Source organism: Nocardioides marmoribigeumensis (genome assembly GCF_031458325.1).
Lineage (GTDB): Bacteria > Actinomycetota > Actinomycetes > Propionibacteriales > Nocardioidaceae > Marmoricola_A > Marmoricola_A marmoribigeumensis.
In genome coordinates, this window is the sequence record NZ_JAVDYG010000001.1 from 280,262 (window position 1) to 336,373 (window position 56,112).

General features: G+C 72.4%; 54 protein-coding genes, 1 tRNA gene and 1 other RNA gene (2 of these 56 only partly in view). 17 read left to right on the forward strand and 39 right to left on the reverse strand.

All coding sequences use genetic code 11. The annotated features are described in order from the left end of the window. Window positions 1–27, reverse strand: the start of a protein-coding gene (locus J2S63_RS01340; RefSeq protein WP_344117095.1) for an alkaline phosphatase family protein. 819 nt of this gene lie to the left of the window's left edge; only the first 27 of its 846 coding nucleotides appear in the window; the start codon lies at window positions 25–27; its stop codon lies beyond the left edge, outside the window. On the opposite strand from J2S63_RS01340, the gene J2S63_RS01345 reads away from it, so the two are divergent. Genes J2S63_RS01345 through J2S63_RS01355 form a run of 3 tightly spaced genes read left to right on the forward strand, consistent with a single transcriptional unit; the run spans window position 11 to window position 4,309 of the window. Continuing rightward, window positions 11–361 carry a response regulator transcription factor gene (locus J2S63_RS01345; RefSeq protein ID WP_310297580.1) on the forward strand — a complete coding sequence of 117 codons (351 nt, stop codon included), beginning with the start codon at window positions 11–13 and terminating at the stop codon, window positions 359–361. The genes J2S63_RS01340 and J2S63_RS01345 overlap by 17 nt on opposite strands. Before the next feature lie 37 nt (window positions 362–398). After that, on the forward strand, window positions 399–2,993 hold the full coding sequence (locus J2S63_RS01350) for a hypothetical protein (protein ID WP_310297582.1): 2,595 nt from the start codon (window positions 399–401) through the stop codon (window positions 2,991–2,993). Continuing rightward, on the forward strand, window positions 2,990–4,309 hold the full coding sequence (locus tag J2S63_RS01355; protein ID WP_310297584.1) for an SWIM zinc finger family protein: 1,320 nt from the start codon (window positions 2,990–2,992) through the stop codon (window positions 4,307–4,309). Before J2S63_RS01350 ends, J2S63_RS01355 begins: the two co-directional genes overlap by 4 nt. 6 nt (window positions 4,310–4,315) lie before the next feature. On the opposite strand, the gene J2S63_RS01360 is transcribed toward J2S63_RS01355, so the two are convergent. From J2S63_RS01360 to J2S63_RS01445, 18 genes are all read right to left on the reverse strand, one after another. Then, window positions 4,316–4,537 (reverse strand): hypothetical protein, encoded by a 222-nt coding sequence (locus J2S63_RS01360; protein ID WP_310297590.1) that lies wholly within the window; start codon window positions 4,535–4,537, stop codon window positions 4,316–4,318. A gap of 32 nt (window positions 4,538–4,569) precedes the next feature. Continuing rightward, window positions 4,570–4,878, reverse strand: coding sequence for a gas vesicle protein K (locus tag J2S63_RS01365; RefSeq protein ID WP_310297592.1), 309 nt, complete (start codon window positions 4,876–4,878; stop codon window positions 4,570–4,572). Next, window positions 4,875–5,123 carry a gas vesicle protein gene (locus J2S63_RS01370; protein ID WP_310297594.1) on the reverse strand — a complete coding sequence of 83 codons (249 nt, stop codon included), beginning with the start codon at window positions 5,121–5,123 and terminating at the stop codon, window positions 4,875–4,877. Before J2S63_RS01370 ends, J2S63_RS01365 begins: the two co-directional genes overlap by 4 nt. Next, window positions 5,120–5,890, reverse strand: coding sequence for a GvpL/GvpF family gas vesicle protein (locus tag J2S63_RS01375; protein WP_310297597.1), 771 nt, complete (start codon window positions 5,888–5,890; stop codon window positions 5,120–5,122). Before J2S63_RS01375 ends, J2S63_RS01370 begins: the two co-directional genes overlap by 4 nt. Then, window positions 5,883–6,218 carry a gas vesicle protein gene (locus J2S63_RS01380; protein ID WP_310297600.1) on the reverse strand — a complete coding sequence of 112 codons (336 nt, stop codon included), beginning with the start codon at window positions 6,216–6,218 and terminating at the stop codon, window positions 5,883–5,885. Before J2S63_RS01380 ends, J2S63_RS01375 begins: the two co-directional genes overlap by 8 nt. 1 nt (window position 6,219) lies before the next feature. Continuing rightward, entirely contained in the window at window positions 6,220–6,618 is a 399-nt protein-coding gene (locus J2S63_RS01385) for a gas vesicle protein GvpO (RefSeq protein ID WP_310297604.1), read from the reverse strand. After that, entirely contained in the window at window positions 6,618–6,866 is a 249-nt protein-coding gene (locus J2S63_RS01390; protein ID WP_310297606.1) for a gas vesicle protein GvpG, read from the reverse strand. Before J2S63_RS01390 ends, J2S63_RS01385 begins: the two co-directional genes overlap by 1 nt. Continuing rightward, complete coding sequence (locus tag J2S63_RS01395) at window positions 6,857–7,618, reverse strand: GvpL/GvpF family gas vesicle protein (protein WP_310297608.1); 762 nt, start codon at window positions 7,616–7,618, stop codon at window positions 6,857–6,859. Before J2S63_RS01395 ends, J2S63_RS01390 begins: the two co-directional genes overlap by 10 nt. Next, window positions 7,611–8,036, reverse strand: a complete 426-nt coding sequence (gvpJ, locus tag J2S63_RS01400) for a gas vesicle protein GvpJ (RefSeq protein WP_310297612.1) — start codon at window positions 8,034–8,036, stop codon at window positions 7,611–7,613. Before gvpJ ends, J2S63_RS01395 begins: the two co-directional genes overlap by 8 nt. Window positions 8,037–8,069: 33 nt before the next feature. Further along, on the reverse strand, window positions 8,070–9,083 hold the full coding sequence (locus tag J2S63_RS01405; RefSeq protein WP_310297614.1) for an SRPBCC family protein: 1,014 nt from the start codon (window positions 9,081–9,083) through the stop codon (window positions 8,070–8,072). A 5-nt stretch (window positions 9,084–9,088) separates the two neighbouring features. Beyond that, the gene (locus J2S63_RS01410) at window positions 9,089–10,333 is read right to left on the reverse strand and encodes a hypothetical protein (RefSeq protein WP_310297616.1); all 1,245 of its coding nucleotides are present in this window, start codon (window positions 10,331–10,333) and stop codon (window positions 9,089–9,091) included. A gap of 147 nt (window positions 10,334–10,480) precedes the next feature. Beyond that, on the reverse strand, window positions 10,481–11,296 hold the full coding sequence (locus J2S63_RS01415) for an SDR family NAD(P)-dependent oxidoreductase (protein ID WP_310297619.1): 816 nt from the start codon (window positions 11,294–11,296) through the stop codon (window positions 10,481–10,483). Beyond that, a complete protein-coding gene (locus tag J2S63_RS01420) occupies window positions 11,293–11,463 on the reverse strand; it encodes a hypothetical protein (protein WP_310297622.1) in 171 nt (56 codons plus the stop codon). Before J2S63_RS01420 ends, J2S63_RS01415 begins: the two co-directional genes overlap by 4 nt. A gap of 132 nt (window positions 11,464–11,595) precedes the next feature. Beyond that, complete coding sequence (locus J2S63_RS01425; RefSeq protein WP_310297625.1) at window positions 11,596–14,586, reverse strand: bifunctional [glutamine synthetase] adenylyltransferase/[glutamine synthetase]-adenylyl-L-tyrosine phosphorylase; 2,991 nt, start codon at window positions 14,584–14,586, stop codon at window positions 11,596–11,598. Beyond that, on the reverse strand, window positions 14,583–15,329 hold the full coding sequence (locus tag J2S63_RS01430) for a type 1 glutamine amidotransferase (protein WP_310297628.1): 747 nt from the start codon (window positions 15,327–15,329) through the stop codon (window positions 14,583–14,585). The genes J2S63_RS01425 and J2S63_RS01430 overlap by 4 nt, the downstream gene beginning before the upstream one ends. A 3-nt stretch (window positions 15,330–15,332) precedes the next feature. Then, the gene (locus tag J2S63_RS01435) at window positions 15,333–16,670 is read right to left on the reverse strand and encodes a glutamine synthetase family protein (RefSeq protein WP_310297631.1); all 1,338 of its coding nucleotides are present in this window, start codon (window positions 16,668–16,670) and stop codon (window positions 15,333–15,335) included. A gap of 19 nt (window positions 16,671–16,689) precedes the next feature. Beyond that, on the reverse strand, window positions 16,690–18,723 hold the full coding sequence (locus tag J2S63_RS01440) for an NAD(+) synthase (RefSeq protein ID WP_310297634.1): 2,034 nt from the start codon (window positions 18,721–18,723) through the stop codon (window positions 16,690–16,692). 18 nt (window positions 18,724–18,741) lie between these two features. Further along, the gene (locus J2S63_RS01445) at window positions 18,742–19,164 is read right to left on the reverse strand and encodes a DUF4345 family protein (protein ID WP_310297637.1); all 423 of its coding nucleotides are present in this window, start codon (window positions 19,162–19,164) and stop codon (window positions 18,742–18,744) included. A 68-nt stretch (window positions 19,165–19,232) separates the two neighbouring features. Here J2S63_RS01445 and panB point away from each other — a divergent pair, with 68 nt between their 5' ends. Further along, window positions 19,233–20,093: a 3-methyl-2-oxobutanoate hydroxymethyltransferase gene (gene panB, locus J2S63_RS01450; protein WP_310297640.1), complete on the forward strand. Its 861-nt coding sequence runs from the start codon at window positions 19,233–19,235 to the stop codon at window positions 20,091–20,093. Between the two features lie 6 nt (window positions 20,094–20,099). Here panB and J2S63_RS01455 read toward each other — a convergent pair whose 3' ends face one another. Beyond that, a complete protein-coding gene (locus J2S63_RS01455) occupies window positions 20,100–20,465 on the reverse strand; it encodes a hypothetical protein (RefSeq protein ID WP_310297643.1) in 366 nt (121 codons plus the stop codon). Window positions 20,466–20,500: 35 nt separating this feature from the next. Continuing rightward, window positions 20,501–20,695: a hypothetical protein gene (locus J2S63_RS01460; protein WP_310297646.1), complete on the reverse strand. Its 195-nt coding sequence runs from the start codon at window positions 20,693–20,695 to the stop codon at window positions 20,501–20,503. 43 nt (window positions 20,696–20,738) lie between these two features. Here J2S63_RS01460 and map point away from each other — a divergent pair, with 43 nt between their 5' ends. Continuing rightward, complete coding sequence (gene map, locus J2S63_RS01465; protein WP_310297648.1) at window positions 20,739–21,590, forward strand: type I methionyl aminopeptidase; 852 nt, start codon at window positions 20,739–20,741, stop codon at window positions 21,588–21,590. A gap of 15 nt (window positions 21,591–21,605) precedes the next feature. Here the strand turns inward: map and J2S63_RS01470 are convergent, their stop codons facing one another. Continuing rightward, window positions 21,606–21,755: a hypothetical protein gene (locus J2S63_RS01470; RefSeq protein ID WP_310297651.1), complete on the reverse strand. Its 150-nt coding sequence runs from the start codon at window positions 21,753–21,755 to the stop codon at window positions 21,606–21,608. A 148-nt stretch (window positions 21,756–21,903) separates the two neighbouring features. On the opposite strand from J2S63_RS01470, the gene J2S63_RS01475 reads away from it, so the two are divergent. After that, window positions 21,904–23,901 (forward strand): TolB family protein, encoded by a 1,998-nt coding sequence (locus J2S63_RS01475; protein WP_310297654.1) that lies wholly within the window; start codon window positions 21,904–21,906, stop codon window positions 23,899–23,901. Window positions 23,902–23,916: 15 nt separating this feature from the next. Here the strand turns inward: J2S63_RS01475 and J2S63_RS01480 are convergent, their stop codons facing one another. From J2S63_RS01480 to J2S63_RS01490, 3 genes are all read right to left on the reverse strand, one after another. Further along, a complete protein-coding gene (locus J2S63_RS01480; protein ID WP_310297656.1) occupies window positions 23,917–25,506 on the reverse strand; it encodes a N,N-dimethylformamidase beta subunit family domain-containing protein in 1,590 nt (529 codons plus the stop codon). Window positions 25,507–25,533: 27 nt separating this feature from the next. Further along, window positions 25,534–27,321: a hypothetical protein gene (locus J2S63_RS01485; protein ID WP_310297659.1), complete on the reverse strand. Its 1,788-nt coding sequence runs from the start codon at window positions 27,319–27,321 to the stop codon at window positions 25,534–25,536. 105 nt (window positions 27,322–27,426) lie between these two features. After that, complete coding sequence (locus J2S63_RS01490) at window positions 27,427–28,452, reverse strand: NAD(P)H-binding protein (protein ID WP_310297662.1); 1,026 nt, start codon at window positions 28,450–28,452, stop codon at window positions 27,427–27,429. A 105-nt stretch (window positions 28,453–28,557) separates the two neighbouring features. Here J2S63_RS01490 and J2S63_RS01495 point away from each other — a divergent pair, with 105 nt between their 5' ends. The 3 genes from J2S63_RS01495 (at window position 28,558) to J2S63_RS01505 (ending at window position 32,926) form a co-directional block, all read left to right on the forward strand. Further along, entirely contained in the window at window positions 28,558–30,219 is a 1,662-nt protein-coding gene (locus J2S63_RS01495; protein ID WP_310297667.1) for an ABC1 kinase family protein, read from the forward strand. Between the two features lie 358 nt (window positions 30,220–30,577). Next, on the forward strand, window positions 30,578–32,548 hold the full coding sequence (locus J2S63_RS01500; RefSeq protein WP_310297670.1) for a choice-of-anchor K domain-containing protein: 1,971 nt from the start codon (window positions 30,578–30,580) through the stop codon (window positions 32,546–32,548). 171 nt (window positions 32,549–32,719) lie between these two features. Continuing rightward, window positions 32,720–32,926 carry a hypothetical protein gene (locus J2S63_RS01505; RefSeq protein ID WP_310297673.1) on the forward strand — a complete coding sequence of 69 codons (207 nt, stop codon included), beginning with the start codon at window positions 32,720–32,722 and terminating at the stop codon, window positions 32,924–32,926. A gap of 1 nt (window position 32,927) precedes the next feature. Here J2S63_RS01505 and rnpB read toward each other — a convergent pair. Together rnpB and J2S63_RS01515 are read right to left on the reverse strand one after the other, a co-directional pair. Continuing rightward, window positions 32,928–33,338: RNase P RNA component class A (gene rnpB / locus J2S63_RS01510), an RNA gene on the reverse strand. Between the two features lie 32 nt (window positions 33,339–33,370). Then, a complete protein-coding gene (locus tag J2S63_RS01515) occupies window positions 33,371–34,810 on the reverse strand; it encodes an RNB domain-containing ribonuclease (protein WP_310297676.1) in 1,440 nt (479 codons plus the stop codon). Between the two features lie 44 nt (window positions 34,811–34,854). On the opposite strand from J2S63_RS01515, the gene yaaA reads away from it, so the two are divergent. Further along, window positions 34,855–35,637, forward strand: a complete 783-nt coding sequence (yaaA, locus tag J2S63_RS01520; protein ID WP_310297679.1) for a peroxide stress protein YaaA — start codon at window positions 34,855–34,857, stop codon at window positions 35,635–35,637. Between the two features lie 16 nt (window positions 35,638–35,653). Here yaaA and J2S63_RS01525 read toward each other — a convergent pair whose 3' ends face one another. The 8 genes from J2S63_RS01525 to J2S63_RS01560 all read right to left on the reverse strand — a co-directional run bounded on the left by J2S63_RS01525 (window position 35,654) and on the right by J2S63_RS01560 (window position 42,985). After that, window positions 35,654–36,880, reverse strand: coding sequence for an acetyl-CoA hydrolase/transferase family protein (locus J2S63_RS01525; RefSeq protein ID WP_310297682.1), 1,227 nt, complete (start codon window positions 36,878–36,880; stop codon window positions 35,654–35,656). A 17-nt stretch (window positions 36,881–36,897) separates the two neighbouring features. Next, complete coding sequence (locus J2S63_RS01530) at window positions 36,898–38,061, reverse strand: bifunctional RNase H/acid phosphatase (protein ID WP_310297685.1); 1,164 nt, start codon at window positions 38,059–38,061, stop codon at window positions 36,898–36,900. Next, on the reverse strand, window positions 38,058–38,801 hold the full coding sequence (locus J2S63_RS01535; RefSeq protein WP_310297689.1) for a zinc ribbon domain-containing protein: 744 nt from the start codon (window positions 38,799–38,801) through the stop codon (window positions 38,058–38,060). Before J2S63_RS01535 ends, J2S63_RS01530 begins: the two co-directional genes overlap by 4 nt. A gap of 24 nt (window positions 38,802–38,825) precedes the next feature. Beyond that, window positions 38,826–39,968, reverse strand: a complete 1,143-nt coding sequence (locus tag J2S63_RS01540; RefSeq protein WP_310297692.1) for a Nif3-like dinuclear metal center hexameric protein — start codon at window positions 39,966–39,968, stop codon at window positions 38,826–38,828. A 1-nt stretch (window position 39,969) separates the two neighbouring features. Then, a tRNA-Val gene (locus tag J2S63_RS01545) sits at window positions 39,970–40,041 on the reverse strand. A 70-nt stretch (window positions 40,042–40,111) separates the two neighbouring features. Beyond that, window positions 40,112–40,534, reverse strand: coding sequence for a hypothetical protein (locus J2S63_RS01550; protein WP_310297696.1), 423 nt, complete (start codon window positions 40,532–40,534; stop codon window positions 40,112–40,114). A gap of 191 nt (window positions 40,535–40,725) precedes the next feature. Next, complete coding sequence (locus J2S63_RS01555) at window positions 40,726–42,423, reverse strand: AMP-binding protein (protein WP_310297698.1); 1,698 nt, start codon at window positions 42,421–42,423, stop codon at window positions 40,726–40,728. A 133-nt stretch (window positions 42,424–42,556) separates the two neighbouring features. Beyond that, the gene (locus tag J2S63_RS01560; protein ID WP_310297702.1) at window positions 42,557–42,985 is read right to left on the reverse strand and encodes a DUF3052 domain-containing protein; all 429 of its coding nucleotides are present in this window, start codon (window positions 42,983–42,985) and stop codon (window positions 42,557–42,559) included. 212 nt (window positions 42,986–43,197) lie between these two features. On the opposite strand from J2S63_RS01560, the gene aceE reads away from it, so the two are divergent. Then, window positions 43,198–45,990 carry a pyruvate dehydrogenase (acetyl-transferring), homodimeric type gene (gene aceE / locus J2S63_RS01565; RefSeq protein ID WP_374725095.1) on the forward strand — a complete coding sequence of 931 codons (2,793 nt, stop codon included), beginning with the start codon at window positions 43,198–43,200 and terminating at the stop codon, window positions 45,988–45,990. A 69-nt stretch (window positions 45,991–46,059) separates the two neighbouring features. Here aceE and J2S63_RS01570 read toward each other — a convergent pair whose 3' ends face one another. Then, window positions 46,060–47,016: an alpha/beta fold hydrolase gene (locus tag J2S63_RS01570; RefSeq protein WP_310297704.1), complete on the reverse strand. Its 957-nt coding sequence runs from the start codon at window positions 47,014–47,016 to the stop codon at window positions 46,060–46,062. Between the two features lie 90 nt (window positions 47,017–47,106). On the opposite strand from J2S63_RS01570, the gene J2S63_RS01575 reads away from it, so the two are divergent. The 6 genes from J2S63_RS01575 to J2S63_RS01600 all read left to right on the forward strand — a co-directional run bounded on the left by J2S63_RS01575 (window position 47,107) and on the right by J2S63_RS01600 (window position 53,697). Beyond that, window positions 47,107–48,309, forward strand: a complete 1,203-nt coding sequence (locus tag J2S63_RS01575) for a PucR family transcriptional regulator (RefSeq protein WP_310297707.1) — start codon at window positions 47,107–47,109, stop codon at window positions 48,307–48,309. A 95-nt stretch (window positions 48,310–48,404) separates the two neighbouring features. Further along, window positions 48,405–49,589, forward strand: coding sequence for an acyltransferase domain-containing protein (locus J2S63_RS01580; RefSeq protein ID WP_310297710.1), 1,185 nt, complete (start codon window positions 48,405–48,407; stop codon window positions 49,587–49,589). Next, window positions 49,589–50,590: a beta-ketoacyl-ACP synthase III gene (locus J2S63_RS01585; protein WP_310297713.1), complete on the forward strand. Its 1,002-nt coding sequence runs from the start codon at window positions 49,589–49,591 to the stop codon at window positions 50,588–50,590. Before J2S63_RS01580 ends, J2S63_RS01585 begins: the two co-directional genes overlap by 1 nt. An 82-nt stretch (window positions 50,591–50,672) precedes the next feature. Beyond that, on the forward strand, window positions 50,673–50,921 hold the full coding sequence (locus J2S63_RS01590; protein ID WP_310297716.1) for an acyl carrier protein: 249 nt from the start codon (window positions 50,673–50,675) through the stop codon (window positions 50,919–50,921). Window positions 50,922–50,924: 3 nt separating this feature from the next. Further along, window positions 50,925–52,202: a beta-ketoacyl-[acyl-carrier-protein] synthase family protein gene (locus tag J2S63_RS01595; protein WP_310297719.1), complete on the forward strand. Its 1,278-nt coding sequence runs from the start codon at window positions 50,925–50,927 to the stop codon at window positions 52,200–52,202. Window positions 52,203–52,242: 40 nt separating this feature from the next. Further along, window positions 52,243–53,697 (forward strand): acyl-CoA carboxylase subunit beta, encoded by a 1,455-nt coding sequence (locus J2S63_RS01600; RefSeq protein ID WP_310297722.1) that lies wholly within the window; start codon window positions 52,243–52,245, stop codon window positions 53,695–53,697. A gap of 104 nt (window positions 53,698–53,801) precedes the next feature. Here the strand turns inward: J2S63_RS01600 and J2S63_RS01605 are convergent, their stop codons facing one another. The 3 genes from J2S63_RS01605 to J2S63_RS01615 form a co-directional block, all read right to left on the reverse strand. Then, window positions 53,802–54,749 (reverse strand): type IV toxin-antitoxin system AbiEi family antitoxin domain-containing protein, encoded by a 948-nt coding sequence (locus J2S63_RS01605; protein WP_310297726.1) that lies wholly within the window; start codon window positions 54,747–54,749, stop codon window positions 53,802–53,804. A gap of 200 nt (window positions 54,750–54,949) precedes the next feature. Next, entirely contained in the window at window positions 54,950–55,456 is a 507-nt protein-coding gene (locus tag J2S63_RS01610) for a DUF3145 domain-containing protein (RefSeq protein ID WP_310297729.1), read from the reverse strand. 170 nt (window positions 55,457–55,626) lie between these two features. Then, window positions 55,627–56,112, reverse strand: the 3' portion of a protein-coding gene (locus tag J2S63_RS01615) for an alpha/beta fold hydrolase (RefSeq protein ID WP_310297732.1). It continues 408 nt past the right edge of the window; 486 of the gene's 894 nt are visible here — the last part of the coding sequence; its start codon lies beyond the right edge, outside the window; the stop codon is at window positions 55,627–55,629.

Genomic DNA, 56,112 nt, shown 5'->3' on the forward strand with positions numbered 1-56,112 from the left:
GAAGTCGTCGATGACCGAGGGACGCACCCGCAGCTTCCCGGAGGGCAGCTCACCCAGCGGGTCGGCGTACGGCGTGCGGGCGGCGATCAGCCACTGGTGGTTGCAGGCGCGCATCCTCGAGCAGCGGGGACCGGCGACCACGGACAGCCTGACGGGTCGCGAGCGCGCCACCCTCGCCCTGCCGGCCGACGGCCTGACCGCCGTCGCGATCGCCCGTCGGCTCGCGGTGTCGCCACGCACGGTCAACAAGCACCTGGAGCACCTCTACCGCAAGCTCGGCGTGCGCGATCGTCTCCAGGCCGTCCTCGTGGCGCGGGACGCCGGGCTGGTGTGCGCGGGGGGTGGGGGGCTGGCGCGATAGCCGGTCAGCGGGGCGCCGGCCGTGGTCCAATCGCCCGGTGAGCGCCGACGACGCCCTCGAGGAGATCCTCCGCCACGGCCGCTGGGCCGAGCTCCGACCGTGGCTGGAGGCCCCGGCAGACAGCGTGGAGGGCAAGGAGCTGCGGGCGTGGTACCGCTCCCGTCGGGCCGCGCTGAGCAAGGAGAACCGGTGGGTCTCCTCGCGCGCGGCCACCGACGTCGACCACCCCGGCTGCCTGCGCCTGCTGGGCGCCGCCCTCGCTCCCGCCGACCGGGCCGCCCGTTGGCTGCCGGCCGTCGGCTGGGGCTGGCGTGGCGACGGGTCGGGCTCGGACGACCTGCTGGTCGCGACCATGCTCGGGCGCGGCCCGGACTGGTGCCAGGCGTTCCTCGACGCCGCGGCGCAGGACACCGTGCGCAAGAACGGCGAGCACGAGGTCGCCTGGCTCGGCAACGTCGCTCGTGAGCTGGTCGGGGCCGGGGCTGCACGGCTCCCCCGCACCCCCACGATGGCGACCGCCTGGGCCGCGGCGTACTCCACCGGCGCCGCCCACGCCAAGTGGGTCAAGTGGCGCGAGGCGCAGGGCCAGGAGGTGGACCCCAGCCAGGACGGCCTCGCCGACCTCCTGCGCCGCGACCCGGCCGTCGCCGACGGCGTGAGCCTGTTGCTCAGCGGCCCCGGTGCCGTGGGCCAGCTGGAGTACTTCCTCTCCGCGCGCTGGGACCTCGCCGCCGCGCTCGCCGAGCTCGTCGCGGACGGCCTGCTCGACCGCACCCGCGTGCTCGAGGACACGCTGGCCGCGCTCACGCGCCAGGACACGGCCGGCACCCAGAAGGGCCTCGCCCGGATCCTCACCGCCCTCGGCCTCTCGGGCGAGGACCTGCGCGGCCGGCTCCCCCTCGCCCAGGGACTGCTCGCGACCGGCCGCGGCCCGGTCACGGCCGCCCTGCTCCCCGCGGTCCTCGAGGTGGCTGCGCCCGAGGACCTCGACGAGGTCGCCCGCACGATCTTCACGCGCACCGAGAAGGCCCAGCAGAAGACGCTCCTGGCGGCGCTCACCGCCAAGGACGCCGTCGCGCGCTGGGACCGCCCCTCGGTCGTCGCGGCCCTCGCGGTCGCCGCCGACGTGCCGGACCCCCGGCTCGCCGCGCGAGCGACCACCGCCCTGGAGAAGCTCGGCGAGTCCACGCCGGAGGCCCCGCCCGAGGCACCGGTCGACGACCTGTGGGCACCACCCCCGCCGGTCACCGTCGGTGCACCGGTCACCGCGGTCGCGCCCCATGCCCGCAGCCTCACCGAGGCCGCCTCCCGCTTCGGTGTGGCCGCCACCCCCGCCGACGCCGCGCTCCTCACCGACGCCCTCGTGCGGTGGTGCGCGACGGACCCGCACGCGGCCCGTGAGTGGGCGTCGTCCGCGGTCCCCCAGGCCACGGTGTGGTTGCCCGCGCTGGTCTACGCGGTCCACGAGGGCCGTCGCCCGTCGCTGGAGGACTTCCGCACCCGCAACGAGCAGGTCAGCGCCCACCTGACCAGCGGCAAGCGGCCGCGCTTCGACGACATCTCGTGGAACCTGTACTCCCGCTCGGCCCCCGGTGTGCTGCACGACGGCGTCAACGCCGAGACCGCGGTCCGCCTCGGCGAGGTCCCCTTCCTGCTCAGCACGCCGACCCACGAGGACGGCTCTCTGGCGTTCGACGCCCTGATCGCGCGGCTGAGGGAGTACGCCGTCCCGGCCGGCCCGCTCGACCTCACCCTCGCCCTCCTGCGGCTGCAGCCCGTGGACCCGGGACGCGCCGCCGACCTCGACGGGCTGTCCCTCCCGCTGTGGAGCGCGGAGAAGTCGGGCCTGCTGCGTCGCCGACCCCGCACGCGCGACGCCGTCGACGCCGTCCGGGAATGGGTGACCTCCGGCGGTCTGCCGCCCTCGACGGCCCACCACCGGGGGGCGCACGTCCTCGTCGACCCCGCGCACCTCCCGGCAGGGGTCGGCGACATCCCCGGCGTGCCGGGCGCCCTGTCCTCCGGGCACGACCCGGACCTGCACGACGAGTACGACGAGTACAACCTCTCGGTCGAGGCCGGGACCGGCGTCGTGCCGGCCTGGGTCGACCTGCTCGCGGCGCGGCTGCAGAAGCAGTTCGACCAGTCCTCCCGCGGGGCGCCGCGGTGGCTCGCGCCGATGGCCGCGAGCCCGTCGCCCGGACTCGCGGTCACCCACGCCGTCGCCCAGACCCTGTGCCACGCCGACGAGGACCACCGCCTCGTCGCCGTGGACGCCGCGCTCGTGCTCATGGGCCGGGGGCGCTGGGTCCCCGACGACTACACCGCGTGCTGCCTGCACCAGCTCGCCGACGGGGAGCTGCGGCTGACCCGGCTCTCCCACGCCTGGGAGCAGCTGGCGCTCGGTGGCGGGCTACAGCCGCTGTGGCCGACCGTGCTCGCGGTGCTCGACGCCGCGTGCGCCCTCAACCGCAAGCCGCCGGGCCTCGCCGACCTGCTGGCCGTCGTACGCCGGCTCGCCCCGGCAGTGCCGGACGTGCGGCTGCCCGGGTCCGTGCGGACCCTGGCCGGATCGAAGGGAGGCAGCAAGGCCCGTCTCGAGGCCGTGGCCCTGGTGGAGGCCGTCTCGTGAGCTCCTACCGTGCCGCCTCGACGCTCGTGCCGGGCGAGACCGCCCGGCTCGGGCTGGAGACCGCGCTCGGCGCCACCCCGCGCGGCCTCGTCGAGCACCCGCGCTTCTTCTCCGGGATGCTCGCCCGGCCAGACGTCGCCGCCGCGGCGCTCCTGGCGGTCGCCGACGTGGCCGGCAGCCGCTACTTCGACGCCGGGCTGATGCAGCGCCTCGCCAACCTCGACCCCGTCCTCACCGCGTCGGGTGACCGGCTGCGCGTGGAGTCCTTCTCGCTGTGCAACGGCGTCCACGCCCGGCTCGACCTGCTGGCCGACGGCATCGACTCCGGCGAGCTGTCCCACGGCACCACCAACGTCGACGTCAACCAGCCGCTGCGCACCGCCCTGTCCGGGATCGGGCGCACCGACCTCGTGCACCTCGACGTCGGCACCGACGGGCTGTCGGTCGCGACCCTCGACGGCACCCACCACGAGCGCAAGGTCGACCTGCCCGACCGCTGGGTGCGTGGCTTCGCCGAGACGCCCGTGCTCGCCTCGCGGATGACGCTGCGCGCCGAGATGACCGGCCCCGTCGCCGCCCGCTGGCTGGCCTCGCTCCCCCGCGCCACGCCCGGGCCGTCGTACCACCTGGTGCCGGGGCCCGGCGGTCTGCGTCAGTCGCTCCGGCCCACGCCGACCTCGGTCCACCTCGCCGGCGCGGGACGCCTCGGCGCGGCGGGTCGCGTGGCGCGGTTCGCCACGTCGCTGCAGGTCTTCGGGTCCGACGACGACGCGAGCGCCTGGGTCCTCACGCTCCCGGGAGCACGCCTCACCCTGCTGCTCTCACCGCAGCCCTACCGCGGCTTCTCCGGCGAGGGCGGGCTGCTCACCACGCTGACCGCGGACTCCGCCGAGGGCTCGGCCGCCCGCCTGCTCGAGCACCTCGCGTGGGAGCCCCTGATCGACCCCGCCGCCCTCGCTGCGGCGACCGGCCTCGCCGCGACCGACGTGGAGGCGGGTCTCGGCTTCCTCGCCGCGACCGGCAAGGTCGGCTTCGACCTGAGCGAGCAGACCTGGTTCCACCGCGAGCTGCCCTGGGACGCCGAGCGCGTGGAGCGCGACAACCCGCGACTGCGCGACGCCCGCCGCCTGGTGGCGGAGGACGCGGTGCGCCGCACCGACGACGGCTGGGAGGTCCGCACCGGCGACCACCGGCAGTGGGTCACCCCCGACGGCGAGGGCTGGCGCTGCACCTGCCCCTGGTGGGCGAAGTACGCCGGCGCGCGCGGCGCCTGCAAGCACGTGCTGGCCGTGCTGCTGGTCACGCGGGGCGACTGAGGCGCCTCAGACGACGAGGTCCTTCAGGCGGTTCATCATCGAGACGCTCGGGAACCGGTCACGGCGGATCTTGTCCTGCAGGAGCAGCACGTAGGCCGGGATCTCCTCCTCGGTGAGCAGCTCCTCGACCAGGTCCATCATCGTCGACGACGGGTAGGGATCGTCCTGGATCTTCTCCAGCAGCGCGGTGAGCAGCGCGCCGCGCGCGAGATCGGGGTCGGTGGCCATGGTTCCTCCTCGAGATGGGTGGGCGGTGCGGCTCAGGCCTCGGACAGCAGGGTGCCGAGAGGTCCGAGATCGATGTTGAGGTCGGCGGTGGTCAGGTCGTAGCGGGCCTTGAGCTCCTCCATCGCCTCCTCCAGGCGACACAGCCCGAGCCCCAGCGCCTCGACCTGCTCGTCGCTGAGGTCGCCCTCGTCGACCCGGCGCAGCGCCTGGGCCTCCATCAGCTGGCGGACCAGCTCGATGACGGTGAGCACGAGCTTGAACAGGTCGCGCTCGACCGAGTCGGGATCGGTGTCCAGGCGCTGGGTGAGGAGCTTGGCGGCGTTGTCGCCCGGCGCGCTCACCACGGGTCCCCCGGGATCAGGTCGTCGCGCAGGTGCCGGGGCACCGGCATGTCCGCGCGGACGCTGGTGATCAGCGCGTGCAGGCGCACCTGCACCAGGTCGACCCCGGCCAGGGAGATCAGCACGTCACCGGCGAGCACGACCCCGGTGCCGAGCAGCCGGTCGAGCAGGTCGACCAGCGAGATCCGCGAGGCGTCGCCCATCGTGGTGAGCTCGGCCTCGGCCTCGGTCTGCAGCACGGTCATGCCCGCTCCAGGGTCGCGAAGGAGTACGCCGGCCAGGGACCCGCGAGCTCGGCCGTCACGACCCCGCCACGGAAGTCCAGACCGCTCACCGCGGCCTGGAAGTCCTCGGCGTCGGACACCGGCACGAGGAACGCGGCGTTGAGCACCATCGGCTCGCGTCGGCCGGTCAGCCGCGGGTCCTGCGGGGCGAGCCGTCGCGCGGCCACCGCGTGCTCCCCGAGCGTGCGGTAGGCAGCCTCGGCCAGCTGGGCCGCCTGCTCCCCGCTGTGGCGCCGCTGCTCGGCGGCCTGCTTCTTGCGCTGGAGGTAGGCCGCACCCGAGCCGCTGCTCCCCGCTGCGGGGGCCGTGGGGGCGGGCTCGGCGGGGGCAGGCGCGGCGTAGACCTTGAGGCTCCACTCCTGGCAGCCGTCGACGGCGTCGAGGCTCGCGGCGAGGTGGGTCCGGTGGTCGGCGAGCATCCGCGCCACGCTCGCGTCACCGGCGAAGATCGTGACCAGCCGCGCGGGAGCGGTGGTGGCCTGTTGGGCGGTCTGCCAGACGACGTCGTTGTGCCGCCGGGCCACCTCCTCGACCCACGCCAGGTCCTCGAGGTGCGCGGTCAGCGCGGCCTCGCCGAACTCCGTCAGGTCGACGTCGCACACGACCGCCTGGAGGTCGCCGTCCTCGACGACCCGCAGCGGCGCGGACCTCAGCCCCTCGCTGCCGGCCAGCACGGCGGGGTCGAGCCCGCGCGCGACGGCGAAGAGGTAGGCCCCGGGCTCACTCATCGGAGCCCCCGCCCTCGAGCTCCTCGATCCGGCGGCGCAGCTCGCGGTTCTCGGACTGCAGGTCCTGCTCGCCCGAGCTGAGCATCGGGTCGTGGCGCCACCAGTCGATGCCCATCTCCATCGCCTTGTCGACCGAGACCACGAGGAGCCGGATCTTGATCGTGAGCAGCTCGATGTCGAGCAGGTTGACCTTGATGTCGCCGGCGATCACGATGCCCTTGTCCAGCACGCGTTCGAGCACGTCGGCGAGGTTGGACGGCGCCGGGCCGTAGTCCGGCCGCTCGAGACCGCCGTACCCCCGGCTGCCGGTGGCCGGTGTCTGGCTCATCTCACTCCCCTCCCGGAGTGCCACGCGTGTAGCGCCGCAGGCGGCGGTAGCCCATCAGGTCACCGTGGTCGTCGGTGGTCACCTCGTAGAGCGCCAGGACGTCGGTGGTGTTGGGGATGCGCCGGACCTCGACGACCTCGACCTCGACGGTCCACCCGTCGTCGGCACGGCCGAGCCCGGTCACACCCTCGGCCTCCTTGCCGGTCAGCTCGAGCAGCTGCTGCGCGGCGCGGGCCGCGACCTGCGTCGCGGTGGCACGCCTCGGCGCCTCCGCCTTGGGCGCAGCCCGCTTGGCCGGGGTCTTCCTGCTCGGCGCCTTCTTGCTCGGCGCCTTCCTGGAGGACGCGCCGTCGTCCCCGTCGCTGCTCGACTTCCTCGCACCCGTGCGCTTCTCCGCCATCACTGCCTCCCATCGAGCCGGTCACGTGCGACGAGGAGCCGTTCGACCAGCTCCTCCTCCCACGCCTCGGCCTCCTCGTCGGTCAGCTGCCCATCCTGTCGCCGTCGCTCGACGTCCTCCAGCTGGGCCCGGATGCGCACCGGGTCGTAGAGCTCCTCCTCCGCCTGCCGCTGCACCTGCTCCGCGGCTGCCACGACGCCGCGCAGGGGCGCGATCGGCAGCGTGAGCAGACCGGTGATCAGACCCACGAGCGGTCCTCCACGAAGTCGTACGGCGGCACGGGGCCCACCAGCCGCAGGCGCACCCGCGGGTGCACCTCGGCAGCCAGGTCCTCCAGCCGCTCCTCGACCGCGACCAGGTGCTCGCGCTCCACGAGCAGGGCGACGTCGAGCAGCCCGTCGGTCCCGCCGACCTGGCGCACGCGCACCGCCTCCGCCAGCGGCTCGACCTCGGCGAGCAGCTCGCCCCGGTCGTGCTCGCGCACCTGGTCCAGCGCCATGGAGACGCGCTCGCCGAGCCGCACGAGGTCGGGGTGCATGGTCCCGGCGGGCAGGTCGCGCGTGCGGCGTCGCAGCTCCGCCACGACCGGGTCCGACTCGACCACCTCGGCCAGGACCTGCTCCTCGACGTACGTCGCGCGCAGGTTGAGCTGGACGACGTGCCGCAGGCGCTCGAGGAGCGCGACCAGGTCGCGCCCGTCGGAGAGCACCTCGTCGAGGGCGGCCTCCTCGTCGAGGACGACCGAGCCGAACCGCACGGGCACGACGGGTCCGACCGCGGCGAGCGCGTCGACCACCCGGCTGTGCGCCAGGAGCTCGGCCCGCCGCGCCGGCGGCCGGTCGAGCGCGAGGGGGCTCACCACGACGGCGACCTCACCCGCGTCGACCAGGTGGACGGGCTCGTCGTCGACCCCGAGGACGCCCTCGACCACCGCACCTGTCGGCACGACGCCGTAGACGTAGCAGCCGGTCTCGTGGGCCGGCGCCATCACGTCAGGCATCCGAGGACTGCCTCCTCCTCGACGACGAGCTCCGGCGACGCGAGCTGCTGTCGTCCTCATCGTCGTCGTCGCTGGACGTGGCGCCCTTGATCGCCTTCTTCACGCCCTTGATCGCGCCGCTGGTCTTCTTCGACGCGCCACCCTCCTGGAGGTCGCCGATGGCCTCGGTGAGGTCCTTGCCGCCCTTCTCGTAGAGGTCGAGGCGGTTGGTCGCCTCCGCGAAGCGGAGGTAGGTGTCGACGCTGGCGATCACGATGCGGGCATCGATGGTGAGCAGCTCGATGCCGACGAGCGAGACCCGGACGTAGGCGTCGATGACGATGCCCTTGTCCAGGATGATCTCGACGACGTCGGCGAGCCCGCTCGGGGCGGGGCGCTCGAGGTAGCCGCCGGAGCGGCGCTGGGCGGATGCGGTCATGCGTGGGTCCTCTCGGTCCTCAGGGGGGTGGGATCAGCTGGCCCGGCGTTCCTCGTCGGGTTCCTCGTCCTCGTCCTCGTACTCGTCCTCCGCTTCGTCCTCGGAGTCCTCGGAGTCCTCGGAGTCCTCCGGCTCCTCGGCCTCGTCGTACTCGTCCTCGGGCTCGTCCTCGGGCTCGTCCTCGTCCTCGTCGTACTCGTCCTCGGGCTCGTCGTAGTCCTCGCCGTCCTGCTCCTGCTCGGACTCCTCCTTCTCGACGTGCTCCTCGTGGGTCTCCACCACCTCGCCGTCGTGGATCACGCCGCGCCATCCCTCGACCTCGTCGGCCTCGAGGATGGTCTGGGTCATCACGTGGCGTCGGAAGTGCTTGAGCTCGAGCCTGGCACGCCGGCCCTGCGCGCGCCAGAGATTGCCGGTGCGCTCGAACAGCCCCTGGGGGTGGTACTCCAGGACCACGAGGATCCGGGTCAGCGACGGAGCGAGCTCGTGGAAGGTGACCGCGCCGTTGACGTAGCCCTTCTCGCCCTTGGACCGCCAGACGATGCGCTCGTCGGGGACCTGCTCGAGGATCGTGGCCTCCCACTGCCGGTGGGAGAGGAAGATCTGGGCCTTGAAGGTGATCTTGTTGTCGTCCTCGGCCTCCGCCTTCTCGACCTTCTTCATCATCGTCGGGAAGTCGTTGAACTGGGTCCACTGGTTGTAGGCCACGGAGATCGGGACGCCGACGTCGATCGACTCGATGATGTTCGTGGACTTGGTGCCCTTGCCACCGCTGCCCTTGCCCCCGCCGCCGGTGATCTTGTCCTTGACGCCGCCGGCGAGGCCCTTGAGCCCGCCCATCACGGGGTTGTCGCCCTGGGCGGCACTCTCCCCGGCCTTGCCGGCCGCCTTGCCGAGCATGCCGCCGCCCTCGGAGACGTCGCTCAGCTTGTCGGTGAGGCCAGAGATCTTGTCGTTGACGGTGTCGAGGGCCTTGTCGCCCAGGTTGCGGAACAGGTCCTGCCCGGCTCCCTTGAGGAGCTCCAGTCCGTTGTCGTTCTTCGCCATGTCGATCAGCTCCTGGATCGCGAGCGGGAGGTGGACTTCTTGGCCGCGGACTTCTTCGCGGTCGCCTTCGTCGTCTTCTTCGCCGGTGTCTTCTTGGCCGGCGCCTTCTTGGCCGTCGACCTCGTCGCCGCCGACTTCTTGGCCGGGGCCTTCTTGGCCGTCTTCTTGGCGGCGCCGCTGCTCGAGGAGGACTTCTTGGCCGCCGACTTCTTCGCCGGGGCGGACTTCGCGGCCGAGCTGCTCGACGACTTCTTGGCCGCGGAGGTCGACCTGCTGGAGGACTTCTTCGCCGCCGACTTCTTCGCCGGGGCGGACTTCTTGGCCGAGCGGCTCGACGACGTGTCGTCCCCGGAGGAGGACCTGCTCGAGGACTTCTTGGCAGGGGCCTTCTTCGCCGACTTCTCGGCGGTGCGCTTGGACGGACTGCGCTTGGACGGCGTGCGCTTGGACGGAGTGCGCTTGCGCGACTGCGAGGACCGGCGCCGGCGTGGTGGCTCCGGCTCCTCCTCGGGCTCATCGGGCTCGTCCTCGGGCTGGTCGTCGGCCTCGTCCTCAGGCTCGTCCTCCGGCTGGTCGTCGGCCTCGTCCTCAGGCTCGTCCTCCGGCTCGTCCTCGCCCTCCTCCGGCTCCTCCTCGCCCTCCTCGCCGTACTCGTCCTCAGGCTCCTCGGACTCGTCGCCCTCCTCGCCCTCCTCCTCGTACTCGTCCTCAGGCTCCTCGGACTCGTCGCCCTCCTCGCCCTCCTCGCCCTCCTCCTCGTACTCGTCCTCAGGCTCCTCGCCGTCCTCCGAGTCCTCAGCCTCCTCGGAGTCCTCGCCCTCCTCCTCGTACTCGTCCTCAGGCTCCTCGCCGTCCTCCGAGTCCTCCGAGTCCTCCGAGTCCTCGCCCTCCTCGTACTCGTCCTCGGGCTCGTCCTCGTCGTACTGGTCCTCGGGCTCCTCGTCCTCGTCCTGGTCGACGACCTGGCCGTTGACCAGCCGGTCGTTCCACGAGTCGACGCGACTGGTCGCCGACGACAGCGCGGCCTGGCGCGCGGCCTGCATCAGCTCGCCGGTGATCCTCTGCTGGAGCTTGGCGAGCTCCGGGTTCTTCTCGATCAGCTGGCTGGCCTGCTTGATCATCCCGACGGGGTTGGTGGCCACCCGTTGGCCGGCCAGCATGCTCCCGACCGTGATCGCGAGGCGGAGCTTCTTGGTGCGGCCCAGCAGATAACCAGCGGTTACGCCGAGGCCGATCTTGGCGGCGGACATCGCACTCCCTCTTCGAAGGCACCCACCGAGCGTGGTGCTTCCCGAGCACCCGACCGCGCGTCGTCCTGAGACGCGCGGTCTCCCTCGAGGGCACTCACCGCACTGGTGCCCGCACCCGGCTGTGACAAACACCACTCCGGGGTGTGATCAGACCGACCCACCCGTGATCTCGATGTTCTGCCCGGTGACGTACGACGAGCGCGGGCCCGCCAGCCACGCGACGACATCCGCGACCTCGGAGGGAGTGCCGCACCGACGCAACGGGATCATGCCGATCATCTGGCGAGAGACCTCGTCGGGGTCGGTGGAGAAGTACTGGCTGCCGACCGCGGCCTGTGCGGCCACCTGGTTGTTCCACATCACGCCCGGTCCGATGAAGGCCGGCGAGATCGAGTTGACGCGGATCCCGTGCGGGGCAAGGTCCTTCGCCGCACTCCGGGCCAGGCCGATGACCGCCGCCTTGGACGCGGAGTAGGCGCTCATGTTGGGTGCACCGGACACCCCCGCCATCGAGGCGAGCAGCACGATCGAGGCGGGACGATCGGCCTCGGCGAGGATCGACCCGACCGCGGCGAGGACCGAGAAGGTGCCCACTACGTTGACCTCGAGCACCCGGGCCGCGTCGGCCACGTCGTACTCCTGGATCGGGCGGAACGGCCCCTGGACGCCGCTGCTCACCACGACCGCACCCGGGACGCCGTGCTCGGCCGCCAGGGCTCGCAGCGTCACGGAGACCTCCTCGGCATCGGTGACGTCGAACGCGGCGGTCACCACCTGTCCGGCGCCCGCCTCCGCGTCCTCCCTGAGCGCGGCCGCGACGTGCTCCAGGGGGTCGGCCCGCGAGGGGTGGTCGGCGACCAGCAGGGACCAGCCCTCGACCCGGAGGGCGCGCGCGATCGCGGAGCCGAGATCGCCGGCCGCGCCGACGACAAGAGCCCAGCGGCCCACCCGGGGACCAGTCACCGCAGGTGGTCCGAGAGTGCCCCCTCCTCGACACCGAAGTGGTGGAGCAGGGCCGCGTCCCGCTCGGTGTCGACCTGCGTCGGCAGCATGCAGGTGGCGACCATCGCCTGGTCGTGCTCTCCTCGTCCACGCAGCAGGTGGACGACGTTCTCTCGCGTCGTGACCATGACGCGACCACTTCCTCTCCCTCTCCTGGTCCGGCTCTCCCAGCCGCCCGTCCCGACCGTGATACGCCTGCTGCTCTCCCCAGAGGAGGCGCCACGCCGGGACAATGACCTCTTCCCCGCTGAGCGGGTGGGCTACCCCCCCCAGAACACCCGCTCGACCACGGCATGGGCGCGCCGGGTCACGCGCAGGTAGTCGTTGACCAGCGCGTCGGCCTCGTCGGGTGAGTAGCCCATCAGCACCGACAGCGCGGTCAGCTCGCCGGTCTCTCGCGGCAGCTCGTCGCTCGGCTTGCCGCGGACCAAGGTGATCAGGTTGCGGATGCGGCTGACCATCAGCCAGGCCTCGGTCATCATCTGGGCGTCCTCGGCCTCGACGAAGCCCTCCTCGACCGCCGCACGGAGTGCTGGCAGCGTCCTGGTCGTCCGCAGCCCGGGGCTGTTGTGGGCGTGGCGCATCTGCAGCAGCTGCACGGTCCACTCGATGTCGCCCAGGCCTCCGCGCCCGAGCTTGAGGTGGGTCTTGCGGTCCGCCCCGCGCGGCAGGCGCTCGTTGTCGACGCGGGCCTTGATCCGGCGGATCTCTCGGACGTCGGCGAAGGACAGCCCCTCGCCGGGGAAGCGCAGCCGGTCGACCAGCTCCATGTAGTGGCCGCAGACCCCCTCGTCGCCGACCACCGCCTCGGCACGCAGCAGCGCCTGCGCCTCCCACACCGCCGACCACTTGCTGTAGTAGGCGGCGTAGGACTCGACGGTGCGCACCAGCGGCCCGCCCTTGCCCTCGGGGCGCAGGTCGGCGTCGACCTCGAGCGCCGGGTCGCTGCCCGCCGTGCCGAGCAGCCGGCGCAGCTCGTTGGCCACCGCCTGCGCGGCCCGTGCCGCGTCCTCGGGCTCGGCGCCCTCCACGGGCTCGTGCACGAACAGCACGTCGGCGTCGCTGCCGTAGCCCACCTCGTGCCCGCCGAGCCGGCCCATCGACACGATCGCCAGCCGGGTCGGGAGCGGAGTCTCGCGCTGGCTCCCCACCCGTCGTACGGCGATCGCGAGCGCCGCCTCGAGGGTCGCATGGGTGAGGTCGGTCAGCGCCTCGCTGACCTGCTCCACGTCGTCCACCACCCCCGACAGGTCTGCTGCGGCGATGCGCAGCAGCTCCCGCCGGCGCACGCCCCGGACCAGGCCGATGGCGGCGTCCCCGTCGCTCTGCCGCATGGCCGCGGCCAGCATCTCGGTCTGCAGCGTCTCCCGGTCCTGCGGCACGAGCTGGTCGCCGGCCAGGAGCTTGACGCCGTTGGGCTCGCGCTGCAGCAGGGAGGTGGCGTAGCGGCTCGACGCGAGGATGCGCGCCATGCGCTCGGCGACCTCGCCCTCGTCACGGAGCATGGAGAGGTACCACGGCGTGCGGCCGAGGGCCTCGCTGATCTTGCGGAAGCCCAGCAGGCCCGCGTCGGGGTAGGGCGCGTCGGCGAACCACTCGAGCATGACCGGGAGGAGCGTCCTCTGGATCGCGGCGGTGCGCGACGTGCCCTCGCTCAGGGCGGCGAGGTGGCGCAGGGCCGCGTCGGGGTCGAGGTAGCCCAGGGCGGAGAGCCGGTCCTTGGCGGCCGCCTCGCTCAGCGAGCCGGGCGCCCTGACCACCGAGGCGAGCAGCGGCCGGTAGAAGAGCTTCTCGTGCAGGCGGCGCACCTCGCGGCGACGCTCCTTGAGCGCCTCGGCGAGCTCGTTCATCGGGTCCTTGAAGAAGCCGAGCGAGCGGCCCAGCCGGCGCAGCGACTCCTCGTCCTGCGGGATCAGGGCCGTGCGCCGGAGCCCGAACAGCTGCAGGCGGTGCTCCACGGTCCGCAGGAAGCTGTAGGCCTCCAGCAGGGCCTGCCCGTCGGGGCGACCGATGTAGGCACCCTCGGTGAGCGCCTCGAGCGCCGCCATCGTGGTCGGGATGCGGATCGACTCGTCGTGTCGCCCGTGGACCATCTGGAGCAGCTGGACGGCGAACTCCACGTCGCGAAGGCCACCGCTGCCGAGCTTGAGCTGGCGGTCGGCCTCCTTGGCGGGGATGTGCGCGACCACGCGCCGGCGCATGGCCTGCACCTGGCTGACGAAGCCCTCGCGCTGCGCGGCCTCCCAGACCATCGGGTGGAGCGCCTCGACGTAGACGTGTCCGAGGTCGAGGTCACCGGCCACGGGGCGTGCCTTCAGCAGCGCCTGGAACTCCCAGGTCTTGGCCCACCGCTCGTAGTAGCCGACGTGGCTGGCCAGCGTCCGCACCAGCGGCCCGTGCTTGCCCTCGGGCCGCAGGCCCGCGTCGACCGGCCAGATCGTGCCCTCGGGCGTGTGGTCGGAGCAGATCTTGACCAGGTGGGAGGCGAGCTGGGTCGCGACCCGGTGGGCCTGCTGCTCGTCGGCCCCCTCGGCGGCCTCCGCCACGAAGACCACGTCGACGTCGCTGACGTAGTTGAGCTCGTGCGCCCCGCACTTGCCCATCGCGATCACGGCCAGGCGCGCGGTCGCCGCGTCCTCCGCGCCGACGCGCTGCCGAGCGACCGCCAGCGCGGCCTCCAGGACGCCGGCGGCCAGGTCGGACAGCTCGGCGGCGACGTCGGCCATGCCGAACCGATGGGCCAGGTCGCGGGCGGCGATCCCGAGCAGCAGCCGCCGGTAGGTCACACGCAGGACGTCGCACAGCTCGGCGTCGTCCCCCTGCGCGACGGGCACGTCGGCGGCCGGGTCCGCGCCGACCGCCTCCAGCAGCCGGGCGCGGACGGCGTACGCCGCGGGGCGGGCCGAGTCGAGCAGCGGGTCGGCCAGGTCCTCCCAGTGGTCGGGATGGCGCAGCAGGTGGTGACCCAGGGCGTTGCTCGCCCCCAGGACGCGCAGCAGCCGGTGGGCGGTCAGGTCGTCGCGCGCGAGCAGGCGCAGCATGGCGACCCCCGCCCCGTCCTCGCGCTGGTCGAGGCAGGTGGCGAGGTCGACCAGCCGGTCGAGGGCCAGGTCGGGGTCGGCCGTCGAGCCCAGGTCGCCCAGGAGGACCGAGGCGTGCTCACCGAGCTTCTCCAGCGCGCGCTCGCTGCGGTCGAGCTGCTGGAACCCCAGCCGGCGGAGCTGGCCCCGCGGGGTCTCCTGCCGGCTCATGCGACGCCGTCCCGGACCAGGCCCGCGAACGCGTCGGCCAGCGGCTCCCACTGGGTCCGCAGGTCCTTCTCCTGCTGCTCCATCTCGGCGACGTAGCGGTTGAGCGGCCCGCGGCTCGGCTCGTCGGCGACCCGCGGCAGCTCCTCCTCCACCCAGGTCCGCACGATCGCGGCGTCGACCTCGGGGTGGCACTGCACGCCCCACACCGTGTCGGTGAGCCGGGCGATCTGGACGGCCCCGTCGGCGCTGCGGGCGAGCACGACCGTGCCGTCAGGGAGCTCGGTCAGCACGTCGGAGTTCCAGTGCGCGACCGTCGTCGCTCCCGTGGAGGACCTGATCAGCGGGTCGGCCGCGGCCTCGGGCAGCCATCCCACGGCCTGCAGCCCGACGGTCGCGCCGCCCGGGTTGCGCTCGACGCCGCCGCCCAGGGCGAGGCCGGCGAGCTGGTGCCCGAGACAGATCCCCAGCGCCGGGGTGCGGGTCGTGGCGGCGGCACGCACGAGGGCGCGCACCGCCGGCAACCACGGGGTGCCCTCGTCGTCCCAGGAGTCCATCGCCCCGCCCAGCACGAGCAGGCCGTCGTACGACGTCAGGGGCGGGAGCGCGTCGCCGGCGTAGGGCCGTCGTACGTCGAGCCGGAGACCGGCCGCCTCCAGGTGCTCACCGAACCACCCGGCGGGGGCACCGTCCTCGTGCTGGACGACCAGGACGGACGTCGGCCGGGCCCCTTCTGAGTCGGCCACCGCTCAGATGACCGGGAGCATCTGGTCGCGCTCCCAGATCGAGACCTGGCCGCGGTAGGCGTCCCACTCGGCGCGCTTGTTGCGCAGGAAGAAGTCGTAGACCCGTTCCCCCAACGTCTCGGCGAGCAGCTCGCTCTCCTCCATCACCGCGATCGCCTCGTAGAGGGTCTTGGGCAGCGGCTGGATGCCGAGCGACTTGCGCTCGCGGTCGGTCAGCGACCAGACGTCGTCCTCGGCCTCGGCGGGCAGCTCGTAGCCCTCCTCGATGCCCTTCATGCCGGCCGCGAGCACGACGGCGAAGGCGAGGTAGGGGTTGCATGCGGCGTCGATCGTGCGCAGCTCGACACGGGTCGACTGGCCCTTGTTGGGCTTGTACATCGGCACGCGGACCATGGCGGACCGGTTGTTGTGACCCCAACAAATATAGGAGGGGGCCTCGCCGCCGCCCATGAGCCGCTTGTAGGAGTTGACCCACTGGTTGGTCACGCAGGTGATCTCGGCGGCGTGGCGCAGGATGCCCGCGATGAACTGGCGCCCGGACTTGGAGAGCTGGTACTCGGCGCCGGCCTCGAAGAACGCGTTGCGGTCGCCCTCGAACAGCGAGACGTGCGTGTGCATCCCGGAGCCGGGGTGCGTGGTGAACGGCTTGGGCATGAAGCTGGCCCACATGCCCTGGCTCAGCGCCACCTCACGGACCACCGTGCGGAAGGTCATGATGTTGTCGGCGGTCGACAGGGCGTCGGCGTAGCGCAGGTCGATCTCCTGCTGACCGGGACCGCCCTCGTGGTGGGAGAACTCCACGGAGATGCCCATCTGCTCGAGCATCGTGATCGCCTCGCGGCGGAAGTTGGAGCCGCGGCTGGTGGCGGTGTGGTCGAAGAACCCGCTGCGGTCGACCGGCACCGGCTCGACGCCCGGCTCGGGCTGGTTCTTGAACAGGTAGAACTCGATCTCGGGGTGCGTGTAGAAGGTGTAGCCCTGCTTGGCGGCGTTGCTCAGCGTGCGCTTGAGGACGTAGCGCGGGTCGGCGTACGACGGAGAGCCGTTGGGCATGACGATGTCGCAGAACATGCGCGCGGTGGACGGCCCCTCCCCCCGCCACGGCAGGATCTGGAACGTCGAGGGGTCGGGCTTGGCCAGCATGTCGGCCTCGTAGACCCGCGCGAAGCCCTCGATCGCCGAGCCGTCGAAGCCGATGCCCTCCGCGAAGGCGCCCTCGAGCTCCGCCGGGGCGATCGCCACCGACTTGAGGAATCCCAGCACGTCGCTGAACCAGAGCCGGACGAACCGGACGTCACGCTCGTCGAGCGCTCGGAGCACGAAGTCTTCCTGCTTGCCCATGGCCCCATCCTCGCAGGCGTCAGGAAGGAACGCGCTCGAGGTCGGCCAACCAGGCCGCCGCGTTGCCGTCGGAGGGAGCGCGCCAGTCCCCGCGCGGTGACAGCGAGCCGCCCGCCGAGACCTTGGGACCGTTGGGCAGGGCCGACCGCTTGAACTGGGCGAAGGCGAAGAACCGCTTGCAGAAGACCTCGAGCCAGTGCACGACGTCCTCCCGCGAGTACTCCGCCCGTCGCTCCTCCGGGAACCCGGGCGGCCACTCCCCCCGGTCCTTGTCCGACCAGGCGTGCTCGGCGAGGAAGGCGATCTTGCTCGGCCGGAAGCCGTAGCGCAGCACGTGGAAGAGCGTGAAGTCCTGCAGGGAGTAGGGGCCGATCGAGGCCTCCGTGTCCTGCTCGGTCTCGCCGTCCTTGCCGGGGATGAGCTCGGGGGTGATCTTCTGCTCGACGATCTCGGCGAGCACGTCGTTGACCTTGTCGTCGAAGATCTCCTCCGAGACGACCCAGCGGATCAGGTGCTGCATGAGCGTCTTGGGGACGCCTGTGTTGACCGCGTAGTGCGACATCTGGTCGCCGACGCCGTAGGTGCACCAGCCCAGCGCGAGCTCGGACAGGTCACCGGTGCCGAGGACGATGCCGCCCTTCTGGTTGGCCAGCCGGAAGAGGTAGTCGGTGCGCAGGCCGGCCTGGACGTTCTCGAAGGTGATGTCGTAGACCTCCTCGCCGTCGGCGAAGGGGTGCCCCATGTCGGTGAGCATCGCCTTGGCGGCGGGTCGGATGTCGATCTCCTCGAAGGTGATGCCGAGGGCCTCGGCCAGCTTCCAGGCGTTGCCCTTGGTGGTCTCGCCGGTGGCGAAGCCGGGCAGCGTGTAGCCGAGGATGTCCGTGCGGGGTCGGCCCAGCCGGTCCATCGCGCGAGCCGCCACGATGAGCGCCTGGGTCGAGTCGAGGCCACCCGAGACGCCGATGACGACCTTGGGGTTGCCGATCGTGCGGAGCCGTTGCTCGAGCCCGGCGACCTGGATGTTGTAGGCCTCGTAGCAGTCCTGGGCCAGGCGGCTGACGTCGTCCGGCACGAACGGGAAACGGTCGACCTTGCGGCGCAGGCCGATGTCGCCGGCCGGCGGGTCGACCGTGAACGCGACCGTCCGGAACCCCCTGCCGGCATGCGTCCGCCGGTTGTCGTCGAACGTCCCCATCCGCAGCCGCTCCTGACGCAGCTGGTCCAGGTCGACGTCGACGACCGTACGGCGGGGGCCCTGGGGGAAGCGCTCGGTCTCGCCGAGGAGCGAGCCGACCTCGTAGACCATCGTCTGTCCGTCCCAGGACAGGTCGGTGCTGGACTCCCCCTCACCGCCGGCGGCGTAGAGGTAGGCCGCCAGGCACCGCTGGCTGGCCGAGCGGACCAGCAGCCGCCGGTCCTCGGCGCGGGCGACCGTGATCGGGCTGCCGGACAGGTTGGCCAGCACCGTGGCACCGGCGAGCGCGGCCTCCGACGAGGGCGGGACGGGCACCCACATGTCCTCGCACACCTCGACGTGCAGGACGAGGCCGGGCACGTCGGTCGCCTCGAAGAGCAGGTCGGGGCCGAACGGCACCTCACGGTCGCCGAGACGGATCGTGTCGCCGCGCCGGTCGTCACCGGGGGCGTACCAGCGCCGCTCGTAGAACTCGCGGTAGGTCGGCAGGTAGGACTTCGGCGCGACGCCGAGCACCTCGCCGTCGTGGATGACGACCGCGCAGTTGTAGACCCGGTTGCCATGAGCCAGCGGGGCGCCGACGACGAGCACCGGCCGCAGCTCGCGCGAGGCCTCGACCAGGGTCTCGACGGCCACGCGCACCTGGTCCAGCAACGGGTCCTGCAGGACCAGGTCGTCGATCGCGTAGCCGCTCAGGCCCAGCTCGGGGAACACCGCGACCGCGGCCCCCTCGTCGTGGCACTCCTGGGCGGTGCGCAGCACCGACGCGGCGTTGGTCGCCGGGTCGGCGACGGAGACGGGCACGGTGCAGGCGGCGACGCGTGCGAAGCCATGGGCGTACGCCGAGCGGAAGTCCATGCGCCGACCGTAGCCAGGTCAGCGAGTGACCGCAGTCTGCACCGCCGACGCCGCGTCACCGGCCTTGGAGGAGATCGCCGAGGCCGCGTGACCCGCGGCGATCTGGCCGCGACCCAGGATCAGGGCCGCCGCGACCGCGGCCTCCGCCGCCAGGACGCCGCGGGTGAGGTCGGAGGCCTGGCCCTCCTGCGCGATGCTCGCCGCGCGGCCCGCCGCGGTGCCGGCCATGAGGGATCCGATGGTGCCCGCGCTGCTGGGACGCACCACCAGCAGGCCCGCCATCGCCAGGCACGTGCCGCCGTACACCGCCCGCACCTCGGTGCGGGCGTCCGGCGTCTCCGCCTTGCCGCCGTGGAGCGCGGGGATGCGCTCGGGCTGGGCGATGGCGACGCCGCCGATGCCGGCGAGCGCGAGGGCACTGAGCTTGATGAGTCCGTTCATGGGTAGACCCTTCCCCTCGTGTCGGCGGTCACACCGCCGCCTCCGTCACACGGGTCTATCGTCGGTCCATGAGCGATGCCGAGCAGCCCGCGCCGTACGGTGGCGCCTCCTCCTCCGCCCCCGCGACCTCCACCCGCCGCAAGGTGCGCACGCAGCACCTGCGCGAGATGAAGCAGCGCGGCGAGCGCTTCGCGATGCTCACCTCCTACGACATGTACACCGCGGCCACGTTCGACGAGGCCGGCATCCCCGTGCTCCTCGTGGGCGACTCGGCCTCCAACAACGTCTACGGCAACGAGACCTCCCTGCCCGTCACCGTCGACGAGCTGATCCCGCTCGTGCGGGCGGTGACCCGGTCGACGCGTTACGCCCTGGTCGTGGCCGACCTGCCGTTCGGGTCCTACCAGGCGTCCCCGGAGCAGGCCTACCTCACCGCGGTGCGCTTCATGAAGGAGGCCGACGCCCACTGCGTCAAGCTCGAGGGCGGCGCCGAGATGGCACCCCAGGTCGCCAAGCTCGTGCAGGGCGGCATCCCCGTGATGGCGCACATCGGCTTCACCCCGCAGTCCGAGCACACGCTCGGCGGCTACCGCGTCCAGGGCCGCGGCGACGCCTCGTCCAAGGTGCTCGACGACGCCCTGGCCATGCAGGACGCGGGGGCGTTCGCGGTCGTGATGGAGATGGTGCCCGGCGACGTCGCGGCCGAGGTGACGGCCAAGCTCGAGATCCCCACGATCGGCATCGGCGCCGGCAACCGCTGCGACGGCCAGGTCTTGGTGTGGCAGGACATGCTCGGCCTGCGCACGGGCCGGATGCCCCGCTTCGTCAAGCAGTACGCCGACCTGCACGGCGTGATGCTCCAGGCCGCGCAGGCGTACGCCGCCGACGTCGCGTCGGGCGAGTTCCCCGGGCCCGAGCACACGTTCTGACGCGGGTCACCCCCAGCCGAGCAGCACGGCGCCGCCGTACAGCACGGCGAGCCACAGCGCGACCATCGCGACGGGCAGCGCGAGCACGCGCCCCGGGTGGGTCATGAACCACCGGGCGCCCTGCAGGAGCGCGGCGACCCAGACGACGGTCAGCAGCGCGAGCCCCCACCAGGGCACGACCGCGCCCGAGGCGAGGATCAGGAACAGCACCATCGCCATGCACGCCATGCCGATGAACGACGCCCGCTGGGGACGCGCGGTCGCCGGGGGCGCCGTCCAGCGGTCGACCGACGACCTGTCGAGAGGTTCGGTCCGCGGCAGCTCCCCAGTGCCGTCGACGGGTGGGTGAGGGGCCGGGTCGGGGTCGCTCATGGCCCGATCATGCCCTGTGGGTCACGCGCGCACGCTCACTCGGGGGCGTTGTCGCCGGTCCACTTGGGGTCCTGGTCCCAGTCCTCGTTGCGCTGCTCGACCTTGTCGAGCGCGCTCGAGGCCTCGGCCTCGGTGGAGTAGGGACCGAGACGGTCCTGGTTGCGGCAGCCCTCGCGGGGCTCGACCGTGTGGTGCTTGAGGCAGAACCAGTACTCCTGCTCGTCGGACATCTCCCGCTCCTCCGTCTCGCGGCCCGTGCCTAGACTCGCGCCCGTGACCGTCCTCGCTCCTGCCAGCATCTCTCCCCGCCGGTCCGTCCCGCCACACATCGCCCGCCCGGAGTACGTCGACCGGCCCGCGCCCGCGCCGTACGACGGTCCCGAGGTGAAGGACGCCGAGACCATCGAGCGGATGCGGGTCGCGGGTCGGCTCGCCGCGCAGGCACTGCAGGAGGTGGGCCGCCACGTCGCTCCCGGGGTGACGACCGACGAGCTCGACCGGGTGGGTCACGAGTTCCTCTGCGACCACGGCGCCTACCCCTCCACCCTGGGCTACCGCGGCTTCCCCAAGTCGCTGTGCACCAGCGTCAACGAGGTGATCTGCCACGGCATCCCCGACAGCCGACGGATCGAGGACGGCGACATCGTCAACGTCGACATCACCGCCTTCCTCGACGGCGTCCACGGCGACACCAACGCGACCTTCCTGACCCCGGGGGTGCGGCAGGAGACCCGCGACCTCGTCGGGCGCACCGAGGAGGCCCTGCGACGCGGCATCAGCGCGGTCAAGCCCGGCCGGCGGATCAACGTGATCGGGCGCGTCATCGAGGCGTACGCCGGCCGGTTCGGCTACGGCGTCGTGCGCGAGTTCACCGGGCACGGCATCGGCACGGCGTTCCACTCCGGGCTGGTGGTCCCCCACTACGACGACCCGGCCTACGACGACCTCATCGAGGTCGGCATGACGTTCACCATCGAGCCGATGCTGTGCTTGGGCACGCCCCAGTGGGACATGTGGCCCGACGGCTGGACCGTCACCACCAAGGACAAGCGACCGAGCGCGCAGTTCGAGCACACGCTGCTGGTCACCCCTGACGGGGCCGAGGTCCTCACCACCACCGGGTGAGCCTCGTCGGCGGGCTCAGGGGGCGTAGCGCAGGAGGAAGTCGCGATCGGTGTCGCGACCGCTCTCGGGGTCGGGCGCCGGAGTGGTGTCCTGGGACGCGATCGTGTCGTCGAGCGAGACCGGCTCGGGCAGGGTGGTGAAGCGGGACTTCCTGGTCTCGGCCACGGGGCGCCTCCTGGCTGACGTCGTGCTCCCATGCTCGCTCCACGAGGAGGGGCGCGGCAAGGACCGGACGGGGACGTTGGCCACTGGTCGGACTCGCCCCGGTCCGACCAGGATCGTCCCAACCTGGGACCCGAGGGGGGAACACACCATGGCGCACCACGTGCTCGGTCTCGTCGCCACGCTCACCACGCTGCTGCTGTCGGGGGGCCTGATCGCTCCCCCGGCACAGGCAGCGGTCACCCGCACGATCACGCTGTCGACGAGCGCGTCGACCATCTCGCTCGGCCAGACGGTGACCCTGAAGGGCGCGGTGACCCGGTCACCCGTCGGGACCCCTGTGATCATCGACCGCAGGACGAGCACGGGCTGGGCCAAGGTCAAGACGGTCCGCACGACCACGTCGGGAGGTGCCTACCGCACCGGGGTCAAGCCGTCCTCCGCCGGCACCAAGACCTACCGGGCCCGCGTGGTCGCCGCCACCGTCAACGGCCGGAGGCTCTCCGGGGCGATCTCGCCGTCTCGACAGGTGAGGGTGACGTCCGTGATCGCCCGCACGATCACGCTCGACCTCCCGCCCGCCCTGGTCGCCTACAAGACGATCAAGGTGTCCGGGACGATCACGAGGACGCCGGCGGGCCAGCTGGTGTCGATCGAGTGCAAGGACCCGACGTACGGCTGGGACGCCTGTGGCGCCGGCAAGGTCACGAGCGCCGGCACCTTCACCGACAGCGAGTTCCAGGTGCAGGAGGTCGGTGTGGTGCCCGTGCGGGCCCGGGTCCCGCGGGTCACCACCTCCGCGGGCACGCTCGCGGCGGCCACGTCGACCACCCACCAGCTCGAGGTCTACGGCGCCGACAACTCGGGCCCGACCAAGCTCGTCTCGGTCACCCCCAAGCGCAACTACCCGTCCGAAGGCGAGTCCCTGGGCTCGAGCATCTCCGACAGCGGCCGCTACGTCGCCTTCGTCTCCGACGCCGCCGACCTCGTCCCCGGTGTCGACCCCCAGGGGCACCGCAACGTGTTCGTCCGCGACCTCCAGGCCGGCACCACCCGTCTCGTCTCGGTCGCGCGCTCCGGCGGTCCGATGAAGCAGGTCAACTGGTACGACCGGGTCGAGGCCGAGATCTCGGGCAACGGCCGCTACGTCGCCTTCGCCACCTCCTCCCCCGACCTCGTGGCCGGTGACACCAACGGTCGCGACGACGTCTTCGTCACCGACCTCGTCGGGGGCACCACCGTGCTGGCCTCCCGCACCGACGGCGACGCGCTCGTGACGGGCGACCCGGTGCAGGAGTACTCCAACCTCGCGATCAGCAACGGCGGTCGACGGGTGCTCTTCAGCAGCCCGTTGGACGGGCTCGTCCCGGAGGACACCAACGGGAGGTACGACGCCTACGTCCGCGACCTCGACGCGGGGACGACCACGCTGGTGAGCCGCAACGGCGCCGGACAACCGCTCAGCGGCGGTGGCGGCTTCTACGCCGACATGTCCGGCAACGGCGGCTGGGTGGTCTTCTCCAGCACCTCCGACGACATCGGCCCGGCCGGGGGCACCGACCGGCGTGGGCTCTACCGGCGCAACCTCAGCACCGGCGCCGTCGACCAGGTCTACTTCACCCAGGGCGACCCCTACACCGGCTTCCCGAGCGGAGGGCTCGACGTCTCCGACGACGGCAGCGCGGTGGTGTTCTCCGGCAACGTCCGGACCCTCGACGACCAGGACGACCCCTACTTCTCCCCGACGTACCTCTGGCGGGCCGGCAAGGGCACGGTGGCCCTCTCCCGCAACCGGTCCGGCGTGCTGGTCTCGGCCACGGCGCCGGTCATCTCCGGTGACGGCTCCACGGTGGCGTTCACCAGCGACGCCGACGACCTGGTGGCCGGCGACGACCGTCGCGACAAGGAGCCGGGTGCCTACTTCCACGCCGAGGCCTACGTCCACGACGTCGCCGGCGGCACGACCGCCCTCGCCTCGGTCACCGACCGCGGCTCGTGGGGTGGGGCCGGCTACTTCGCCGGCGCGTCGGTGGCGACCGGGCTGACGTCGACCGGGTCCCGGGTGACGTTCGACTCCGGCTCGCAGTGGCTCATCCCGGGCTCCGACACCAACTACCGGTTCGACGTCTTCACCCGCGCGCTGGGCTGAGCTCGCCCGCGCCGCTCAGCTGGCCGGGACCGAGTTGGTGCGTGGCAGGTCGAACGCCCCGACGTTGGGACGCGCCGGGTGGAGCCGCCCCGCCGGTCCTCGGGCGAGACCGTGGAGGACGTTGGCGGTCACCCGTCGCACGAACTCCTGGGTCCGACGACCGAGGGGCTTGTCGCAGACGTCCCACACCGCACAGCCCCACCGCAGCGTGCCCGCCGTGAACACGCCGGCGCCCGACGCCGTGGTGAACCAGACCGACTGGGAGGTCGTCGGCACGCCGCGGCAGACGTACGGCGCGTGGCTGAGCACCTGCAGCCGCCGCGGCGAGGCCGGACCCGGGTAGACCCGGTCGGCCTCGTTGCCCACGAGCATCGGGAACGACGAGCCTGCGCGGACACCTGTGCCTCGGAACCCCCACCAGCGCGGGGACACCACCGTGTAGTCGGCGTCGGCCGGGTAGCACTCGTAGAGCATCCCGGTGAGCGAGTTCTCCGGGTGCGCGGCGGGCGGGTCGCGGAAGCGCGCCGTCGCCTCGGCCGGGGAGGTGTCGAGCGCCGGGTCGGCGACCGCGTCGCTGCGGTAGCCGACGACCAGGCGGTCGGGACCCGTGCCCGTGCGCCCCAGTCGCACCCGCCAGTAGGCGGTGTTCGCACCGAGGAACGCCAGGTTGGTCCCCCGCGCCCTCGCCCGCTGCACGGCGCGTCGGATGCCCGGGGTCCAGTACTCGTCGTGACCCAGCGACACGTAGGCGCGCGCGCCGGCCAGCAGCCCCGGCCGACGGTCCAGCTGCACGTTCGCGACGTACGACAGGGGCACGTGCGTGGCCTCGCTCCGCACCACCAGCGGCACGACGGAGGTGCGGAAGTCGTTGAAGCCGTTCACACCGAAGTACGGCCGGTCGAAGCTCACCGCGTGCGCGCGCTGGTCACCGCTCAGGCTCGCGTAGAGGCTGTAGCCGCCCCAGAGGTTGTAGGCCTGCCAGGTCAGCACCGGGACGCCCAGCACGACCGTGCCGGCGGACGACCGCGACGACACGACGTAGGGCACCTGGAAGTCGGTCCCCGAGCGGGTCGTCAGGCGCAGGACGTAGAACCCCGGCGGCCAGCCGTAGGTGTCGGCGATCAGGCTGGTGCGCCAGGGAGCCTCGATCGTCCGGGTGCGGTACGCCGCGAAGCGTGGCTGCGGCTGGACCGTGCCCGCCACCCAGCCCGAGCGCCACACCAGGCGTGAGGTCCCGCCGCGATAGGCACCGATCCGGTAGGCGCCGGCACGGAACGACCGAGCGGCCGTGGACACCTTGAGCACCAGCGGCGTGCCGGGCGGCGCCCCCGCGCGCGTGGTGAAGCCCTGGATCTCCTGGTGCTCCGCGGGCCGGTCGGCTCGCCACTCGGTGGTGCCGGGTCGGGTCCACTCGGGACGGGTCACCGGAGGACCAGGGCCCGTCACGCCGGTGCCCGCGGGCCGGCTGCTCGTCCGGGCCGTCGGGGTGGAGTGGTGCCTGGCGTTCGTGTCGGTGTCCGGGTCGACGGTGCACCCGGCGAGCACCAGGGCCGCCGCGGCCACGCCCCCGGCGAGCGCGGGTGCGAGGACTGTCGCGACCGTCATGACCGATCCCCGGGTCCGGCTCCGGCCTCAGGTCACGCTGAGGCCGAGGGCGTCGACCTTGACCAGCTTGCCGTCGGACAGCACCCGCACCGTCACCGTGCCGGTGCGCGTGGAGAAGGCGGGCAGGTTGAAGACCCGTCGGGCCAGGGGGCCGCTGAGGTCGACCACCCCGATCCTCGTCGCCCCGAGCCGGACCTCCACCTTGCCGCAGGTCGGGCAGCGCTGCGCCACCAGCGCGATGCGGCGCGTGGTGGCGTCGATGACCAGGTTCTGTCCCCGGGTCCGGGTCGACGACGCGGTGCCGCGGAACCAGCTGGAGGGCTGCGTCCTGGTCCACCCGCTCGACCAGGAGAGGTCGCGGTCGTCCCACGGCACCGCCGTGCAGCGCGGGACGGTCCACGCCGAGACGTTGCCGCGGGCGTCCACGGCCTGGGTCGCGAAGCAGTAGGTCCGACCGCGACGCAGCCCGGTGAACGTGCGCGCCGTCGCGGTGCCGGCGCTGGTGACCGGCGTGCCCCACGTGCTCCACGCCCCGTTGCGCCCGGCGCTGCGGAACCTGGTGCGGTACGACGCCACGGCGGTCGTCGCGTCGCTCCCGGACCACCTCACCGTGACGCTCGACCCGAGGGTGAAGCGCTTGGTCGGGGCGGTGAGGGCGACGGTGGGTGAGGTCGTGTCGACGACCACGTCGGAGGTCCCGGTAGCCTCCCGCCCGTCGTCGGTGGTCACCTTCACCGTCAGGCGGTGGACACCGTCCGGGAGCCCGGTCGCGTCGTACGGGCTGGTGCAGGAGAACGGTGCCTCGCTCGTCCCCTGGGTCACGTGCTCGACGGTGCACGTGTAGGCCATCTTGTAGAAGCCGCCGGATGCCGGGTCGGTGGCGCTCCACGTCCAGTGAGCAGCGCCCGACCTGCTGTCGGGCCAGGGCTGACCGGCGACGCTCACGGTCGGGTTCGCCGCCGGCAGGCACTCCACGCGGGTGTAGACCTTGCCACCGGCGAGGGTCTCGGTGGTCGCGGAGTAGCTGTTGCCGGACACGTGGCCCAGGATCGAGATCGCTCCCCACGCACCGTCGATGGTGAAGATCCCGTCCTGCATGGTGCTGCCGCCGATCGCCGTCATGCCGCTCGGACAGCTGACCGTGACCGGGGTCGCCCACCGACCGTCCAGGGAGTCGGTGTGGGCCGTCGAGTAGAAGGCGGGCACCTCGGCGAAAGGCACGCAGGTGACGGTGACCGTCATCTTCACGCCGGCCGTCTCGTTCCACCCCTCGACGTGCCACGCCGAGTGCTCGTTGGTCCTGCCGGCGGCCAGCAGCGTGCCCGGGCTGTCGAAGCTCACCGTGGGCTGCAGTGCGAACCAGCTGTCCGTCGGGCACGTCGCCCCGCCGAAGTTGCGCTGGTCCGGCGGGTTCCCCGCACCCGAGCCGCTGTAGCTGGATGTGCTGACCTTGGTCGACGTCGAGAAGTACGACGTCGGCACGCACAGCACGGTCAGCGTCACGACGTCGGAGGCGCCGGTGTCGTTGTTGTCCAGCCGGACCTCGTAGTAGCCGCCCTTGCCGAACTCCAGCCGCTCCGAGGCGCGTCGCAGGTCGAGGCCGTTCTGCGAGGAGTAGCCGCCCGAGATCGGGGTGTACTCCCCCACCGGGCACGCCACCTGGAAGGTCTTCGACGCCCCCGCGTCGATCGGCCCCGAGGCCGTCCCCGTCACCACCGACCAGACGTGCTGCACCGTCGCGCCCGCCACTCGCGGCCACGACAACGGCGCCGCCAGCAGGACGAGCGCCGCGAGGACCTGGATCCCGCGCCTCACGCGCTCAGTGTCGACCTGCTCCCTTGCGTGCACAGCGGACCAAGGGCCCGGTTTCGGACGGATGAGCCGACCTGGAGGTCGGGTTCCGCCGTCGCTCCCGCGGCCTCACGGGCGCGGCAGGACGTCCTTGACCGCGTCGGCCACCTTGGCCGCCACGGGCCGCTCGTCCCCGCCGCTCGCCCACACCGGGTCCTGCGGCATCGGGCCCATGGGGTCGGCGTCCTCGGGGCTCGACACCGGCTCGGCGAGTGCCCGCCGGAAGGCCTCCTCGAGCCCGACGAGCCGGTGGCTGTCGGACAGCAGGCGGAGGAAGTCGTCGTCCGCGGCGACCATGTCGTGGTGGAGGCTCTCCACGAGTGCCTCCACCGTCAGCTGGGGCACGTCGGTCAGGCTGCCGACCAGCTGTCCGACGAGTGCGGTGGGCAGCAGTGGCACCTCGACCTGGGGCCGCTCGAGCCCGGCGTGCTTGGTGTACTGCTCGATCAGGGCGCCGTAGCGCAGCTGCTCGGGCCCTCCGACGTCGTAGTGCCGGGAGGGGCCCTCGTGGTCCAGTGCCCCGGCCAGCGCCTCGAGCACGTCGACCACCGCGATCGGCTGCACGAGCGAGTCCATCCAGGTCGGCACGGTGTGCACGGGCAGGCGCTCGCTGACCTGGCGGATGATCTCGAAGGACGTCGACCCGCTCCCGACCAGGACGGCGGCACGCAGGACGACGACGGTGGCGGGTGTGTCGCTCAGGATGCGCTCGACCTCGCGGCGGGACGTGATGTGCGCGGACAGCTCCTCGTCGTCCACCTCGGGCACGAGTCCGGACAGGTAGACCACCCGGCCCACGTCGTGCCGGCGCACGGCGTCCGCCATGTTGGTCGCGGCCTCGCGGTCCGTCCGGGCGAAGTCCTCCCCGCCCATCCCGTGAATCAGGTAGTAGACCGCGTCGACGCCCTCGCACGCGTCCGCGACCTGCTGGGGGTCGAGGGCGTCCATGACGACGGTCTCCACCCGGTCGGCCCACCACGGCTGCTCGCGGTCGGGACTGCTGGTCGTCGTACGCACGTCGTGGCCGCGGTCGAGGAGGACCGGCACGAGCCGGCCGCCGACGTAGCCGGTCGCTCCGGTCACCAGGATCTTCACGGTTCCTCCGCTCTGTGCGCAGTGGTCGGTGCCTCGTCGGGCGGCTGCCCGACCGAACCTAGCGCCGCGCTGGTGAACCGCCGCGGCCCGTAGGCTCTGAGCACCATGAAGCTGCGAATCGATCCTGCCCACGCCACGCGCTACCGACAGATCGCGCTGCTGCTGGTCCGCCACGGTCGCGGCGACCTGGTCAAGTCGGCCGGCATCGACTCCGGGCTCGACGAGATGGGCCCCGACGGTGACCCCGCGGCCGCCGAGCGTCTGGCCGACGACCTGGAGGAGATGGGGCCGGCCTTCATCAAGCTGGGCCAGCTCATGTCCTCCCGGGTGGACCTGCTCAGCCCGGTCTACATCGAGGCCCTCTCCCGCCTGCAGGACGACGTGGCCCCCTTCTCCTTCGAGGAGGTCCGGGAGATCGTCGCCGACGAGCTGCAGGTGCGGCTGTCGCACCTCTTCCCCACCTTCGACCCCACCCCGCTGGCCGCGGCCTCCCTGGGCCAGGTCCACCGCGCGACGATGCGCGACGGCCGCGAGGTCGTGGTCAAGGTGCAGCGACCCGGGATCCGCGAGCAGGTGCGCCAGGACATGGAGGTGCTGGCCGAGCTGGCGACCTTCTTCGACGAGCACACCGAGACCGGCCGGCGCTTCGGGTTCGTCCCGCTGCTCGAGGAGTTCCGCAAGGCGCTGGTGGACGAGCTCGACTACCGCCGCGAGGCGGACAACCTCGCGCGCATGCGCGAGATGGTCGCCGGTCAGGACCTGATCGTCGTCCCGGAGCCCTACCCCGACCTCACCACCGGCAAGGTCCTGACGATGGAGTTCGTGGAGGGGCGCAAGGTGACCGACCTCGGTCCGCTGGCCCGGCTCGAGCTCGACGGCGCCCCGCTGGCCGACCAGCTGTTCAAGACCTACCTCGACCAGGTCCTCGTCGAGGGCGTCTTCCACGCCGACCCCCACCCGGGCAACGTCTTCGTCACGCGGGACGGCCGGCTCGTCCTGCTGGACATCGGCATGATCGCTCGCCTGGCACCCGCGGTGCGCGACAAGCTCGTCAAGCTCTTCCTGGCCCTGGCCGACGCGCGCCCCGACGAGGTCACGCGCATCGCGATCACGCTGGGGGACGCGCGCCCGGAGTTCGACGAGGCCGCGTTCGAGCGCGCCGTCGCCGACCTGGTCGGACGCACCGCCGACGCCTCCGTCTCCGACCTGGACATCGGGGCGCTCGTGCTGCAGCTGACCCGCACCGCGGGCGAGACCGGGCTCCGCATGGACCCCGAGCTCGTGATGCTGGGCAAGACCCTGCTCAACCTCGACCAGGTCGCCGGCACCCTCGACCCCGACTTCCAGCCCCGCGACGCGCTGCAACGGCACATGGCCGACCTGATGCGGTCGTCCATGCGCACGACACCGGCGTCGGTCATGGCCTCGATGCTGGAGGCCAAGGAGTTCGTCGAGGAGCTGCCCGGCCGGGTCAATCGGGCCTTCGACGCCGTGGGCAAGGGCAACTTCGAGCTGCGGATCAAGGCGTTCGACGAGGACGAGTTCCTGCACGGGCTCCACAAGCTCGCCAACGTCCTGTCGGCCGCGGTGGTCCTGGCCGCGATGATCCTGGCCTCCGCGCTCCTCGCCAGACCGTCGAGCGACGGCTCGTCGGTCGAGAACCGCATCGCCCTGGTCGTCTTCGTCGTCGCCGTCCTGGTCTCGCTCGGCATGCTGGCCCGCATCGCCCTCACCACCCGCAAGGTGCGCATCCAGCGACGGGGCTGACCAGCGGGACGTCGGCCCCAGCGAGGGTCGGCGCTGTCCCGTCGTGGCGACGCCTCACCTCGTCGCGGCCGCCCGCCCGAACCCGTGCCAGCCGTTGAGGACGACGACGGAGTTGCACGTGTCGATCTCGGCGCTGTGTCCGACCCAGGGCGTACTTCTCGGTCGCCGCTGCGTCAGCAGCCAGCCCCCCAACCAGGTGTCCCACGGGGATGCGCAGCGCGACGGCTCCACGGGCAGATGGTCCCTGCGCCGCTAGTCATTCGATGTCATGGTCATTGGACATTCGAGGGTCCAACTTGGCTGCATCGGATCGTCTCGGGCCGTCGGGGGCCTTGATCCACTAACTCGGGGGGCCCACATGGGAAACCGACTGCACCTGTTCGCCGCGAGCCTGACGGCCGCCATGGTCACCGTCGGCGCACCAGCACTCGCCGCCATCAACGTCACCAACACTGGTGGGTTCTCCGACGCCACGCCGGCGACCTCGGCCTCGTCCTCGCAGCTCGCCTACTGCGGCGGTGGATCCTCTCAGCCGGCGTGCCCGGGTGGCACCCCGCCCTACCAGGTCAAGTGGGGCCAACCGGCGGGCAGTGGCGGACAGAGCGCCCTCGGCTACACCCCTCACGTCGCCAACGACGTCGGCGCGGACCCGTTCGTGATCGGTACGCTCAAGCACACCAACCTGCCGATCTACGGCGGCACCGAGATCACCTCGGTCAAGCTCCGCATCGCCACGACGGTCGCCGACACCACCCGCACGGTGACCTTCAACGACGCGGTCACCTTCACCCTGAACGTCGACGAGGTGCCCAACGAGGTCTCGAACTGCCCAGGCAGCGCCAATCCGTGCCCGGACTTCATCCGGCTGCCCGCCGGTGGGGTTGCCTTCGACCCGGTCGACCTGGGCAACATGCGCTACCAGCTCACCCTGCTCGGGTTCCGGGCGCCCGGCAGCAGCGTCGTACAGACCACGATGACCAGCCAGGAGGGCGGCTCCAGCACCGTCGAGCTGGTCGGTCAGGTCACGAAGCAGTCGCTGTTGGACGCGGACGCCGGGCCCGACCAAGCGGTCGACGAGGGCGACGCGGTCACGCTCGACGGCACCGGCTCCCAGGTCAGCGGGCTCGACTACACCTGGACCCAGACGGCAGGCCCGACGGTCACGCTCAGCGACCCCCACGCCGCGCAAACGACCTTCACCGCTCCCGAGGTGGCCTCCGACCAGACGGTGAGATTCCAGCTCACGGTGGCCGACCAGCTCGAGCCCACGTACACCGACACCGACGCAGTGGACGTGCTGATCCGGCAGGTCAACAAGGCTCCCGTGGTCTCGGCCGGCGGCCCCTACTCCGGCGCCGAGGGCAGCCCCGTCGCGCTCATCGGGACCGCCACCGATGGGGACCACGACCCGCTCACCCTGGCCTGGACCTACACCGCAGGGCCTGACGTGGACCCCGGCGCAACCTGCACCTTCAGCGACGCCTCAGCGGTGGACCCGATCCTCACCTGCACCGACGACGGCACGTTCCAGGTGAGGCTCTCCGCCGATGACGGCAACGGTGGCGTCACGTCCGACGCCCAGACAGTGATGCTGACGAACGCCGCACCCGTGCTCGGGACCGTGTCCTCGTCCACGAGCGCCCCGCTCGGTATCGGGTCAGCCGTCACCGTGACGGCTCCCTTCACCGACGCCGGCACGCACGACACCCACACATGCGGGGTCGAGTGGGGTGACGGGAGCCCGGTGGCGAGCGATTCGGCGACCGGGCAGTGCACCGGGAGCCACACCTACGCAGAGGCCGGCATCTACACCGTGACCGTGACCGTCACCGACGACGACGGCGGCACCGACACGGGCGAGTCGAGCTACGTCGTGGTCTACGACCCGAGTGCGGGCTTCGTCACCGGTGGCGGCTGGATCATGTCCCCGCGGGGCGCGTACACCGCCGCTCCGGACCTGACAGGCAAGGCGAACTTCGGCTTCGTCGCCAAGTACAAGAAGGGCGCATCCACGCCCGACGGGGAGACGCAGTTCATGTTCCAGGCAGCGGGTCTGGACTTCCACTCCACCAGCTACCAGTGGCTGGTGGTCGCCGGGGCCAAGGCGCAGTACAAGGGCGACGGGACGGTCAACGGACGGAGTGGCTACGGGTTCATGCTCACTGCCCGTGACGGCGACCGCGCTGCCACCCGGACCGCGGACACGCTGCGCCTGAAGATCTGGGACAAGTCGACCGGCGCGGTCGTGTACGACAACGGGCTCGGCGCAGCCGACTCCGCTGACCCGTCAACGGCGTTGGCCAACGGAAGCATCGTGATCCACGGCTGACCGTGGACCGAGGCTCAGGTAGCGTCGAGAACGACCCGGGGCCAGGTCCAGTCGCGATCAAGTAGCCGGCGAGCACGTCGTCGCCGCACGCGGACGCGACGAGGAACGTGTGGCCCAGCAGTTGACGGTGAGCAACGCTGGCACCTGCGCATCGCGTCGCGGGGTCCCGTCGTGCGCTACGACGCGGACGGGCTCGTCGGTGTCGGTGTCGAACGGCCCGGCGTAAAGGTCCTGGTGCACGCGACGGCTGGAAGCCTGGCCTGGGTGCTCAACACCCCGCTTGCGCACCGTCCTCACCAGTTCGCGCTGGCCAGCTCAGTGCCCATCGAGCTGACCGATCCCCCGGTCATCGCACAAACCGAGGTCAGAAGCCTATGAGCGGATGAGCTGGCCTGTAGGCCGGGTTCTGTCCTCGCGCGCCTCACGGCCTCGCGATGGGCGACCATCCATCTGGGACGCCTGTTGCCAGGCGCCTCGTGCGATCCACCCGCGAGCTCGGGCGGGCCGCCCTCGAACGCTCGCGCAGGTCCGGCACGCCGGACCCTCTTGATCTTGCTCCAGGTGGGGTTTACCGAGCCGCGCCGGTCACCCGGCGCGCTGGTGGTCTCTTACACCACCGTTTCACCCTTACCTGGGTCGTGCCCGAAGGCTCGGCCCAGGCGGTCTGTTCTCTGTGGCACTGTCCCGCGGGTCACCCCGGGTGGGTGTTGCCCACCACCTTGCCCTGTGGAGCCCGGACCTTCCTCGACCCGCCGGTTGTACGACGGGCCGCGGTCGCCCGGCCAGCTCATCCGCGCGCCCAGTGTAGGGGCCGGCGCGACCTCAGGGCAGGGTGAACCGCACCCGACGTCGTGCCGGGTCGGCCTCGGTGAGCCGGACCGAGGCCTCCTGGCCCAGCGGGAGGGGCGCACCCGAGCCCGACTCGAGCTTCGCCTCGACGGCGGGCTCGGTCACCATCACCTCGCCCGAGGTGGGGGTGTCCGCCGAGACCGAGACGACCATCCCGGGGAACTCCTCGCCCACGCGGGGCCGGAGCACCACCGCCTCGACCAGGTCGAGCAGCTCGCGCTCGTAGGTGTTCGCCCGGCGCGCCGACTCCCGCATGGTCTCCGGCAGCCCGGGGAGCGCCTCGCGCACCCAGCCGGGCACCTCCTCGCCGGCGCACAGCGCGACGCTCGCCTCCCCGGCGTACCGGTCGACCAGCCGGCGCAGCGGCGCGGTGGTGTGGGCGTACTCCGCGGCGATCGTCGAGTGCCGGCGCTCCTCGGGGAGGTCGCCGTCGAAGGTGACGTAGCCCGACCCGCGCAGCAGCGACGTGCTCGCGGTGAGCAGCGCGGCGTGGTCGGGTCGCGACGGGTCGAGGCTGCGGACGAGGTCGGGGTAGGTCATGTCGGCGGCCCACAGCACGTGCAGGGCGGCGGCGACCCGGCGGAGCCGCGCGATCCCGTCGGGGTCGGCAGGAGCCAGCGTGCGCAGCACACCGACCTTGCCGGTCACCATGATCCCGGCGGCGGCCATCCCGGTGAGCAGCGAGACCTGCGCGTTCCACAGCTCCACGGCGAGCGGCTCGCGGAACTCCAGGCGCCATCCTCCGTCGTCGCGCACGACCTCCTGGTCGGGCAGCGGCAGGCTCACGCCGCCTCGTGCCGCTTCCTGCTCGAGCCGCAGCCGCCCGACGTCGCCGAGCAGGGTGAAGACCTCGTCGCCCCTGCCGGCCTCGAGATCGGCCTGCACTCCGGCGTAGGACAGCTTGGCGCGGCTGCGCACCATCGCCCGCTCGACGCGTACGGCGGTCTGGGCGCCCTCGGCGTCGAGGTCGATCGTCCACAGCAGCGCCGGCCGGGGCCCGTCGGGCAGCAGGGACGCCGCCGCCTCGGACAGCTCCGGCGGGTGCAGCGGGATCTTGCTGCCGACGCCGTACAGCGTCTCGCCGCGGCGGTGCGCCTCCCGGTCGACGGCGCCGCCGGGCCGCACGAACGCGGCGACGTCGGCGATCGCGTAGAACACGCGGAAGCCCGTGCCGGACCGCTCGAGGTGCAGCGCCTGGTCGAGGTCGCGTGAGGACTCCGGGTCGATCGTGACGAACGGCAGGTCGGTGCGGTCGAGGTCCGGCAGCCGCGGGGCCCTCGCCGCGGCGGCGGCCTCCTCGAGCACCTCGGGCGGGAAGCCGTCGGGCAGCTCCAGATCCCGGTGCAGGTCGGCGACCCCCTGCTCGACCGCGGTGTCCGCCTGTGCGGCGACCCGCACCTCCCGTCTCGGCATGGGCCCACCCTAGGCGCGCCACCCAGCAGCCCTAGGGTTTGCGGGTGATCGTGCTGCTGCCTCCCTCGGAGGGGAAGGCGACCCCGCGGCGCGGGGCACCGCTCGACCTCCGGTCGCTGAGCTTCCCCGACCTCACCCCCGCCCGGGAGCGAGTGCTCGACGCCCTGGTCGCGCTGTGCCGCGACGAGCCCGCGCGGGCCGCCGAGGTCCTCGGGCTCGGCCCGACGCAGGCCGAGGCGGTCACCCGCAACGCGACGCTGCGCGAGGCGCCCACGACGAGGGCCGACCGGCTCTACACCGGCGTGCTGTACGACGCCCTCGATCTCGCCACGCTCGACGTGGCGGCGAGGCGTCGCGCGGCCCGGTGGCTGCTGGTGACCAGCGGGCTGTTCGGGTTCGTCCGCCCCGGCGACCGGGTCCCGGCCTACCGCCTGTCCGGCGACGTCACGCTGCCCGGCCTCGGCGGGGTGGCCCGGCACTGGTCGCAGCACCTCGGTGCCGCGGTCGAGGAGGCAGCGGGCCGAGGGCTGGTGGTCGACCTGCGCTCGTCGTCGTACGCCGCGTTCTGGCGGCCCGACCGCGAGTGGGCCCCGCGCGTGGCGACGGTCCGGGTGCTGCACGAGCACCAGGGCACCCGCAAGGTCGTGTCGCACTTCAACAAGGCCACCAAGGGGCGGCTGGTCCGCAGCCTCCTCGAGGAGGGCGCGACGCCGAGCAGCCCGGCGCGGCTGGCCGAGGTGCTGCGTGACCTCGGCTGGACGGTCGAGGTGCCGGAGACGGACGACCGTCGGCCCACCCAGCTCGACGTCGTGGTCAGCGAGGTCTGAGCCGTCCCACCCGGACTCAGGCGAGACCGAGCCGCCCGGCCTCCTCCCAGAGCTGCTCCTTGACGTCCGGGTGGGCGGCATCGCGGATGATGTGCCGGGCCTGCGCCTTCTCGCTGTAGCCGGCCACCTCCGCCACGCCCTGCTCGGTCACCACCGCGGTCTGCTGGAACGAGGTGACCGGCTCGTCGAGCAGCGGCACGATCGTCGAGACGTTGGCCTTGGGGTGCCACGAGCGCAGCGCGATGAACGCCTGCCCGCCCGGGGCGTGCATGGCCCCGACGATGAAGTCGGTCTGCCCGCCGAAACCGGAGTGGATGCGGCGGTTGATCCGCGAGGCGTTGGCCTGGCCGAACAGGTCGACCTCCAGCGCGGTGTTGACCGAGGTCATCAGCCGCTGTCGCGCGATCATCGCGGGGTCGTTGGTCCGCTCGGTGCGCAGCATCCGGACGCGCTCGTTGCCGTCGGCCCAGTCGTAGAGCTCCTGGCTGCCGAAGAGGAACGACGTGGTGAGCGGGTGGGAGCGGTCGAGCACCCCGCGCTCCTCCAGCGCCAGGACCCCGTCGGAGAACATCTCGGTCCACACCCGCAGGTCACGCCGCTCGGTCAGCGCGGCCAGCGTCGCGTCGGGCACGGCCCCGATGCCGAGCTGCAGGGTCGCGCCGTCGGGCACCCGGGCGGCGACCAGGTCGCCGATCCTGCGGCTGTCCTCGCCCGGGGGCCCCGCCGTCACCGCCGGGATCGGGTCGGAGACCTCGACCGCGAGGGAGACCTGGTCGAGGTGGACCTGCGCGTCGCCGTACGTGTAGGGCATGCGGTCGTTGACCACCGCGACCACGAGACCGCCGCGGGAGAGGCAGCCCTCGATCGCCGCCGGCAGCACGTTGACCTCGACACCGAGGCTGAGCAGCCCGTCGCGCGGTGGCGCGCAGTGCAGCAGGACCACGTCGGCGGGGATCATCCGCTGCAGCAGCACCGGCACCAGCGAGAGCCGGCTCGGGACGTAGGACAGCCCCGGGTGGTGGCGCATCCCCGCCCCGACGAAGCAGGTCTCGGCGGTCACCCCCGGACGTTCCGGGAGGCCGGGCGGCGCGTTGAGGACGTGGAGGGTGTACTCCTCCAGCGCCTCGTCGACCGCACGCACACCCGCCCACGGGATCGCGGCGTTGCCGCTGGCGACCACCCGGGGCCGGCCGGGCAGCTGCGCGAGACGGCGGGTGAGCTCCTCGAGGCTGACGGTCCGCATGGACAGCATTGTGCCGCTCAGCGGATGCGCGAGGCCCCCAGGTAGGACGCGGTGCCCGGGAGGCCGTTGAGCAGGCGTACGACGCCCCGGCCGTCGGGGTACCAGGTCAGCACCGTGACCGAGGCGGGCATCACCTCGGTGCGGAACAGGCCGTCCATCGGCAGCTCGAGCACCCCCTGCAGGAGCATCTTGATCGGGGTGAGGTGGGTGACCGCGAGGACCGTGCGGCCGACGTGCTCCTCGCGCAGGGTGTCCCGCACGCGGTCCATCCGCTCGCGCATGCCGTGCATCGAGTCCCCGGTGCCGCCCGCGCGGAACGTCGGGTCGCCGAGCCAGGCGGTGAACCCCTCCGGGTCGCGCTCGACCGCCTCCTTGTAGGTCAGCCCCTCCCAGGCGCCGAAGCTCGCCTCGACCAGCCCCTCGTGGAGGTCGTACGACGCCCCGAGCCGCGCGGCGAGCAGGTCGGCGGTCTGGCGGGTGCGCTGCATCGGGGAGCTGAGCATCACCAGGTCGTGGTCGGCCAGCGGGGCCAGCCACTCGGCGGTCGCCTGCGCCTGCGCTCGGCCGTGGTTGTTGAGCGAGGGGTCGGAGCCGGTGCTGCCGCTGAAGGTGCGGGCGGCGGTGTGGTCGGTGTCGCCGTGGCGGACCAGCACGATCGTGGTCGGGTCGCCCTGCTCCCACGGCGGCCGCGGGGTGCGTGGCGGCGCGACCGGGGCGACCGGGGCGACCGGGGCGACCGGCTCGGTCACCTCGGGAGCCGCCCCGACCACCACGCCCTCGGGCCCGTCGAGGGCCTGGTTGGCCAGCCGGTCGGCGTGCTGGTTGCGGTCGCGCGGCACCCAGGTCCACCGGGTGCCGGCGGGGGCGAGTCGGCTCGCCCGCGCCGCCAGCTGCTTCATGTCGGGGTGCTTGATCTTCCAGTTGCCGGCCATCTGCTCGACGACCAGCTTGGAGTCCATGCGGACCTCGAGCTCGGCGCCGTCGGCGTGCTCGCGGTAGAGCTCGAGCCCGGCGATGAGGCCGGAGTACTCCGCCACGTTGTTGGAGGCCACACCGATGCGCTCGCCGCGCTCGGCGATCACCTCGCCGGTCTCGGCGTCCTTGAGCACCGCGCCGTAGGCCGCGTCTCCGGGGTTGCCGCGGGACCCGCCGTCGGCCTCGACGAGCACGCGCCTGGTCACAAGCCCGACTCGCCCGTCCGCACCAGGATCCGGCCGCACTCCTCGCACCGGACCACCTCGTTGGACGGCAGGGCCTTGATCTGTCCGAGGTCCCGGTTGTCGAGCTGCAGGCTGCAGCCGCTGCAGCGGCGCTGGCGCAGCAGCGCGGCCCCGACGCCGTCCTTCTGCTCGCGCAGCTTGTCGTAGAGCGCGAGCAGGTCGGCCGGAAGGTCCGCGACGACCTGGGCGCGCTTCTCCTTGAGCTTCGCGGCCTGGGCCCGCAGGTCCGTCAGCCGCTCGGCGCGCGCCGCGTCGAGCTCGGCGGCGCGCTGCTCGACCCGCTCCAGCTCGGCGCGAGCGGCGTCGAGGTCGGCCTGGGCCTGCTCGAGGCGCTCCATCACCTCGAGCTCGACGTCCTCGAGGTCCGAGACCCGCTTGTCGAGCGCGAGCAGCTCGTGCTGGAGGTGCTCGAGGTCCTTGGGGTTGGTGATCGTGCCGCCGTCGAGCCGCTGCTGGTCACGGACCCGCCGCGCCTTGACCTGCTCGACGTCGGCGTCGGCCTTCCGCTGCTCGCGGGTCAGGTCGTCGACGGCGAGCCGCAGGTCCTGCGCCCGGCCGTCGAGCTCGTCACGCTGCGCCTTGAGGGCGGCGAGCTCGGGCCCCTCCGGCGGGTTGCGGGCCTGGTGGCGTAGCGCGTCGTGGCCGGAGTCCAGCTCCTGCACGTCGAGCAGCTTGAGCTGGGCGAACGGGTCGGCCTTCACTGCAGGTGTCCTCCTCGGACAGGGTCAGACCCGGAACGTCCACGGGTCCGTGACGATCGTGCTCACGCGGGTGTCCACCGTATAGCCCCGCGCGGCCACCTCCCGGTCCACCTCGGCCCGCACGACCGGCAGCCAGGTCCACTCCGCCGCCCAGTGCGCCACGTCCACCAGCGCCGGCGCCCCCGGCTCCTCGAGGTGCTCGCCGGCCCGGTGGTGCTTGAGGTCGGAGGTCACGAACACGTCGACCCCGGCCCGCGAGGCGTCCTCGAGCAGCGACTCCCCCGATCCCGCCCCGACCGCCACCCGCTGCACGAGCCGGTCCGGGTCGCCCGCCACGCGCACCCCTTGGGCCGTGCGCGGGAAGCGCTGGTCGACGTACGCCGCGAAGTCGCGCAGGCTCATCGGCTCCGGCAGCGTGCCGACCCGCCCGTGGCCCCGGACCGACACCGGGCCCGTCTGGCCGGGGGCGAGCGCGAGCTCGTGGACGTCGTACGCCGGCTCCTCGTAGGGGTGCGCGGCCCGCATCGCGGCGACGACCTCAGCGCGGAGCCGGCGCGGCACGACGGCCTCGACGCGCACCTCGGCGGTGATCTCGGGGCAACCGACCTCGCCGACCGTGGGGTGGGCGCCCTCGAGCGGGCGGAAGCGCCCCTCGCCGACCACGGACCACGTGCACGAGTCGTAATCGCCGATGCGCCCCGCACCCGCGGTCGCGATCGCGGTCCGCACGGCCTCGGCGGCGTCGGTCGGGACGAGGACGACGAGCTTGTCCAGCCCTGCGTCGGTGGGCGACAGCACGCTCAGGTCCTGCAGGTCGAGCGTGTGCGCGATGGCCTCGTTGACGCCGTGGGCAGGCACGTCGGCGCTGGTGTGGGCGGTGTAGAGCGCGATGCCCTCGCGCACGAGCCGGTGCACCACGCGCCCCTTGGGGGTCGTGGCCGCGACCGAGCTCACCGGCGTGAGCAGCAGCGGGTGGTGCACGACCAGGGCGTCGACGCCGCGCTCGACGGCCTCGTCGACCACCGCCTGCACCGGGTCGACGGCGAAGAGCACGCTCGCGACCTCGGCGTCCGGGTCGCCGCACACGAGCCCGACCACGTCCCACGGCTCCGCCCACGACGGGTCGTAGCGCTCCTCGAGGATCTCGACCAGCTCACGCAGAAGCACGTGGGCGCAGCAGGGATCGAACCTGCGACCGCTGGTTTGTAAGACCAGAGCTCTACCGCTGAGCTATGCGCCCGTACGACGCGCGGGGCGTCGCGGAGAGGCGAGCGTACCGGTCCCGCCGGACCGGGCGTGCCGCGCCCGGGTCAGCTGGGCTGGCAGTTCTCGAGCGCGGTGAGGTAGGCCTCGTCCCCGAGCAGCTTGGGGCCGTCGGTGATCGAGATCGGGCCGCCGGTCACGGCCCACTGGCGGCCACGGAAGTTGATCAGGCGCGAGCCGTCGGCGCACTCGTGGCCCCTGGCGGCGACCGGGATCTCGGCGGCGTTGTCGACGCAGCCGTCGTAGTGCTGGGGCAGGGTGCGACCGGGACGCCACGTGGCGCGGCAGTCGGGCATGTTGGTGCGCGTGGCCGACAGCGTCGGCAGCTTGCTCGCCGCGGGCAGCGGCTGGGCGACCGACGTGGTGCCGGACAGGCTCGGCGCGCCCGCGGAGGAGTCGGCCTCCTGGCCGCAGCCGGCGAGCGCGCTCACCGCACAGAGAAGGAGCACCGCACCCGTCGATCGCAACATGGCTCCATCATGTCACTCGGCGACGCTCCTGGCAGCCGACCCGCGGCAACCTCGACGTGGCCGGAAAAAGCAAGTGCAGCCGCTGGCGTCTCGGGTCACCAGCGGCTGCACCACTATTGAACCACGCCTAGGGGTGTGGTGCACGGCGGCAACGCGTGGTTTGGACCACTCCCAGGCAAAGTTTTCCGGGCTCAGCCGGCGTCGCCGTCACCGTCCGTGGCGGCGCTGTCGGAGTCGTCGTCGCCGTCCCCCTCGAGCTTGCGCTTGAGCACCTTGCCGGTGGCGTTGCGCGGGAGTTCGTCGAGGAACTCGATCTCGCGGGGCACCTTGTAGCGGGCGAGGTTGGACTTCACGTGGCCCTTGAGGTCGTCCTCGCTGGCGTCCTTGCCGTCCTCGAGCACGACGAAGGCCTTGAGTCGCTTGCCGTAGTCCTCGTCGTCGACCCCGATGCAGGCCACCTCGTGGACCGCGTCGTGCTTGGCGAGGCAGTCCTCGACCTCCTTGGGGAAGACGTTCTCGCCGCCGGAGACGATCATCTCGTCGTCGCGGCCCTCGACGAAGAGGTGGCCCTGCTCGTCGAAGCGGCCCACGTCGCCCGAGCTCATCAGCCCGTCGATCATGTCCTTGGTCTCCTCGCCGCCGGTGTAGCCCTCGAAGAGGATCCCGTTGCCGACGAAGATGCGCCCGGTCTTGCCCTGCTCGACCTCGTTGCCGTCCTCGTCGAAGATCTTGACGATCGTGGCGTGCGGCGGCTTGCCGGCGGTGCCGGGGGCCTCGCGCAGGTCCTGCGGGGTCGCGACGGTCGCGTAGGCGACCTCGGTCGAGCCGTAGATGTTGTAGAGGTTGTCGCCGAAGGTGTCCATCCACTTGGTGCCCAGGTCACCGGGCAGCGCGGAGCCGGAGGCGGCCACCACCTTGAGGTTGGGGAAGTCGAACCTCGCCAGCTTGTCGTCGCCCAGCTTGAAGATGCGCTGCATCATCACCGGGATCACGACGAGCGAGTCCACGTCGTGCTCCTCCATCGTCTCCAAGCACTGCTCGGGGTCGAACTTGCGACGCAGCACGACCTTGGACTGCAGCAGCATCGCCAGGGCGAGGTGGGCGAACCCCCAGGTGTGGAACAGCGGCGCGGCGATGTGGCAGGTCCAGCCGCGGCGCAGCGGCATCCGCGAGAGCAGGGACACCGCCGCGTCGACGCCGGCGTCGCTGCGGGGCGCGCCCTTCGGCGTACCGGTCGTGCCGGAGGTGAGGATGACGATGCGGCTCTGGGACTCAGGCGCCTCGAGGTCGGCGGTCGCGGAGCCCTTCTCGATCAGCGCCTCGATCGTGGTGGCGTCCTCCGAGGGGGCCTCCAGGTTGTCCTCGTCGTCCTCGACCCAGGCCACGACCCGCTTGATCTCGTCGGGGATCTCCTCGACCAGCTCGCTGAACTCCTCGTCGAAGACGATGACCTTGGGCCCCTCGCGCTCCATCACCTCGACCAGCTGCGGGCCGGAGAACGCGGTGTTGAGGAACAGGATGTCGCCGCCGAGCTTGCTGGCGGCGATGAGCGCGTCGATGAAGTAGCGGTGGTTGCGCGCCATGATCGCGACCCCGTGCTCGGAGTCGACGCCCATCTCGCGCAGGGAGTCGGCCAGGGCGGTGCCCCGCTCGTCGAGCTGCTTCCACGTGAGCTCGCCCAGCTCGTCGACCAGCCCCACCTCGTCGGGCGCCCGCACCGCGAGGGCGGCGAACCCGCCGGCCGGCCCCACGCCCCACTCCTTGAGGGTCAGCGCGAGCTTGGCGAGCTTGCGGGGGCCGTAGGGCTTGACGATGCCACTGGCCAGCAGCACCCGCGCCTTCGTCACCTGGTCTCCGACGAGGGCGGCTGCCTGCCGTGGCTTCTGCATGGGTCTCCTTGAAGATGTGTCCGAGCAACTACAAGAACGAACGAGCACGAGCGCCTGAGGGTACGGGCCGGTGAGGCGGGTCTCAGCGGGCCCGGGCAGGTCTCAGCGGGGTGCGAACCGGTCAGGGAGGCTCTCAGCGAGGGTGGTTCTTGGGCGCCGCGAGACGGGTGGCGGTCCAGTCCGCGCAGATCGACATCGTCGTGGTCACCGCGAGCCCCGCGATGGGTGCCGCCTCGGTGATGTCGGCGGCCTCGACCTCGCCGGGCCGCCCCACCTTGGGAGTGAGCAGCCAGATGACCCCGCCGTCCGCGAGGTCGGTCAGGGCGTCGACCAACGCGTCGACCAAGTCACCGTCGTCCTCACGCCACCACAGCAGGACCGCGTCCACGACGTTGCCGTAGTCGCCGTCGACCAGGTCGCCGTCGACGGCGTTCTCGACCTGGACCCGCAGGTCGTCGTCGACGTCCTCGTCCCAGCCGAACTCCTGGACCACGTCGCCACGGGTGAGACCCAACCGTCCACCTGCGTCCTTGGTGTCGGCGCCCCCGGGGGTCGCACTCACGTCCTGCCTCCTCGTTTCCGGTGTGCTGGTGGCCGTCCTGGGGACGGTCCCGTCCGGCCAGTCCACCGGATGAGCGCCGACCGCGCAACGTTTTGCGCGACCTTCCCCCCTCAACGGGTGTCGAACCTACCCGCGCGCCTGGTCACCCCTGCGGGCGGCCGGGTGCTTCCGGCGTACTCGCGAGTACTGGAGGCCGGTGCAAAGATGGATTCGTGACCTCGGACGACAAGACGGACACCCCCACCCCCCGCGCCGGCCGCAGCGTGATCCACGAGGGACTTCCCACCCAGCTGCCGGACATCGACCCCGACGAGACCGGCGACTGGGTCGACTCGCTCGACGCGCTCATCGAGGAGCGCGGCCGCGACCGCGCCCGCTTCGTGATGCTCAAGCTGCTGGAGCGCGCGCGGGAGAAGCAGGTCGGCGTCCCTGCGCTGCGCAGCACCGACTACATCAACACGATCCCCCCGGAGCGCGAGCCGTGGTTCCCCGGCGACGAGGAGGTCGAGCGCCGCATCCGCGCGTTCATCCGGTGGAACGCCGCGATCATGGTCTCCGGCGCCAACCGTCCCGGCCTCGAGGTCGGCGGCCACATCGCGACCTACCAGTCGTCCGCCTCGCTCTACGAGGTCGGCTTCAACCACTTCTTCAAGGGCCACGACCACCCCGGCGGCGGCGACCAGGTCTACATCCAGGGGCACGCCTCCCCCGGCATCTACGCCCGCGCCTTCCTCGAGGGCCGGCTCTCCGCCGGGCAGCTGACCAACTTCCGCCAGGAGGCGCAGCACGGCGTCGGCAAGGGCCTGCCGTCCTACCCCCACCCCCGGCTGATGCCGGACTTCTGGGAGTTCCCCACGGTCTCGATGGGCCTCACTGCGATCAACTCGATCTACCAGGCGCGCTTCAACCGCTACCTGCACAACCGGGGCATCAAGGACACCGGCGACCAGCACGTGTGGGCGTTCCTCGGTGACGGCGAGATGGCCGAGCCCGAGTCCCTGGGCGCCATCCGCATCGCCGCTCGCGAGGAGCTGGACAACCTCACCTGGGTGATCAACTGCAACCTGCAGCAGCTCGACGGCCCGGTCACCGGCAACGGCAAGATCATCCAGGAGCTCGAGGCCAACTTCCGTGGCGCCGGGTGGAACGTGATCAAGGTCGTCTGGGGCCGCGAGTGGGACGACCTGCTCGCCCGCGACGTCGACGGCGTCCTGGTCAACAAGATGAACACCACCCCCGACGGCATGTTCCAGACCTACTCGGTGGAGTCCGGCGACTACATCCGCGACAGCTTCTTCGGCGGCGACTCGCGCCTGCGCAAGATGGTCGAGCACATGTCGGACGAGCAGATCCGCAAGCTCCCGCGCGGCGGTCACGACTACCGCAAGGTCTACGCGGCGTTCGACGCGGCCACCAAGCACGCCGGTCAGCCGACCGTGATCCTGGCCAAGACCATCAAGGGCTGGACGATCCCGGCGCTCGAGGGCAAGAACGCCACCCACCAGATGAAGAAGCTCACGCTTCCCGACATCAAGAAGTACCGCGACCGGCTCTATCTGCCGATGTCGGACCGCGACATCGACGAGCACTACGAGAAGCACGGCATGGCGCCGTTCTTCCACCCCGGCGAGGACTCCCCCGAGATCGAGTACATGCTCGAGCGCCGCAAGGAGCTCGGCGGCTCGCTGCCCAAGCGCGTCGTGCGCGCCAAGCCCCTCGAGCTGCCCGCCGCCAAGGTGTACGACGAGCTCAAGGCCGGGTCCGGCAAGCAGGCCGTGGCCACGACGATGGCGCTGGTGCGGCTGATCAAGGACCTGGTCAAGGACAAGGGCATCGGTGCGCGCATCGTGCCGATCGCGCCCGACGAGTACCGCACCTTCGGCATGGACTCGATGTTCTCGAGCCAGAAGATCTACAACCCGGCCGGCCAGCACTACGAGTCGGTCGACCGCAAGCTGCTCATGGCCTACAAGGAGTCCCCGCAAGGACAGCTCCTCCACGAGGGCATCTCCGAGGCCGGGGCGATGGCCTCCGCGACGGCCGCCGGGTCGGCGTACTCCACGCACGGGGAGTACATGATCCCGGTCTACCTCTTCTACTCGATGTTCGGCTTCCAGCGCACCGGCGACTCGATCTGGGCGATGGCCGACCAGATGGCACGCGGGTTCCTCATCGGGGCGACCGCCGGGCGCACCACGCTGACCGGCGAGGGCCTGCAGCACGCCGACGGGCACTCCCCGCTCCTGGCGGCGACCAACCCGGCGGTCGTGCACTACGACCCGGCGTTCGCCTACGAGGTCGGCCACATCGTGCGCAGCGGCATCGAGCGGATGTACGGCTCCACCGAGGAGCACCCCGGCGGCGAGAACGTCATCTTCTACCTCACCGTCTACAACGAGCCCTACGTCCAGCCCAAGGAGCCGGAGGGCCTCGACGTCGAGGGCCTGCTCAAGGGGCTCTACCGCGTGAGCGAGGCCCCGGAGGGCGACGGCCCCGTCGTCCAGCTCGTCGGGTCGGGCGTCGGCTACCCCTGGGCGCGTGACGCGGCCGAGCTGCTGCTCGAGGACTGGGGTGTCCGGGCCGCGACCTGGTCGGCGACGTCGTGGAACGAGCTGGCCCGCGAGGCGATCGCCACCGAGGAGCACAACTTCCTCCACCCCGACCAGGAGGCCCGCACGCCCTACGTCACCGAGGTGCTCAGCGGTCACGACGGTCCGGTCGTCGCGGTCAGCGACTTCATGACCGCGGTGCCCAACCAGATCGCCAAGTGGGTGCCGGAGGACTTCCACGTCCTCGGCGCCGACGGGTTCGGCTTCGCCGACACGCGTCCCGCCGCCCGACGGTTCTTCCACATCGACGCCCAGTCCGTCGCCGTCGCCGCGCTCACCGCGCTGGCCCAGGCCGGCGAGATCGAGCAGAGCGTCGTGGTCAAGGCGTTCGAGAAGTACCGCATCGACGACCCCACCGCCGTCTCCGGGGTCAAGCAGGAGGGCGGCGACGCCTGACCCGCCCCGCGGCCGCCGCCCGTCCCCCCAGCTGTCAATCGGAGGGGCGGTCGGTCGCGGCGGGGGCCGTCAGGCGATCGTGACGACCCGGCTGTCGGGGATCACGACGCCCGCGGGGGCGCCGTTCTTCAGCAGCGCCCGCCAGCGGCCGCGGTGGTGGGTCGCGGGCTGGGTGGTGCGGATGAACCGCTCGAGGGTGCTCACCACCAGCTCGGGGTCCTCCTTGTGCGGGAAGTGCCCGCAGCCGGGGGTGATCGTGACGCGCACCCCGGGCGCGACCGACCTGATCCGGGCCGCGTGGGTGGCGGGGATGACCTGGTCGTCCTGGCCCCAGATGAGGCACAGCGGCATCTCCTGGGTCAGGTAGGCCCGGTCGACCATCGTGATGATCTGGCCACGCAGGTCGACGCACGCGCGGACCACGTGCGCGAGCGCCCGGCGGGAGCGGGGGTCCTTGAGGTGCTCGACGATGTCGGCGATCTCGCCGAGGTCGCGCAGCACGGGGTGGCCGGTGCGCTTGAGCCCGCGCAGCGAGCCGGTGACGGCGTGACGGACGCCGGGCAGCGTCGCCAGCCCCATCGCGGTGTGGAAGCCGGGCAGGGTCACCGCCCGGATGATCGGGGTGACCTCGCGGCCGAGACCCCCGGGTGCGATCAGGGCGACGCGCTCGGTGCGCTCGGGGAACTGGTAGGCGAACTGCATCGCGACGCCACCGCCGAGGCTGTGACCGACGACCGTGACCCGGTCGATGCCCAGGACGGTGAGCAGGTCGCGCATCCCGTTGGCGTAGCCCCCGACGCTGTAGTCCGCCCGCGGCTTGTCCGACCGGCCGTGCCCGAGGAGGTCGGGGGCGATCACGGTGTGGCGGCGCGCGAGGCGCCGGATGATCGGGTTCCACGTCGTGTGGTCGCACGCCATGCCGTGCAGCAGCAGGATCGCCGGGCCGCTGCCGGCCTTGACGAAAGCGCGGCGGTGGCCGTGGATCGTGACGTACTGGACCTCGAGCGGGTCCTCGGTTCCACGCATCCCAGCACAGTAAGGCTGCGTGACGCGTCACGGGAACATGTTCCAGGTCACATGTCCGTCTCGCGGGCTCACCGCTCTAGGCTGGTCCACGTGAGCAGCAGCGGGCGCCCCCCGGCGCGCACGCGGGCGCGGGTCGTGCGCCGGATGCAGCGCGCCGTGCCGGCCCTCACCAAGACCACGATGGCCCGGATGCAGGCCGAGATGGACTGGTTCGAGGAGCTCGACGCCGAGCAGCGGTCCTTCGTCTCGATGGTCCTGCAGGCGGGCTACAGCCAGTTCATCGAGTGGTACGACGACGCGCGCGACCGGGAGACCGCGCGCGCCACCCCGCCCCTGAGCGCCGCCGTGTTCGGCACGGCCCCCCAGTCCCTCACCGGCTCGATCACCCTGCAGCAGACCGTGCAGATGATCCGGCTGAGCATCGAGGTCGCCGAGTCCGAGCTCGCCGCGGTCGTCGACCCCGACCACGCGGCCGGCGTGCAGGCCGAGATCCTGCGCTACGGCCGCGAGCTGGCCTTCGCCACCGCCGACGTCTACGCCCACGCCGCCGAGATGCGCGGGGCCTGGGACGCGCGGCTCGAGGCGCTGGTGGTCGACTCGATCATGCGCGGCGAGGCCGACGAGAACATCCGCACCCGCGCCTCCGCCCTGGGCTGGCACGGCACGGGTGACGTCGCGGTGATCGTCGGACCGGCCCCCTCCGACGGCAGCAGCCCCGAGGCCGTGGTCGACCAGGTGCGTCACGCGGCCCGGGCCGCGGGTCTCGAGGCGCTCGGCGCGGTCCAGGGTGACCGGCTGGCTGTCGTGGTCGGCGGGGTGTCGGACCCCGACAAAGCGGGCGCGGTGCTGGCTCCGCACTTCGATCACGGCCCGGTCGTCGTCGGACCGCTGGTCGACGACCTGCTGCGAGCCCACCACTCCGCGGCCGAGGCCGTGGCCGGCCTGCACGCCGCCGCGGGCTGGCCGACGGTCGCCGACACGGTCACCAGCGACGACCTGCTCGCCGAACGCGCGCTGGACGGGGACCCCGCGGCCCGTCGTACGTTGGCGGAGACGGTGTGCGCGCCCCTGAACGCAGCGGGGCCCGACCTGATGCTCACGCTCACCTCCTACCTCGACCAGGGCGGCTCGATCGAGGCCACGGCGCGCGTGCTGTTCGTGCACCCCAACACGGTGCGCTATCGGCTCAAGCGGGTGATGGACGTCACCGGCCTCGCGCCGGCCGACGCGCGCCAGGCGTTCACGCTTCGCGTCGCGGTCGTCCTCGGCCGACTGGCGAGTAACCAGCGCTGACCCGCCTGACTTGTCGGGTTCCCACAAAGATGGACGTGCCATCTTCGTCGGCGTCGGAGTCGGATCCGGGGGGTCCTCCGGGGCAAGGTAGAAGCATGCTCGTCATCGTCGCTCCCGGTCAGGGAGCCCAGAAGCCCGGCTTCCTCACGCCCTGGCTGGAGGACCCCGCGTTCGCCGCCCGCTTCGAGTGGCTCTCCGCCGTCGCCGACCTCGACCTCGCCCACTACGGCACCAAGGCCGACGAGGACGCCATCCGTGACACCGCCGTCGCGCAGCCGCTCCTGGTCGCCACCGGCCTGGTCGCCGCGCTCAGCCTGTTCCCCCACCCCGCGGACGCCTTCGACAGGATCGGCGCGGTCGCCGGCCACAGCGTCGGCGAGCTGGCCGTCGCGGCGGGTGCCCGCGCGATCACCGCCGAGCAGGCGATGGTGCTGGTCCGCGAGCGTGGCAAGGCCATGGCCCGCGCCGCCGCCGCGACCCCGACCAGCATGACCGCGATCCTCGGTGGGCAGCGCGAGGAGGTCCTGGCCAAGCTCGAGCAGCACGGGCTCACCGCTGCCAACGACAACGGCCCCGGCCAGGTGGTCGCCGCCGGCACCGTCGAGCAGCTCGCCGCCCTCGCCGCGGACCCGCCGGCACGGGCGCGCCTCATGCCGCTGTCCGTGGCCGGCGCCTTCCACACCGAGCACATGGCCCCGGCCGTCGCCCACGTCCGCAGCCTCGCCCGCGCCGTGTCGACCCACGACCCCCGCACCCGCGTGATCTCCAACTACGACGGCCACGTCGTGCACGACGGCCGCGAGGTGCTCGAGCGCATCGTCCAGCAGATCGCCCGCCCCGTGCGCTGGGACCTGTGCCTGGAGACGATGCGCGACCTCGGCGTCACCGGCATCCTCGAGATGCCGCCCGCCGGCACGCTCACCGGCATCGCCAAGCGGGCCCTCAAGGGCGTGGAGACCTTCGCGCTCAACGGCCCGGAGCAGCTCGACGACGCCCGCGAGTTCGTCGAGAAGCACGGCACCCCGTCGCCGATGGACGCCTCCCCGACGTGGCGGATGCTCGTCTCCCCCACCAAGGGCACGTTCCGCCAGAGCCTCGACCTCGCCGAGGGCGCCTCGGTCCCGGCACAGGCCACGATCGGCGCGGTCGCCACCCTGCGCGCGGAGACCGCGGTCACCGCGCCGTACGGCGGCACGATCGTCGAGTGGCTGGTCAGCGACGGCGACCCGGTCTCCCCCGGCCAGCCCCTCATCCGCCTCCACCCCGTGCAGGCGTCCTGATGAACGCTCCTGCCGAGGCGACGCTCCTCGGGCTCGGTGTCTACCGGCCCCGACGGGTCGTGCCCAACGCCGAGATCGTCGAGGCGATCGACTCCTCCGACGAGTGGATCCAGCAGCGCTCGGGCATCCGCTCGCGCCGGTGGGCCGGCGACGACGAGTCCGTCCAGATGATGTCGGTCTCGGCGGCCCGTGACGCCATCACCGCGGCCGGCCTCGAGCCCGGCCAGGTCGACGCCGTCATCGTCGCCACCGTCTCGCACCTCATGCAGACCCCCGCGGTCGCGCCCGCCGTCGCCCACGAGCTCGGGCTCGAGCGCCCGGCCGCCTTCGACATCAGCGCCGCGTGCGCGGGCTTCTGCTACGGACTCGGGCTCGCCCGCGACATGGTCCGCGGCGGGAGCGCCCGCCACGTGCTGGTCATCGGCGTCGAGCGGCTCTCCGACATCACCGACCGCAGCGACCGCGGCACGGCGTTCATCTTCGCCGACGGCGCGGGCGCCGTCGTGGTCGGACCGGCCCCCGAGGGCACGGCCGGCGTCGGGCCCGTCGTCTGGGGCAGCGACGGTGAGCAGTTCGACCTGATCCGCCAGCGCGAGGACTGGCGCGACGTGGTCGCCTCCGACGACCCGGCGATGCCGCACCTGGTCATGCAGGGCAACGCGGTCTTCCGCTGGGCGGCCTTCGAGATGGGCAAGGTCGCCGCCGAGATCCTCGACCGCAGCGACCTGACCCTCGACGACATCGACGCCTTCGTGCCCCACCAGGCCAACCGGCGCATCACCGACGTGATGGCCCGCTCGCTGCACCTGCCCGAGCGCATCGCGGTCGCCCACGACATCGTCGACCAGGGCAACACCTCGGCAGCCTCCGTCCCGCTCGCGCTGCACCGCCTGGTCAGCGAGGGCGCGGTCCAGCCCGGGCAGCGGGCGCTGCTCGTCGCCTTCGGCGCCGGGCTCGCCTACGCCGGCCAGGTCGTCACGGTCCCACCCACCGTCCGCTGACCCCCCGATCTCCGCGCCACCGTCGTCGCGGCACCCCTGATCCGCACCCACGAAGAAACCACCTCACGAAAGGTTCATCACCATGACCACCGCCACTGACATCCGCGCCGAGCTCGCCGAGATCGTCGAGGAGATCGCCGGCGTCCCCGCCGACGACGTCCAGACCGACAAGGCCTTCGTCGCCGACCTCGACGTCGACTCCCTGTCGATGGTCGAGATCGTCGTCGCCGCCGAGGAGAAGTTCGGCGTGCGCATCCCCGACGACGAGGTGAAGAACCTCAAGACCGTCGGCGACGCGGTCAGCTTCATCGAGAAGGCGCAGGCTGCCTGAGCCATGACTGACACCCGTACTGGAACCGACCCGGGCACCCGCGTCCTCGTCACCGGCCTGGGCGCCACGTCCCCCGTCGGAGGAGACGTCACCGCGACCTGGTCCGCCCTCGTGTCGGGCCAGTCCGGGGTCGGCGTCCTCAAGCAGGACTGGGCCGCGGACCTCGGCGCGCAGATCGCCGCCGAGGTCGCGGTCGACCCCACCGACGTCCTCGAGCGGGTCAAGGCCCGCCGCCTGGACCGCTCCGGCCAGCTGGCGCTGGTCGCGGCGCTGGAGGCCTGGCGCGACGCGGGCTTCTCCCTCGCCTCGGACGAGGGGTCCGCGGACGGGCCCGACCCGCTCCGGGTCGCGGTCGCCTGCGCCTCCGGCATCGGCGGGGTGCAGACCCTGCTGAGCAACTACGACCAGCTGCTGGCCAGCGGCCCGCGTCGGGTCTCGCCCCTGGCGATCCCGATGCTCATGCCCAACGGTCCCGCGGCCAGCATCGGCCTGGCGATCGGCGCCCGAGCCGGGGTCCACACCCCTGTCTCCGCGTGCGCGTCGGGCAACGAGGCCGTCGCCCTCGGCATCGACCTCATCCGGCTCGGCCGGGCCGACGTCGTCGTCGTCGGCGGCACCGAGGCCGCCGTACACGCCCTGCCGATGGCCGCCTTCGGCCAGATGCGGGCCCTGTCCACGCGCAACGACGAGCCCGAGCGCGCCTCGCGCCCGTGGGACAAGGGCCGGGACGGCTTCGTCCTCGGCGAGGGCGCGGCCGTGCTCGTGCTCGAGTCCGAGGCGCACGCCACCGCGCGCGGCGCCAAGGTGTACGCCGAGGCCGCGGGCGCCGGCATCACCGCCGACAGCCACGACATCGCGCAGCCCGACCCCTCGGGCGCCGGGGCGACCCGGGCGATGCAGCTGGCCCTGGCCAACGCGGGCCTGCAGGCCTCCGACATCGGCCACGTCAACGCCCACGCCACCTCGACCCCGCAGGGCGACGTGGCCGAGGCCGCGGCGATCCGGCAGGCCCTCGGCTCCGCCGCCGACCAGGTGGTGGTGACCTCGACCAAGTCGATGACCGGCCACCTCCTCGGTGCTGCCGGCGCCCTCGAGTCGGTCGCCTCGGTCCTGGCCCTGCGCGACGGGACCGTGCCGCCGACGATCAACCTCGAGGACCCCGAGGACATCGGCCTCGACATCGCCACCACGCGCCGGCCGATGCCCGCAGGCAAGGCCGTGCTCAACAACTCCTTCGGCTTCGGGGGACACAACGTGGCCGTCGCCTTCCTCCCCGTCTGACCGACGGGACCGCGCCCCACCACCGAGATCTGGAGACCCCATGACGCTCACCGCTCCCCCGACCGGCTCGGCGCCCCCGGCGCCGCGCGCGCCCAAGCCGCCCCGCGAGGAGGACCCCCGCAACCCGGTCCACCGCCTCCCCGCGCTCCTCGACGAGGGGTCGCTGACCTTCCTCGGACCGGACACGCTGTCCGGCATGCGTGCCGCCACCGGCACGATCGACGGCCAGCCGGTCGTCGCCTTCTGCTCCGACGTCACCGTGATGGGCGGCGCGATGGGCGTCGACGGCTGCCGCGTGGTCGTCGAGGCCTACGAGCGGGCCGTCGCGGACGGCGTCCCGATCATCGGCCTGTGGCACTCCGGCGGCGCGCGTCTGCCCGAGGGGGTCCGCTCGCTGCACGCCGTGGGCGAGATCTTCCACGCGATGACGCTCGCCTCGGGTCGCATCCCGCAGATCTCGGTGGTGCTCGGCCCGGCCGCCGGCGGCGCGGCGTACGGTCCCGCCCTCACCGACGTGGTGATCCTCGGCCCCGAGGGCCGCATCTTCGTCACCGGACCCGACGTCGTGCGCTCGGTCACCGGCGAGGACGTCGACATGGCGCGCCTCGGCGGACCTGAGCCGCACGGCCGCCGCTCGGGCGTCGTCCACCTGCTCGTCGACTCCGAGGAGGAGGCGCTGGCCCAGGCCCGCGACCTCGCCTCGCTCCTCGGCGACCAGGGCGAGATGGACCTGCAGGCCGTGGCCGACCGCGACCTGTCCCAGGCCCTGCCCGACAACCCCAAGCGCGCCTACGACGTCCACCCGCTGGTCGAGCAGGTGCTCGACGAGGGCACCGCACGCGAGCTTCACGGTCGTTGGGCCCCCAACGTCGTCACCGCGCTGGGCCGCCTCGGTGGCCGCACCGTCGGCGTCGTGGCCAACAACCCCCTGCGCCTCGGCGGCTGCCTCGACAGCTTCTCGGCGGAGAAGGCAGCCCGCTTCGTGCGCATGTGCGACGCGTTCGGGGTGCCGCTCGTCGTGCTGGTCGACGTACCCGGCTACCTGCCCGGCGTCGGTCAGGAGTGGGACGGCGTCGTACGACGGGGCGCGAAGCTGCTGCACGCGTTCAGCGAGTGCACGGTGCCGCGGGTGACGCTGGTGACCCGCAAGGCCTACGGCGGTGCCTACATCGCGATGAACGCCCGCGCCCTGGGGGCGACCCGCGTCTACGCGTGGCCCGGCGCGCAGGTCGCCGTCATGGGCTCGGTCGCCGCGATCCGCATCCTGCACCGGCGCCGGCTGGCGGAGGTCCCGCCGGACCTGCGCGAGCAGACCGAGCAGGAGCTGGCCGACGAGCACGACAAGATCGCCGGGGGCGTCGAGGCCGCGATCGAGCTCGGCGTCGTCGACGAGATCGTCGACCCCGCGGTCACCCGCTCCTCGATCGCCGGTGCGATCGTCGAGGCGCTCCGGGCCGGGCCCGTCCGCGGGCGCCACGGCAACATCCCGCTGTAGCCGCTGGGTGCGGTTTCACTAGGTACCTAGTGACCTTGGTGCTCCCCGAGCGAAACTTCGCTCGGGGAGCACCAGTTTTCCCGCAGGTACGACGGGACGCCGGCTCAGGCCGCGGCGCGACGCATCGCGCGCCGGATCCGAGCGACGAGCTGGGCCGGGTCGGCCAGGTCGGCCCACGTCACCCGGATCACGATCCATCCGGTGGCCTCGCGGATCCGGTCCTCTCGCTTCTTCTCCCGGACGACGGCGTCGGCGGCCGACTCGCCCGGCCGCAGGTGCTTCTCGTACTTCACCTTGCCGTCGAACTCCAGGATCACGCCCAGCTCGGGCCAGGCGAAGTCCACGATGCCGAGGAGCACCCCGCCCTCCCACACCTCGTACTGCGGATCGGGCCGAGGGAGGTTGGCCCGCCAGAGCAGGTGAGCGGTGCGGTCCTCGCCCACCGAGGCGTGCCGGGCGTCGGCGAGGCTCACGACGACCTGCAGGCCGAGGCTGTCCGGCCAGTGCTCGGTGGCGGCCCGTCGTTCTTCGACCTCCTCGATCCCGCACAGGCCGAGCCGCAGGACCGAGTCGACGGTCACCAGTCCCTGCTCGACACTCAGCAGTGAGGCCGACTCCACCGCGGCGCGTGCCGGCCCGACGACGGGCAGCCCGCGGATGACCTGGATCTCCGATGCCGGGAGCGCACCCTGGTGGTGGATCAGGTCGCCGGCGTGGCGGCCGTGCTTGCCGTCGGCACGCGTGAGGTGGACCTCACCGAGCCCGACCTTCCACAGGTCGAGCCCGTGCAGGACGGCAGCCGTGTGGTGGCTGAAGGCGATCCGCTCGCCGTGGGTGCGGTGGATCGCCCGGGCCGTGACCACGTGGCGCTCCCGCTGGTCCGCGGTCGCCCAGAGCTCGCCCGCGACGTACGCCCCGTGGCGCACCTTGACCAGCTCCCCGGACCGCACGGCCCGCTTCAGTGCCGCGTCGGACATCCCGGAGGCGATCGCCTCGCGCCGCAGGAAGATCGGGATCTCGTCGGTCTCGGGGTGGTCGAACGTCATCTTCATGGGCGGGAGCCTGCAGCGTTCCTGCCCCGCCGTCGTACGGCGCGGCGCCACCGGTGGAGCGAGAGGGAGTCTCCTGACCTGGGGACCGGAACCGGCTCCGCCGCCCTCGGACCGCGGCAGAACTGTCACTCCCCGAGCGAAGTTTCACTCGGGGAGTGACAACGTCACTAGGTACCTAGTGAAACTGCACCCCAGCGCCGTCAGACGACCTGGTGGAGCCAGCGGACGGGGGCACCGTCACCGGCGTGACGGAACGTCTCCAGCTCGTCGTCCCACGGCTTGCCGAGGAGGCGGTCGACCTCGACCTCGAGGGTGGTCTCGCCCAGGGCCGACTTGACCATCGCCGCCTTGAGGCGGTCCTCGGGGATCATCAGGTCGCCGTGCATCCCCGTCACGGCGTGGAAGACCCCGAGCGCGGGGGTGGAGGAGAAGCGGGCACCCTCCGCGCCGGGTGAGGCGTCCTCGGTGACCTCGAAGCGCAGGTGGTTCCAGCCGCGCAGGGCGGAGGTCATGGCGGCGGCCGTGCCGGCGTCGCCGAGCCAGGAGTACTCCGCCCGGTAGGTGCCTGCCTGGGCGGGCTGGGGGGTCCACTCCAGGCTGACGGCATGGTTGAGCACCCCGCCGAGCGCCCACTCGATGTGGGGGCACAGCGCGGACGGCGCCGAGTGGACGTAGATGACGCCCCTGGTCGCAGGACGTGAGCTCATCATGGGCCTCCCTGTTGATCCGGCGTCGAGGTACGCCTTCCCCAGCGGTCTCGGTTCGGATCGGGGCGGGAGCCCCAGGTCGTGCTCACAGCAGATGGAGTTGTCTCACACCCATGTTACTCACATCCGTCACACGGATCACCCGTACCACACGAAATGACCCATCCGGTTCAGAGGAGCCGCTCGAGGATGTCCTCGACCATGGCCATGCCGATCAGGTGGGACTCCCCCTCCAGGGTGAGCAGCTCGGCGTGCGGCAGCCGTGAGACGCAGTGCTCGCCGTGGCGCCACGGGACGATGTGGTCGGCGTCGCCGTGCCACCAGCGCACCGGCGCGGTCACGTCGCCGAGCTCGAAGCCCCAGTGGCGGGTGAACAGGAGCAGGTCGGCCAGCGGCGCGCTGATCTGCTTGCGGGACCCGTTGACCAGGTCGTCGAGGAACATCGCCTTGAACTCCGGCCGACCCAGCACCCGGCGGTCCCCCGCGGGCTGGGCGACGCGGTAGAGGTCGAGCCCGGCGCCGGCGAAGGGCCGCACCACCCGGATCGCGTTGGTCAGGGCGAAGCTGAGCGGCAGCCGGCCCACCCCGACCAGCGGCGCCAGCGGCCGGGCCAGGCCCACCGCGCCACCGGACACCGCGTCGGGGCCGACGGTCGG

Bases quoted from the DNA above. Each gene is read 5' to 3' on its own strand.
- J2S63_RS01525 (WP_310297682.1), bottom strand. From the start codon at position 36,880: ATGCGGACCGTCAGCCTCGAGGAGCTCACCCGCCGTCTCGCGCAGCTG.
- J2S63_RS01555 (WP_310297698.1), bottom strand. From the start codon at position 42,423: ATGCAGAAGCCACGGCAGGCAGCCGCCCTCGTCGGAGACCAGGTGACG.
- J2S63_RS01495 (WP_310297667.1), top strand. From the start codon at position 28,558: ATGAAGCTGCGAATCGATCCTGCCCACGCCACGCGCTACCGACAGATC.
- J2S63_RS01440 (WP_310297634.1), bottom strand. From the start codon at position 18,723: ATGGACTTCCGCTCGGCGTACGCCCATGGCTTCGCACGCGTCGCCGCC.
- J2S63_RS01435 (WP_310297631.1), bottom strand. From the start codon at position 16,670: ATGGGCAAGCAGGAAGACTTCGTGCTCCGAGCGCTCGACGAGCGTGAC.
- J2S63_RS01515 (WP_310297676.1), bottom strand. From the start codon at position 34,810: ATGCCGAGACGGGAGGTGCGGGTCGCCGCACAGGCGGACACCGCGGTC.
- J2S63_RS01610 (WP_310297729.1), bottom strand. From the start codon at position 55,456: ATGAGCTCACGTCCTGCGACCAGGGGCGTCATCTACGTCCACTCGGCG.
- J2S63_RS01590 (WP_310297716.1), top strand. From the start codon at position 50,673: ATGACCACCGCCACTGACATCCGCGCCGAGCTCGCCGAGATCGTCGAG.
- J2S63_RS01585 (WP_310297713.1), top strand. From the start codon at position 49,589: ATGAACGCTCCTGCCGAGGCGACGCTCCTCGGGCTCGGTGTCTACCGG.
- J2S63_RS01480 (WP_310297656.1), bottom strand. From the start codon at position 25,506: ATGACGGTCGCGACAGTCCTCGCACCCGCGCTCGCCGGGGGCGTGGCC.
- J2S63_RS01455 (WP_310297643.1), bottom strand. From the start codon at position 20,465: ATGAGCGACCCCGACCCGGCCCCTCACCCACCCGTCGACGGCACTGGG.
- J2S63_RS01550 (WP_310297696.1), bottom strand. From the start codon at position 40,534: ATGTTGCGATCGACGGGTGCGGTGCTCCTTCTCTGTGCGGTGAGCGCG.
- J2S63_RS01385 (WP_310297604.1), bottom strand. From the start codon at position 6,618: ATGGCGGAGAAGCGCACGGGTGCGAGGAAGTCGAGCAGCGACGGGGAC.
- J2S63_RS01380 (WP_310297600.1), bottom strand. From the start codon at position 6,218: ATGAGCCAGACACCGGCCACCGGCAGCCGGGGGTACGGCGGTCTCGAG.
- panB (WP_310297640.1), top strand. From the start codon at position 19,233: ATGAGCGATGCCGAGCAGCCCGCGCCGTACGGTGGCGCCTCCTCCTCC.
- J2S63_RS01395 (WP_310297608.1), bottom strand. From the start codon at position 7,618: ATGCCTGACGTGATGGCGCCGGCCCACGAGACCGGCTGCTACGTCTAC.
- J2S63_RS01580 (WP_310297710.1), top strand. From the start codon at position 48,405: ATGCTCGTCATCGTCGCTCCCGGTCAGGGAGCCCAGAAGCCCGGCTTC.
- J2S63_RS01570 (WP_310297704.1), bottom strand. From the start codon at position 47,016: ATGCGTGGAACCGAGGACCCGCTCGAGGTCCAGTACGTCACGATCCAC.
- J2S63_RS01445 (WP_310297637.1), bottom strand. From the start codon at position 19,164: ATGAACGGACTCATCAAGCTCAGTGCCCTCGCGCTCGCCGGCATCGGC.
- J2S63_RS01370 (WP_310297594.1), bottom strand. From the start codon at position 5,123: ATGACCGTGCTGCAGACCGAGGCCGAGGCCGAGCTCACCACGATGGGC.
- J2S63_RS01405 (WP_310297614.1), bottom strand. From the start codon at position 9,083: ATGGCGAAGAACGACAACGGACTGGAGCTCCTCAAGGGAGCCGGGCAG.
- J2S63_RS01345 (WP_310297580.1), top strand. From the start codon at position 11: ATGACCGAGGGACGCACCCGCAGCTTCCCGGAGGGCAGCTCACCCAGC.
- J2S63_RS01460 (WP_310297646.1), bottom strand. From the start codon at position 20,695: ATGTCCGACGAGCAGGAGTACTGGTTCTGCCTCAAGCACCACACGGTC.
- gvpJ (WP_310297612.1), bottom strand. From the start codon at position 8,036: ATGACCGCATCCGCCCAGCGCCGCTCCGGCGGCTACCTCGAGCGCCCC.
- J2S63_RS01375 (WP_310297597.1), bottom strand. From the start codon at position 5,890: ATGAGTGAGCCCGGGGCCTACCTCTTCGCCGTCGCGCGCGGGCTCGAC.
- J2S63_RS01600 (WP_310297722.1), top strand. From the start codon at position 52,243: ATGACGCTCACCGCTCCCCCGACCGGCTCGGCGCCCCCGGCGCCGCGC.
- J2S63_RS01595 (WP_310297719.1), top strand. From the start codon at position 50,925: ATGACTGACACCCGTACTGGAACCGACCCGGGCACCCGCGTCCTCGTC.
- J2S63_RS01420 (WP_310297622.1), bottom strand. From the start codon at position 11,463: ATGGTCACGACGCGAGAGAACGTCGTCCACCTGCTGCGTGGACGAGGA.
- J2S63_RS01425 (WP_310297625.1), bottom strand. From the start codon at position 14,586: ATGAGCCGGCAGGAGACCCCGCGGGGCCAGCTCCGCCGGCTGGGGTTC.
- J2S63_RS01475 (WP_310297654.1), top strand. From the start codon at position 21,904: ATGGCGCACCACGTGCTCGGTCTCGTCGCCACGCTCACCACGCTGCTG.
- J2S63_RS01410 (WP_310297616.1), bottom strand. From the start codon at position 10,333: ATGTCCGCCGCCAAGATCGGCCTCGGCGTAACCGCTGGTTATCTGCTG.
- J2S63_RS01605 (WP_310297726.1), bottom strand. From the start codon at position 54,749: ATGAAGATGACGTTCGACCACCCCGAGACCGACGAGATCCCGATCTTC.
- J2S63_RS01500 (WP_310297670.1), top strand. From the start codon at position 30,578: ATGGGAAACCGACTGCACCTGTTCGCCGCGAGCCTGACGGCCGCCATG.
- J2S63_RS01360 (WP_310297590.1), bottom strand. From the start codon at position 4,537: ATGGCCACCGACCCCGATCTCGCGCGCGGCGCGCTGCTCACCGCGCTG.